This window comes from Actinomadura sp. 21ATH (assembly GCF_041951345.1).
GTDB lineage: Bacteria > Actinomycetota > Actinomycetes > Streptosporangiales > Streptosporangiaceae > Spirillospora.
Window position 1 is genome coordinate 1 of sequence record NZ_JBGNUR010000021.1, and the last position, 57,311, is coordinate 57,311.

The 57,311-nt window shown below is 74.2% G+C and carries 47 protein-coding genes, 1 tRNA gene and 3 pseudogenes (1 of these 51 running past the window's edge); 23 read left to right on the top strand and 28 right to left on the bottom strand.

What is annotated here, in order from left to right; genetic code table 11:
• Positions 1–56: 56 nt before the first annotated feature.
• The 11 genes from ACA361_RS36690 to ACA361_RS36740 all read right to left on the bottom strand — a co-directional run bounded on the left by ACA361_RS36690 (position 57) and on the right by ACA361_RS36740 (position 15,906).
• The gene (locus ACA361_RS36690) at positions 57–1,169 is read right to left on the bottom strand and encodes a hypothetical protein (protein WP_375019712.1); all 1,113 of its coding nucleotides are present in this window, start codon (positions 1,167–1,169) and stop codon (positions 57–59) included.
• Between the two features lie 195 nt (positions 1,170–1,364).
• Positions 1,365–2,285 (bottom strand): hypothetical protein, encoded by a 921-nt coding sequence (locus tag ACA361_RS36695; RefSeq protein ID WP_375019713.1) that lies wholly within the window; start codon positions 2,283–2,285, stop codon positions 1,365–1,367.
• A gap of 155 nt (positions 2,286–2,440) precedes the next feature.
• Complete coding sequence (locus tag ACA361_RS36700) at positions 2,441–3,766, bottom strand: FAD-dependent oxidoreductase (protein ID WP_375019714.1); 1,326 nt, start codon at positions 3,764–3,766, stop codon at positions 2,441–2,443.
• Positions 3,767–3,865: 99 nt separating this feature from the next.
• Complete coding sequence (locus ACA361_RS36705) at positions 3,866–5,125, bottom strand: ATP-grasp domain-containing protein (protein ID WP_375019715.1); 1,260 nt, start codon at positions 5,123–5,125, stop codon at positions 3,866–3,868.
• A 1,156-nt stretch (positions 5,126–6,281) separates the two neighbouring features.
• Positions 6,282–7,679 (bottom strand): glycosyltransferase, encoded by a 1,398-nt coding sequence (locus ACA361_RS36710; protein ID WP_375019716.1) that lies wholly within the window; start codon positions 7,677–7,679, stop codon positions 6,282–6,284.
• Positions 7,672–8,877, bottom strand: coding sequence for a GNAT family N-acetyltransferase (locus ACA361_RS36715; RefSeq protein ID WP_375019717.1), 1,206 nt, complete (start codon positions 8,875–8,877; stop codon positions 7,672–7,674). Before ACA361_RS36715 ends, ACA361_RS36710 begins: the two co-directional genes overlap by 8 nt.
• Complete coding sequence (locus ACA361_RS36720; RefSeq protein WP_375019718.1) at positions 8,874–10,754, bottom strand: glycosyltransferase; 1,881 nt, start codon at positions 10,752–10,754, stop codon at positions 8,874–8,876. Before ACA361_RS36720 ends, ACA361_RS36715 begins: the two co-directional genes overlap by 4 nt.
• The gene (locus tag ACA361_RS36725; protein ID WP_375019719.1) at positions 10,751–11,479 is read right to left on the bottom strand and encodes a polysaccharide deacetylase family protein; all 729 of its coding nucleotides are present in this window, start codon (positions 11,477–11,479) and stop codon (positions 10,751–10,753) included. The genes ACA361_RS36720 and ACA361_RS36725 overlap by 4 nt, the downstream gene beginning before the upstream one ends.
• A complete protein-coding gene (locus ACA361_RS36730) occupies positions 11,476–13,110 on the bottom strand; it encodes a lipid II flippase MurJ (protein ID WP_375019720.1) in 1,635 nt (544 codons plus the stop codon). Before ACA361_RS36730 ends, ACA361_RS36725 begins: the two co-directional genes overlap by 4 nt.
• Positions 13,107–14,372: an O-antigen ligase family protein gene (locus tag ACA361_RS36735; protein ID WP_375019721.1), complete on the bottom strand. Its 1,266-nt coding sequence runs from the start codon at positions 14,370–14,372 to the stop codon at positions 13,107–13,109. Before ACA361_RS36735 ends, ACA361_RS36730 begins: the two co-directional genes overlap by 4 nt.
• A 13-nt stretch (positions 14,373–14,385) precedes the next feature.
• A complete protein-coding gene (locus ACA361_RS36740; protein WP_375019722.1) occupies positions 14,386–15,906 on the bottom strand; it encodes a sugar transferase in 1,521 nt (506 codons plus the stop codon).
• A gap of 479 nt (positions 15,907–16,385) precedes the next feature.
• Between ACA361_RS36740 and ACA361_RS36745 the strand changes: the two genes are divergently transcribed.
• The gene (locus ACA361_RS36745; RefSeq protein ID WP_375019723.1) at positions 16,386–16,610 is read left to right on the top strand and encodes a hypothetical protein; all 225 of its coding nucleotides are present in this window, start codon (positions 16,386–16,388) and stop codon (positions 16,608–16,610) included.
• 480 nt (positions 16,611–17,090) lie between these two features.
• Entirely contained in the window at positions 17,091–18,092 is a 1,002-nt protein-coding gene (locus ACA361_RS36750) for a hypothetical protein (protein ID WP_375019724.1), read from the top strand.
• Between the two features lie 7 nt (positions 18,093–18,099).
• Here ACA361_RS36750 and ACA361_RS36755 read toward each other — a convergent pair whose 3' ends face one another.
• The 3 genes from ACA361_RS36755 to ACA361_RS36765 all read right to left on the bottom strand — a co-directional run bounded on the left by ACA361_RS36755 (position 18,100) and on the right by ACA361_RS36765 (position 24,417).
• Complete coding sequence (locus ACA361_RS36755) at positions 18,100–20,001, bottom strand: hypothetical protein (protein WP_375019725.1); 1,902 nt, start codon at positions 19,999–20,001, stop codon at positions 18,100–18,102.
• Between the two features lie 421 nt (positions 20,002–20,422).
• Positions 20,423–22,618 (bottom strand): hypothetical protein, encoded by a 2,196-nt coding sequence (locus tag ACA361_RS36760; RefSeq protein ID WP_375019726.1) that lies wholly within the window; start codon positions 22,616–22,618, stop codon positions 20,423–20,425.
• Entirely contained in the window at positions 22,615–24,417 is a 1,803-nt protein-coding gene (locus ACA361_RS36765; RefSeq protein WP_375019727.1) for an HSP90 family protein, read from the bottom strand. Before ACA361_RS36765 ends, ACA361_RS36760 begins: the two co-directional genes overlap by 4 nt.
• 231 nt (positions 24,418–24,648) lie before the next feature.
• On the opposite strand from ACA361_RS36765, the gene ACA361_RS36770 reads away from it, so the two are divergent.
• Positions 24,649–25,293 carry a TetR family transcriptional regulator gene (locus ACA361_RS36770; protein WP_375019728.1) on the top strand — a complete coding sequence of 215 codons (645 nt, stop codon included), beginning with the start codon at positions 24,649–24,651 and terminating at the stop codon, positions 25,291–25,293.
• Positions 25,290–26,438, top strand: a complete 1,149-nt coding sequence (locus tag ACA361_RS36775) for an epoxide hydrolase family protein (protein ID WP_375019729.1) — start codon at positions 25,290–25,292, stop codon at positions 26,436–26,438. Before ACA361_RS36770 ends, ACA361_RS36775 begins: the two co-directional genes overlap by 4 nt.
• 4 nt (positions 26,439–26,442) lie before the next feature.
• On the opposite strand, the gene ACA361_RS36780 is transcribed toward ACA361_RS36775, so the two are convergent.
• Entirely contained in the window at positions 26,443–27,402 is a 960-nt protein-coding gene (locus ACA361_RS36780) for a serine hydrolase (RefSeq protein ID WP_375019730.1), read from the bottom strand.
• A gap of 503 nt (positions 27,403–27,905) precedes the next feature.
• Between ACA361_RS36780 and ACA361_RS36785 the strand changes: the two genes are divergently transcribed.
• The 4 genes and pseudogenes from ACA361_RS36785 to ACA361_RS36800 form a co-directional block, all read left to right on the top strand.
• Positions 27,906–28,760, top strand: coding sequence for an STAS domain-containing protein (locus tag ACA361_RS36785; RefSeq protein ID WP_375019731.1), 855 nt, complete (start codon positions 27,906–27,908; stop codon positions 28,758–28,760).
• Positions 28,761–28,845: 85 nt separating this feature from the next.
• On the top strand, positions 28,846–30,093 hold the full coding sequence (locus tag ACA361_RS36790; RefSeq protein ID WP_375019732.1) for a PP2C family protein-serine/threonine phosphatase: 1,248 nt from the start codon (positions 28,846–28,848) through the stop codon (positions 30,091–30,093).
• A gap of 255 nt (positions 30,094–30,348) precedes the next feature.
• Positions 30,349–30,849 (top strand): annotated as a pseudogene (locus ACA361_RS36795) (NB-ARC domain-containing protein); the annotation flags it as partial.
• Between the two features lie 44 nt (positions 30,850–30,893).
• Positions 30,894–31,487: pseudogene (locus ACA361_RS36800) on the top strand (phosphotransferase); the annotation flags it as partial.
• Here the strand turns inward: ACA361_RS36800 and ACA361_RS36805 are convergent.
• Positions 31,472–32,854, bottom strand: a complete 1,383-nt coding sequence (locus ACA361_RS36805) for a cyclic nucleotide-binding domain-containing protein (protein ID WP_375019733.1) — start codon at positions 32,852–32,854, stop codon at positions 31,472–31,474. The pseudogene ACA361_RS36800 and the gene ACA361_RS36805 overlap by 16 nt on opposite strands.
• A gap of 162 nt (positions 32,855–33,016) precedes the next feature.
• Positions 33,017–33,859 (bottom strand): SAM-dependent methyltransferase, encoded by an 843-nt coding sequence (locus ACA361_RS36810; protein WP_375019734.1) that lies wholly within the window; start codon positions 33,857–33,859, stop codon positions 33,017–33,019.
• 517 nt (positions 33,860–34,376) lie between these two features.
• On the opposite strand from ACA361_RS36810, the gene ACA361_RS36815 reads away from it, so the two are divergent.
• Positions 34,377–36,683 carry a LuxR C-terminal-related transcriptional regulator gene (locus ACA361_RS36815; RefSeq protein ID WP_375019735.1) on the top strand — a complete coding sequence of 769 codons (2,307 nt, stop codon included), beginning with the start codon at positions 34,377–34,379 and terminating at the stop codon, positions 36,681–36,683.
• A gap of 57 nt (positions 36,684–36,740) precedes the next feature.
• On the opposite strand, the gene ACA361_RS36820 is transcribed toward ACA361_RS36815, so the two are convergent.
• A tRNA-Arg gene (locus tag ACA361_RS36820) sits at positions 36,741–36,816 on the bottom strand.
• 141 nt (positions 36,817–36,957) lie between these two features.
• On the opposite strand from ACA361_RS36820, the gene ACA361_RS36825 reads away from it, so the two are divergent.
• A complete protein-coding gene (locus tag ACA361_RS36825) occupies positions 36,958–37,317 on the top strand; it encodes a hypothetical protein (protein WP_375019736.1) in 360 nt (119 codons plus the stop codon).
• Between the two features lie 67 nt (positions 37,318–37,384).
• A complete protein-coding gene (locus tag ACA361_RS36830; protein WP_375019737.1) occupies positions 37,385–38,419 on the top strand; it encodes a D-alanyl-D-alanine carboxypeptidase family protein in 1,035 nt (344 codons plus the stop codon).
• Between the two features lie 12 nt (positions 38,420–38,431).
• On the opposite strand, the gene mscL is transcribed toward ACA361_RS36830, so the two are convergent.
• The 3 genes from mscL to ACA361_RS36845 form a co-directional block, all read right to left on the bottom strand.
• Positions 38,432–38,836, bottom strand: a complete 405-nt coding sequence (mscL, locus tag ACA361_RS36835) for a large conductance mechanosensitive channel protein MscL (protein WP_375019738.1) — start codon at positions 38,834–38,836, stop codon at positions 38,432–38,434.
• Between the two features lie 143 nt (positions 38,837–38,979).
• Positions 38,980–39,813: an S-methyl-5'-thioadenosine phosphorylase gene (locus ACA361_RS36840; RefSeq protein WP_375019739.1), complete on the bottom strand. Its 834-nt coding sequence runs from the start codon at positions 39,811–39,813 to the stop codon at positions 38,980–38,982.
• A gap of 129 nt (positions 39,814–39,942) precedes the next feature.
• Entirely contained in the window at positions 39,943–42,105 is a 2,163-nt protein-coding gene (locus ACA361_RS36845; RefSeq protein ID WP_375019740.1) for an MMPL family transporter, read from the bottom strand.
• Positions 42,106–42,400: 295 nt separating this feature from the next.
• Here ACA361_RS36845 and ACA361_RS36850 point away from each other — a divergent pair, with 295 nt between their 5' ends.
• Both ACA361_RS36850 and ACA361_RS36855 read left to right on the top strand, forming a co-directional pair.
• Complete coding sequence (locus ACA361_RS36850; protein WP_375019741.1) at positions 42,401–43,003, top strand: nitrate reductase molybdenum cofactor assembly chaperone; 603 nt, start codon at positions 42,401–42,403, stop codon at positions 43,001–43,003.
• A 51-nt stretch (positions 43,004–43,054) separates the two neighbouring features.
• The gene (locus tag ACA361_RS36855) at positions 43,055–43,246 is read left to right on the top strand and encodes a hypothetical protein (RefSeq protein ID WP_375019851.1); all 192 of its coding nucleotides are present in this window, start codon (positions 43,055–43,057) and stop codon (positions 43,244–43,246) included.
• A gap of 14 nt (positions 43,247–43,260) precedes the next feature.
• On the opposite strand, the pseudogene ACA361_RS36860 reads toward ACA361_RS36855, so the two are convergent.
• The 4 genes and pseudogenes from ACA361_RS36860 to ACA361_RS36875 form a co-directional block, all read right to left on the bottom strand.
• Positions 43,261–43,458, bottom strand: a pseudogene (locus ACA361_RS36860) (FmdB family zinc ribbon protein); the annotation flags it as partial.
• Positions 43,459–43,558: 100 nt separating this feature from the next.
• Positions 43,559–45,043, bottom strand: a complete 1,485-nt coding sequence (locus tag ACA361_RS36865) for a potassium/proton antiporter (RefSeq protein ID WP_375019742.1) — start codon at positions 45,041–45,043, stop codon at positions 43,559–43,561.
• A 106-nt stretch (positions 45,044–45,149) separates the two neighbouring features.
• Positions 45,150–46,139, bottom strand: coding sequence for an NAD(P)-dependent oxidoreductase (locus ACA361_RS36870; RefSeq protein WP_375019743.1), 990 nt, complete (start codon positions 46,137–46,139; stop codon positions 45,150–45,152).
• An 81-nt stretch (positions 46,140–46,220) separates the two neighbouring features.
• Entirely contained in the window at positions 46,221–46,802 is a 582-nt protein-coding gene (locus ACA361_RS36875) for a 5-formyltetrahydrofolate cyclo-ligase (RefSeq protein ID WP_375019744.1), read from the bottom strand.
• A 33-nt stretch (positions 46,803–46,835) separates the two neighbouring features.
• Between ACA361_RS36875 and galU the strand changes: the two genes are divergently transcribed.
• From galU to ACA361_RS36895, 4 genes are read left to right on the top strand one after another with little or no spacing between them, the layout of a single operon-like run.
• Entirely contained in the window at positions 46,836–47,741 is a 906-nt protein-coding gene (gene galU / locus ACA361_RS36880) for a UTP--glucose-1-phosphate uridylyltransferase GalU (RefSeq protein ID WP_375019745.1), read from the top strand.
• Positions 47,742–47,760: 19 nt separating this feature from the next.
• Positions 47,761–48,984: a gephyrin-like molybdotransferase Glp gene (gene glp / locus ACA361_RS36885; protein ID WP_375019746.1), complete on the top strand. Its 1,224-nt coding sequence runs from the start codon at positions 47,761–47,763 to the stop codon at positions 48,982–48,984.
• The gene (gene moaC / locus ACA361_RS36890) at positions 48,981–49,463 is read left to right on the top strand and encodes a cyclic pyranopterin monophosphate synthase MoaC (protein ID WP_375019747.1); all 483 of its coding nucleotides are present in this window, start codon (positions 48,981–48,983) and stop codon (positions 49,461–49,463) included. The genes glp and moaC overlap by 4 nt, the downstream gene beginning before the upstream one ends.
• A 13-nt stretch (positions 49,464–49,476) precedes the next feature.
• Positions 49,477–49,950, top strand: a complete 474-nt coding sequence (locus tag ACA361_RS36895; protein WP_375019848.1) for a molybdenum cofactor biosynthesis protein B — start codon at positions 49,477–49,479, stop codon at positions 49,948–49,950.
• Positions 49,951–49,964: 14 nt separating this feature from the next.
• Here ACA361_RS36895 and ACA361_RS36900 read toward each other — a convergent pair whose 3' ends face one another.
• Genes ACA361_RS36900 through ACA361_RS36910 form a run of 3 tightly spaced genes read right to left on the bottom strand, consistent with a single transcriptional unit; the run spans position 49,965 to position 52,988 of the window.
• A complete protein-coding gene (locus ACA361_RS36900) occupies positions 49,965–51,026 on the bottom strand; it encodes a gluconokinase, GntK/IdnK-type (RefSeq protein WP_375019748.1) in 1,062 nt (353 codons plus the stop codon).
• 1 nt (position 51,027) lies between these two features.
• Positions 51,028–51,606 carry an isochorismatase family protein gene (locus ACA361_RS36905; RefSeq protein ID WP_375019749.1) on the bottom strand — a complete coding sequence of 193 codons (579 nt, stop codon included), beginning with the start codon at positions 51,604–51,606 and terminating at the stop codon, positions 51,028–51,030.
• Between the two features lie 50 nt (positions 51,607–51,656).
• Positions 51,657–52,988: a nicotinate phosphoribosyltransferase gene (locus ACA361_RS36910; protein ID WP_375019750.1), complete on the bottom strand. Its 1,332-nt coding sequence runs from the start codon at positions 52,986–52,988 to the stop codon at positions 51,657–51,659.
• A gap of 133 nt (positions 52,989–53,121) precedes the next feature.
• Here ACA361_RS36910 and clpS point away from each other — a divergent pair, with 133 nt between their 5' ends.
• The 6 genes from clpS to ACA361_RS36940 form a co-directional block, all read left to right on the top strand.
• A complete protein-coding gene (gene clpS, locus ACA361_RS36915) occupies positions 53,122–53,418 on the top strand; it encodes an ATP-dependent Clp protease adapter ClpS (RefSeq protein WP_375019751.1) in 297 nt (98 codons plus the stop codon).
• A gap of 43 nt (positions 53,419–53,461) precedes the next feature.
• On the top strand, positions 53,462–54,013 hold the full coding sequence (locus tag ACA361_RS36920) for a DUF2017 domain-containing protein (RefSeq protein WP_375019752.1): 552 nt from the start codon (positions 53,462–53,464) through the stop codon (positions 54,011–54,013).
• 127 nt (positions 54,014–54,140) lie between these two features.
• The gene (locus ACA361_RS36925; protein ID WP_375019753.1) at positions 54,141–55,043 is read left to right on the top strand and encodes an MEDS domain-containing protein; all 903 of its coding nucleotides are present in this window, start codon (positions 54,141–54,143) and stop codon (positions 55,041–55,043) included.
• A 199-nt stretch (positions 55,044–55,242) separates the two neighbouring features.
• Positions 55,243–56,085, top strand: a complete 843-nt coding sequence (locus ACA361_RS36930) for an MEDS domain-containing protein (protein WP_375019754.1) — start codon at positions 55,243–55,245, stop codon at positions 56,083–56,085.
• A complete protein-coding gene (locus ACA361_RS36935) occupies positions 56,082–57,119 on the top strand; it encodes an anti-sigma factor RsbA family regulatory protein (RefSeq protein ID WP_375019755.1) in 1,038 nt (345 codons plus the stop codon). Before ACA361_RS36930 ends, ACA361_RS36935 begins: the two co-directional genes overlap by 4 nt.
• 10 nt (positions 57,120–57,129) lie before the next feature.
• Positions 57,130–57,311, top strand: partial view of a M67 family metallopeptidase gene (locus ACA361_RS36940; RefSeq protein WP_366619858.1) — the start only. It continues 235 nt past the right edge of the window; the window shows 182 of its 417 coding nt (coding positions 1–182); the start codon lies at positions 57,130–57,132; its stop codon lies off the right edge, out of view.

Consider the following 57,311-nt stretch of genomic DNA (forward strand, 5'->3'; position numbering starts at 1 on the left):
CCCCCCCCCCCCCCCCCCCCCCCGCCGACTTCCGGGAGCCTCCTCGTCGGGGCCGGCTACTTCGGCAGCGAGGAGCTGGTGATGCGGGCCGGCAGGCCCCTGGTCAGCGTGTCGAGGTTGCCCAGGCCCGAGCCGTCCCCGGTCGCGCCCTCACGGTGGATCGGGACGCCCATCGACTGCAGCAGCGTGCGGACGGCCTCGCCCGGCTCGGGGGTCTCGGAGGACTGGGAGGTCTTGGGGGCCTCGGCCCCCGGCTTGGCGCCCGGCTGGGTGCCCGGCTGGGTGGCCGGCCCGGTGTCCGGCTTGGCCTCCGGCTCGGGCCTGTACGCGGACGTCGGCGTGAAGACGGCGTTGGAGCCCGGGATCTTCTCCATGAGCGGCAGGCCGTTGGTGAGCTCCTGGGTCAGGCCCTGGGCGCCGGGCAGGCCGGACGCGTCGGGCAGCCCGGCGCCGCCGAGCACGCCGAACCCGGCCAGCAGGTCGCTCGCGAGCGGTCCGGGCGGCGGCACGGCCTTGCCGACCCGCTTGGTGGACGGGAGCTTCGACGGCGGCCGCTTGACGATGGGCCTGCCGGCGGGCTCGCCGGCCGCGGTCCCGGTGCCGGCCGGCTGCTGCGCGGACCGCGGCGCCGCGCCGCCGGGCGCGAGCGGCGTGCCGATCGACCCGAGCAGGTCGGTGACCACGCCCGCCGGGTCGCCTCCGGGCAGCGGCAGGCCGGTCCCGCCGCCGCCGCCGAGGCCCGGGTTCGTCGTGTCCCCCGGGCCCTTGCCGGGCCGGGTGCCCTCGGCCGCGCGGGCGCCGCCGGTGTTGTCGACGTGCGCGCCGCCCTCGCACCACGTCCGGGTGACGCCGGCGACGGCGCCGCCGTTGCCGCAGGCGTTGGCGGGCAGGCTGACCGGCGAGTTGTACCGGGTGCCGCCGAGGAGGCTCTTGCTCCCGTGGCCGCTGCCCTCGTTGACGACCGTGGCGCCGCCTTCGCACCAGGCCCTGCTGACGCCGGCGACCGCGCCCGCGTTGCCGCAGAGGTTGACGGGCGCCGAGAACGGCGTGTTGATCTCGCTGCCGCCGTAGAGCGGGCGGGGCTCGGCCGCGGCGGTGCCGGCGCCCGCGATGGCGAGGCCGGCGGCGACCAGCACGGCGCGGCCGATGATGTTCGTCCAGTTCCGCATTCTCGTACTCCTTCATCTCGGTACAGCGGAGAAATGGGAAGGGCAACGGGCGGTGCGTCCATTGCCGAGCAGGAAAGGGCGTGGTCTCCGGAGGCTCCGGGCGGATTCCCGCGCGAGCGGAAAGGGGGAATCCGCGGGAAACGGCGGGAGATGGCGGGACGGTCCGTCAGCGCGGAACCGCCGCGCCATGGAGTTCTAGTCGGGGACGGTCGCCGGGTCGGCGGGCGAGGCGTCGTGCCCGGCCACCGCCGCCGGGAGCGCGCGCACGGCCACGGCGGGCGGTGCGGCGAGGGTGGAGGAGGAGAGCAGGCCGGCGGGCGGGGTGTGCCCGCCGCCGTTCTGCGGGAGGCCCGCGCCGCCGTCGTCCTCGCCGGATGCCGGGGCGTGCCCCGGGGAGGCGGGGGCGTCGGCGCCGCCGCAGTCGCGGCAGCCGCCGGTGGCGGCGGTACGGGTGTCCTGGGCCGGCGCGGTCCGGGCGCCGGGCGATGGCGCCTTCCGCACGGAGTCGCGGGCGTCCTGCGGCCGGTCATCGGAACGGTCCGGAGGGTCCTCCGAAACGATCCGATCCGTGAGCGGGGACAGCAGGCCGCGGACCGGATGCCGGTCGCCCAGCCCGGCCCGTTCGACCAGGCCGCCCCGCCCGACCAGGCCGGACGCCGCCGGACGCAGCTCGCGCAGCTCCGGCACGCCGGCCACCAGCCGGTCGACGGCGGCCGACGGCGCGCGCAGCAGGCGGCCGCCGTGCGCGGCAGTCCGGGCGAGCACCGGGCGGGACTCGCCGCTGCCGCCCGGCTCGCGCGCTTCCCGCGTCCCGTGCGCCCGGCGCGGTTCGTGCGTTCCGGCGTCCCGTGCCGGCCGCGCCTCGCGAGGCATCGCCGGTACGGGACGCAGCGCTGAGGAGGCCGGCTCCCCGGCCAGGGTGACGGCCCCGCCGGCCGCCGGCCGCGCGCTGCCGGTGTCGGCGGACGCGGAGCCGGCGAGCGCGGCGAGGACGAACCAGCCCGCGAACGCGAGCCCGGCCACGGCCGCGACTCTGAGGAGCCCCGGAACGCGGGCGGCGCGCGGCGTCCGGCCGAGGGCCGTGCCGGCCCTCCCGCGGATCGCTGCCTGCCGCATTCCGGGAACTCCTCACCATCGGAAAACACCGAAAGTCGATGACGGTCGGCGACGATACCAGCACCATGGGTAATGGACGCTGCCATTGAATTCCCGCTGGCGTGTCTCCGTGCCATTGACATGCTGGGGCGGCGGAGGCCGGCCGGTCCGGCGTTCTACCGAGGGTTTACCGGTGCATGTGGCGACGTTTGACCTGCGTGCCCGACGTTTCCGGCGGTCCCGGCGGTCCCGGCCGTGTCGGACTCGAGGACGGTCACCGTCTCCACGGGCGGAGCGGCGGCCTTGGCGTTGGCGGCGACGTGCGCCGCGATCCGCCGGGCGGCGAAGTCGGCGCCGTGCACGAACCGCATGACCGGCCCGAAGCTCGGGGCCGCGGTCAGCCCGGCGAAGTAGAGGCCGGGCACCGAGCTCTGGAAGTGCGAGCCGAGCACCGGTGCGCGGTGCCTGGCCTTCACCCGCTCGCGCAGCTCCGGGGCCAGGATGTCGATCCGGGCCAGGTCCGGCACGAAGCCGGTGGCCGCGATGACGTGGTCGACCTCGTGCTCCCACGGGCTGCCGACCGCGCCGGCGGTGGTGACGGCGGCGCGGCCGCCGGACTCGCGCGCGGCGGTGACCGTCCGGCCCGTCATCACGTGGACGCGGTGGTCGACCCGGTCGCGCAGCCACCACGCGCCGGCCGGGCCCATCGTCGTCCGCAGCAGGTGCTGCCGCGTCGCGTCCGGGAGGAACCGGGTCGTCCAGGGGTGCTCGGACCACACCCAGGTCCGGTAGCCGCGCCCCAGCCCGGACGCGGGGCCGCGCAGCATCCGGTCGAGCGCCGACGGCGCCGGTACGGGCACGTCGTTCCACGCCAGCCGCTCGGTACGCGCGAGGATCTGCGGGCGCGCTCCGGCCTCGGCGAGGAACACGGCCGTCTCCAGCGCGGACTGGCCCGCGCCGACGACCGCGACCTCCTGCCCCTCGAACCGGCCGAACTCGCGGTGGTCCATGCTGTGCGTGAGCAGCTCGGCGGGCAGCCCGGACAGCTCGTCAGGGACGCGCGCGAACGCCGCGACGCCGATCGCGATCACGACGGCCCGGGCGCGGGCGGTCTCGCCGGTCGACAGCGCGACCTCGTACCGGCCGCCGGCGCCGCCGCCCTCGGCCCGCTCGATCCGCTCGACCCGCGCCTCCTCGGTGTACGGGACGATGTGCCCGGCGAACCAGCGGCCGTACTCGACGAACGTCGAGAGCGGGATGGGCCGTCCGGTCCGCCAGCCGGGATTGCGGTCGGTGAAGGTGGCGCCGCCGTGCGGGGCGCCGAGGCTGGAGGCGAAGGGCTCGGACTTCAGGTGCATGCCGGGCGGCATCCGGTCGGCCCAGAACTCCATCGGCGTGCCGATGATCCGGACGTCCAGTCCGTGGTGCCGCAGGTACGCCGCGGTCGAGAGGCCGTACGGCCCCGCCCCGACGACGAGCACGTCGGCGGTCGAGTCGTGCATGTTCGCGTTCCCCCGTGGTGGTGCGTGTCGTTCTTGCGTGCGATCTCGTCTGGAGGGTCTGTCCGGGGGGAGGCGGGGGGAGAAGGCGGGAAGGGCCGGTCAGGTGGTCCGCCGGACGGCGCGGATCAGGCTGCGCCGCCCCATGACCAGGAACGGGACCGGGTCGTCGGCGGCGAGCCAGGCCCGCTCGCCGGCCTCGCGGAGGCTGCGGTACGCGCCGGCGCGCTCGCCGCGGCCGGGGCGGGACAGGGCGTGCCGCAGGAAGTGGTGCTCGACCAGGAACGTGCGGCCGTACCGGGGGAGCGGCGCGGGGACGGCGCGGCCGGAACGGTCCAGGTGGACGGCGCGGACGAGGTCGATCCCGCGCTCGTCGCAGAACAGCCGGAACTGGGCGCCGAGCCGGGGGTTGAAGTCGAGCAGGTGGTAGGTGCCGGTGCGCGAGTCGAGCCGGAAGTCGAGGTCGACGGTGCCGCGGCAGCCGAGGATGTTGACGATCTTGCAGGCGAGCTGCTCCAGCTCCGGGTTGAGGACCCATTCGCCGCGCACGGTGGGACCGGCGCCGGGCGGATGGGACAGGTGCTTGATCCCGGTGCCGCCGAACAGGCACGCGTAGTCGTCGTCGAAGTGGCCGTGGAAGAACCAGTCGCCGCCGCCGGACGGGACGCGCCGCTGGAGGATCAGCGGGCCGGCCGCGAAGCCGTCGTCCTCGTCGCCGATGGAGCGGGCGAACAGCCGCCGGGCCCGCTCGGCGGTCCGGACGATCTCCGTGCTGCGCAGCCCGTCCGGCAGCAGCCACGGCCGCGACCACTTGGCGACCAGCGGGAGCCCGAGCGCGGCGGCGGCCTCGTCCACCTCGGCGGGGGTCTCGGGGACGAGGCTCTCGGGGCAGGCGATGTCGTAGCGGTCGCACTGCTCCAGCAGCAGCGACTTGTCGGCGACCCGGCGCGGGGCGGCCGGGTCCTGGCGGGGGAGGAGGTAGCACTCCTCCAGCGCCTTCGCGTGCTCGGCCGCGAAGATCGCGCCCGCGTCGTCAAGCGGGATCAGCAGGGCGCGGCGGCCGATGCGCGCGGCGACCATCCGCAGGTGCTCGGCGAGCGCCTCGGGCTCGCGGTACGGTGACGGACCCCACGGGTGGCGGCGGCGCAGCCGCCGGGAGTGCGCGGCCGGGGAGGCGCGGCCCTCCAGGACCGCGTGCACCTCGACGCCGGCGCGGCCGAGCGACCGGATCGCGCCGAGCGTCCCGTGGTGGAGCAGGTTGCGGTCGGTGCGCAGCAGCAGGACGGGCAGGCCGCCGTCGAGCTCCGGTACGGGGATGCTCGGGGAGCCGCTGCTCGCCGTCCATTCCGGTGCGATTCGCATTCTCGACACGCTTCCTATCAAAGAGGTAAATTCTGCCGCCGCCTGGGCGATCTTGTTGTTCGTCCGAGCAGGCCAGGGGGCATACGATACGCATGCGAGCCGACGATAACCATCGTGTTCCTCGGCTGTTCGGCCATGGGCGGGCAAGATCTCCTTTGGGTCTTCTCGTACGGGCGCTGTCTGTTTCGTGCGCGGCCGCCGTACTGGCGGCCGCCGCGATGATCGCGGCGTGGCGGGATTTCCGCCCCGTGGAGCGGATTTCGGGCGTGGACCCGTCGCCCTCCGCGCCCCCGCAGGGCCCGCCGCCCGTGCGCACGCCGCCGCCCGTCCCGCTGGGCGCGTTTCTCGGTTCGGGCGAAGAAGGTGTGCGAAATGTCGGGCCGTTTCAGCAATGGCTGGGTACGGAGGTGACGGTCGGCCACACCTACCTGCCGGGCGAGCGCTGGGAGGACATCGAGGGCCGGCCCGGGATCCTGGAGCCCTGGGCGCGGTGGCGGCGCGCCGACCCGCGGCGGCAGCTGGTCGTCAACGTGCCGATGGTCGCGCCGAACGAGGCGGGCATGCCCGATGAGGCGGTGGCCTGGCACCTGCGCGCCGGCGCGGCCGGCATGTACGACCACCACTTCCACCGGCTGGCGCGGCGCCTGGTCGAGCAGGGGATCGGCGACGCGATCGTGGTGCCCGGCTGGGAGATGAACGGCAGCGTCTACAGCAGCCGGTGCGGCCCCGACCCGGCCGCATGGAAGGCGTACTGGCGGCGGATCGTGCAGGCGATGCGCGCGGTCCCGGGCGCCCGGCCGCGCTTCGACTTCACCGCCACCCGCGGCCGCGACGCGGTGCCGTGGGCGGACTGCTATCCGGGGGACGACGTCGTCGACATCATCGGCTCCGACAGTTATGACCAGCCGGACGGCGCGACGTTCGAGCATCACGTCCGGGAACCGTTCGGGCTGGAGGCGCACGCGCGCTTCGCCGCCCAGCACGGAAAGCCGATGTCGTTTCCGGAATGGGGATTGTTTCGCAACTCCGACAATCCCGAATATATCCGGGGAATGTACAACTGGATCTCCGTGCATAACGTGATATACCAGACCATCACCGATTACTGTCCGCACGGCGTGTGGAGCTGCCGCCAGAATCCCCGCTCATCGGACGTCTACCGCGAGCTGTTCGGCGGAAAAGGCGCGGGAACGCCCGTACCGGCACCGCCCGTCCCGGTTCCGCCGGCGTCCCCGCCGGCCTCCCCGCCCGTTTCCGCGCAAGCGTCCCCGCCGGCTTCGCCGCCCGTTCCGCCGGCGCCCGTTCCGCCGCCCGGCTCCGTAACCGGAACACCCCCCGCGCGGCCTCCGGCGGACGGCTTCTCCGCCGTTCCGGCACCCCCGGCGGACCCGGCACCGCCGGCCGCCGCGCCGCCCGCGCGGCCCGCGCCCGCCAATCCCGAGGTGACGGCCGAGAGCAGCGCCAGCGTCCCCGAGAGGTCGAACTCGCCCGCCGCGCCCGCGCCCGCCCGGCCCTCCGCGTCGGCCTCCCGGGGCCGCTCCAGCCTGTACGCGACCGCCTCGGCCAGCCCGCCGGGATCGTCCGGCGGGACGAGCGCGCCCGACTCGGGCTGAACGACCTCCGCGAGGCCGGGCACGTTGCTGCACACCAGCGAGCGCCCGCGCGCGAGGGCCTCCAGCGCGACCAGCGCGAGCCCCTCCCACCGCGAGGGCAGCACCACCACGTCGGCCGCCGCGAGCCAGCCGCGCGTGTCGGCGACGGGCGGCACGAACCGCACGCCGGGCGGTGCGGCACGGCGCAGCCGGGGCAGCGCGTCGCCGTCCCCGACGACGGCCAGCAGCGCACGGGGGCACCGCCTCCGCACGGCGGGCCAGGCGGCGAGCAGCACGTCCTGCCCCTTCTGCCGCGTCACCCGCCCGATGCACACCGCCAGCGGCGCGTCCGCCGGGAGCCCGAGCGCCGCCCGCGCCGCGCGCCGCTCGGCGGGACCCGCGGGGGTGAAGTGGCCGAGGTCCACGCCGTTGCGGACCAGCCGGTACGGCGCCCGCACCCGGGCCTCCCGCCCTTGCAGCAGCTCGCCCGTGCCGACGCAGACGAGGGCGCCGGTACGGCGCGCCGCGAGCCGTTCCCACAGCAGCCCGGCGGCGGCCTGCGCGCCGGTCGCGGCCAGCCAGGACCAGCCGTGCGGCTGGAAGATCGTCGGCACCGCGGGGCCGCCGAGCGGCCCGAGCGGGAGCCGCCCGGCCAGCCCGGCCTTGGCCGAGTGCAGGTGCAGCACGTCCGGGGCGAACCGGCGGACGATCCGCCGCAGGTCCAGCGCCTCGCGGACCGTGCCGGGACCGGGCGCGCGCCCGGCGTGCCACGGGACGTGCGCGACGCCCGCGGCCAGGAGCCGGGCCGCGAGATCGCCGTCCGGCGGGCAGGCCACCGCGACCTCCCAGCCCCGGCGCACCTGGTCGGCCGCCGCCTGCACGACGTAGACCGCCACGCCGCCGTCCGTGGGCTGGCTGGCGTGGAGCACGCGCACCCGGGCCGGCTCGGCCCGGTCAGCCATGCGCGGTCTCGTCCGGTACGGCCGTCAGTGCGGGGGGCACGCCCTCCTCCTCGTCGTCGGGAGACGTGCGGCCGTTCCTGTAAGCGGCGAGCCCCGCGCGCGCCCGCGCCGCCGTGGCGTACAGCGACGCGAGCGGTGACCGGCCGAGGATCAGCCGCTCGCTGCGCACCGGGACGGGCCGCCACTTCCGCTTGTACGGCTCGTCGCCGCGCAGCAGGCTGAGCACCGGGACGCCGGCCCGCCGGGCCAGCTCGACGTCCTGGCGGAGCAGCATCAGCGTCACCTCGATCCGGTCGCGCAGTCCGGCCTCGGCGCCGTACAGGTACGCGCCCGCGAAGTCGTGCCCGATCAGGACCAGGTCGGCGGCCACCGGGCGGTCGCCGTCGCGGTACTCCAGCAGCGCGGCCTGGCCGTCCCGGATCATCTCGCCCAGCGCGGCGGCCAGGTGCCGGCGGAACCGGGCGCGGGTGTGCTCGGGGTTGATCGGCCGCCCCTCCCACTGCCGGACGTGCAGGTCGAGCAGCCGGTTCACGGCCTCGGCCGCGCGCTCGGCGGGCACCGGCGCGGCCTCGATCCCGGTCGCGTCGATCCGGCGGAGCCGGGCCCGGACCTTGCCGGCCCGGCGGCGGGGGAGCGCGTCCAGCAGCCCGGCCAGATCGCCGGCCGGCAGTTCGAGGCAGAGGGACGCGGGGGTGCGCCAGGACGTGCCGGGCCAGCAGCCGGCCACCGCGTGCGCCGCCGCGCCGGGCCGCACCTCGCGCAGGTCGATCGCGCCCCAGCCGGGCGCGGCCAGCAGCGCGCGCGCCAGGCACCGCGCGGCCCGCCGGGAGTGCTCGCCGTCCAGGAGGACGTCGGTGAAGTCGCTCTGCGGCGCCGCGACCGGCTCCAGGACCGGGAACCCGCAGCGCCGCACGGCCATCAGCGGCGCCGCCGCCACGAGGACGCCGCGCCGCCGGACGAGGAACAGCCGCAGGCCGTCCGCGGTGCCGTAGTTGCGCCACCAGGACGCCAGCCACGCGTGCGACTGGAACGGCGTCGCGGCGGGGCTGCGGTCGTACAGGTCGCGCCATTCCCCGGCCAGCGCGGCCAGCGCGCCGCCGTCGCGGCGCACCTCCACCGTCCAGCCGGGGTCGCCGCGGCCGGTGCGGGCGCCGCCGGGGGCGGCCGCGTGCCGGCCGAGCCTGCCGGAGAGCGTCACCGGGCGGCCTCGGCGGGGACCGACGGCTCCTCGTCCTTCGGCTCCCCGGGCTCCCCCGCGGCAGGACCGGTCGCGGACGCCGCGGCCGGCTCGGGGCGCGGCGCCGCCTTGGCCCTGGCCACCCGCGTCCTGACCGAGGGCCTGGCCGCGGCCTGCCGGAGCCGGCGGGTACGGGCCGTGGCCGCGGCCGCCGCCAGCCCGCCGAGCAGGATCCCGGTCGCGGTCCCCACCGCGACGTTCAGCGGCGGGTTCGGCGAGCTCGGGCTCAGCGGCGCGGCGGCCGTGCTCATCAGCGCGACGCGCACGCCGGTGTCGCGCTGGTGGGCGTTGCCGTACCGGACGAGAGCGTCGGCGGCCGTGTTGGCGAAGCGCGCCGCCTGCCGCGGCGAGCCGGCCGTGGCGGTGAGCCGTACGAGCGGGGTGTCCGGAGACGTGGACGCCTGGATGCGCTCGCCCGCCTGGGCGAGGTCCCGCCGCGGCAGCGGGTCGGCGGCCCAGGCGAGGGTCTCCGGCAGGGCCGCAAGCCGCCCGTACGCCTGCGCGAAGCTGACCGCCACGGGCGGCCCGTCGGTGTGCTGGGACACGATGAGGACGTAGGACGTCGCCGAGTAGGCCGGCGCCTTGTAGAGCCCGTACCCCAGCCCGGCCAGCAGGCCGGTGACGGCCAGGGCCAGCACGATGCCGATCCGGCCGGCCGCCTCCCTGACCGGTGCGAACGCTCTGGTGAGGAGGCTGCGGAGTTCCTGCATGCTGCCCGACTCCTTTCTTGACGGAGGACGTGTCAGGTCTCGGTAGAGGACGGTGAGCCGTTCCGCGTGCGCGCGTACGGCGTAGTGGTCGACCGCAGGGGGGACGGGGAGGCGGTCCGCGGGGCCCGAACGCGCGTGCCGGGCGAGCACCGGTGCCCACGCGGAGACCCAGGTCGGGAGCCGGTGCGCGTGCGACGTCATGAGCGGGGCGGGCAGGTCGTCCAGCGCGGGGCAGGCCGTGTAGAGGACGGGGAGCCCGGCGGCCAGCGCCTCCAGGACGCTCAGCCCGAAGGTCTCCTGCGTCGACGGGGAGGCGTACAGGTCCATCGCCGCGAGCATCCCGGCGACGTCCGCCGTGTCCCGCGCGAACACGACGCGCGCGTCCCCTGACGCGAGCCTCTCCAGCTCGGCGCGGTGCGGTCCGTCCCCGACGATGAGGAGCCGCGCCCGCCGTCCCCGCACGTCCGGCTCGATCTGGGCGAACGCCTCGATGAGCACGTCGAGCCGCTTGGTGGGGACGAGCCGCCCCACCGTGCCGATGACGAACGCGTCCGGTTCGATCCCGAGGCGTTCGCGCACGGCCGTGCGGCGGGCGGCGTCGAACGCGAACGCCGCCGGGTCGATGCCGTTGGGCACGGTCACCAGGCGGCCGGGCCGCACCCCCCACGCGCGGAGGCGCCGGGCGACGGTGGGGGAGACCGCGATCGTGACGCTTCCCAGGAGCTCGGTCGCCCTGTACAGCATGCGGACGCCGAACGTCGCCCGCCGCCCCTCGATATGGCCGTCGCCCAAGGAGTGCTCGGTGGCGATGACGCGGCGGACCCCCGCCAGGCGCGCGGCGACTCGCCCGAAGACGCACGCCCGGTAGAGGTGCGTGTGCACGACGTCGTACCGGCCGCGGCGGATGAGCCGTACGAGGCGCGGCAGCGCGGTGAGGTCGCGGTTGCCGCGCATCCCGATCTCGTGGACCGGTACGCCGCCGGCCGCGATCACCTCCGCGAGCGGCCCCGCGGCCCGGGTGAGCACCGCGACCTCGCACTCCACGGGAAGGTGCCGCAGCAGCAGCGCCAGCTGCCGCTCGGCGCCGCCGTGCGCCAGCCCCGTGATGACGTGGAGCACGCGCGTCATACGCGCACCAGCCATTGCAGCTCGTGCCGGACGACCTTGGCGCGCAGGCGCAGGCTCCGGTCCCGTTCTCCCACGTAGGTGCGCGCCAGCGTGAACCGGGTCGCCTCGGCGGGGCGGATCCCGCACCCGTAGTCGTAACCGGCCGCCCTGACGGCCGCCGCGTCGCGCGGGGTCGCGTGCCCGTACGGGTACGCGAAGCCGCCCACGGGCCGCTGCACGATCTCCTCCAGCGCGGCGCGGCTTCCCGCAAGCTCCTCGCGGACCTCGTCGTCGGACGCCCCCGGCAGGGACACGTGCCGCACGCCGTGCGACGCGACCTCCATGCCGAAGTCCGCGACCGCGCGGATCTGCTCGTCGGTCATCAGCGCCTTGGGCGGGCCGGTGTCCCAGGCGTTGTACGCGCCGATCCGCCCGGTCACGACGAAGACCGTCGCGGTGAACCCGTACCGGACCAGCGCCGGTACGGCCCGCGTGGCGAAGTCGGCGTAGCCGTCGTCGAAGGTCAGCCCGACCAGGCCGCGGGTGCGGCCGCGGGCGTGCGCGCGCAGCAGCTCGTACACGCTGACGCCGCGCAGCCCGCGCGAGTGCAGCCAGCGCAGCTGCCGCTCGAAGCGCTCCGGGGTGACGGTGACCAGGTGCGGGTCCTCGTCGTAGTGGTCGACCGAGTGGTACATCAGCACCATCGGCATCGAGGCGATCGGCTCGTCGCCGTCCGGACGGTTCACGTGCTTGCTTCTTCCTGGTGGCGGAATCGGGTGAGCGGGCCGAGCGGCCCGGTGGCGCGGGTGCGGGCGTGCGCCGCGAGGACGAGCGCCGCGGCGTAGACGGCGGTGACCGCCGCAACGCCCGCGAGCAGGCGGGGGAGCGGAGGAACGCCCGGCCCGAGCAGGCCCGCGGTCAGTGAGCCCGGGACCAGCGGCCCCGGCCCGGTGACGGCCAGGCCCGCGGCGCAGGCGAGGCCCGCGGCGAGCAGCAGGGTGGCGAGGTCGCCGCCGACCGCGCGCGCCGACACCGGCGCGACGTGCCGGCGCATGGCCGCGAGCAGGAGCAGCGCGGCGACGGTGATGCCGGCGGCGTTGGCCGCGGCGAGGGCGGTGGTGCCCGCGGCGGCGACCAGCGTCGAGCCGGCGATGCCGGTGACGGCCAGGCCCGCCGCCATCGCGCGGGCCGGATGCCAGACCGGCCGGCTGCCGGCGAAGAACGCCCGCGCGGCGACGCCCATCATCGCCTGGCCCCACACGCCGAGGACGTACACGCGCAGCACCAGCGCCGTACGGGAGGTGTCGGCGGCGGTGAACCGGCCGTGCTGGAACAGCAGCTCGATCATCAGCGGCGCGAACGCGGCCATGCACGCGACGGCGTACAGCACGATCGCGCTCACCACGACCAGGTCGCTCTCGACGCGGCGGCGGACCCCGTCCACGTCGCCGCCCGCCGACGCCCGCGCCAGCCGCGGGAACGTCACCGTCACCAGCAGCAGCGAGGCGACCATCGGGACCTGGCCGACCTTCTGCGCGTAGTTGAGGTGGGAGATCGAGCCGGCGGCGAGCGCGGAGCCGAGGAAGCGCTCGATGAGGACCTGCGCCTGGCGGGTCACGGTGTACAGCACGACGGGCACGACCGCGGCGAGCGTCAGCGCGGCCGCCCCGGGCCGGTCCGCCTGCCCGGCCGGGGCGGCGGCGGGTGCCGGTGCGGTGCCGCGCAGGCAGCGCACGAACGCGGGCGCCTGCACCGCGACCATGAGCAGCCCGCCGCAGGCCACGCCGAGCGCCGCGCTGGTGATGCCGAGCGGCGCCGCCAGCGCCGCGATCATCACGAGGATGCCGGCGTTGTACGCGGCGTAGATCGCGGCCGGCGGCCCGAACCGGTGGTGCGCCCGCAGCGTCGCGCTCATGAACCCCGCCACGCCGAACGCCAGCACGGTCAGCGCGGTCAGCCGCACGCAGCGCACCGCCGGGCCCGGATCGTCCAGACCCGGTGCCAGCACGTCCACCACCAGCGGCGCGGCGAGCACGATCCCGACCGTCGCCACCGACAGGGCGGTGACCAGGCGCGGCAGCACGCTCGTCACGAGCGGCCGGATCCCGTCCGGCTCCCGCATCGCCCGGATGACCAGCGGCACCATCAGCAGCGCCATGGCGTCCTCGATCAGGATCGGGGAGACCGTCTCGGGGATCGTCCAGGCGACCAGGAACGCGTCGGTGCCGCTGCTCGCGCCGAACCGGTGCGCCATCACCAGGTCGCGCACGAAGCCCAGCGCGGTGCCGCCCGCGGTGAGCAGCGCGGTCAGCAGCGCCGCCCGGCGGATCGCCGAGCCCTCGCCCTGGTGCCGGCGCGCGGCCTCGACGGCCGTCATCGCGCGTCCCCGGGAGCCCGCGGCAGCACCCGCGCGGCGACGAGGCCGAGCAGGATCGCCACCAGGACGCTGCTCGGGCCGCTCATGTCGGCGTACACGAAGTTGATCAGCAGTCCGGCCATGAAGCCGGCCGAGGCCAGCCACAGCGGGTCGCGCGGGTCGCGGCGGACCCACAGCCCGTACAGGAGGGTGCCGAACAGCGCCGCCAGCCCGGCCAGCCCCACCACGCCCTGCTCGGACAGGACCAGCAGGTACTGGCTGTGCGGGGACAGCAGCGGCTGGCGCTTGTAGCCGTGGATCGGGTCCTCGGTCTCGCCCGCCGACGACAGCTCGATCGGCGCGTACGAGTCGCGGTACGCCGGGAAGTTCTTGACGCCCACGCCGGTGATCGGATGGTCGCTCCAGATCCCGGCGGCGGCCGTCCACAGGCTGTACCGGTCGATCACCGACTGGTCGGGCGACTCGGCGATCCGGGTCATCGACTGCGCCCGCGCCGACAGCGCCTCCGACCCGACGCCGAGCCCGCCGACCGCGACGACGGCCAGCGCGGCGCCGGCCACCGCCGTGCGCACCGCGACCCGCCGGTCGTACGCGAGCAGGACCAGGCCCGCGGCGGCGGCGATCGCGATCCAGCTGCCCCGGCTCAGCGCCAGCGCCAGCGCCACGCCGAGCACGGCCATGACCGCCACCGCGGCGGGCCGCCACCGGCGCGGCCCGGCCAGGAGGAACGCCAGCGTGATGACGATGCCGAAGCCGGTGACGACCGACAGCGCCATCACGTCACCGGCGCCGAACGTGCCGACCGCCCGGACGTTCTCGCCGCCGATCGACGCGCCGTTCCCGCTGAGGGACTGCCAGATCCCGTACACGGCCTCCAGCAGCCCGGCCACGACGACCGCGCCCGCCACCAGCAGCGCGTCCGCACGGTCCCGGACGACGGCCGCGACCGCCACCGGGACCAGCACGAAGACCTGCGCGACCCGGACGTAGCCGGCCAGGCTGGTCCCGATGTCCTGCGAGCACAGCGTGGCCAGGCCCAGGGCGGCCAGCACCGGGCCGAACGCGAGCAGCGCCCGCGGCGGCACCTCGGCCCTGCGGGCGACGACCAGGATCGCGGCGGCCGCGACCAGGACGGCGCTGAACACGTCGGCGGGCGTCACCGCCACGCCCGCGTCCTCGGCCCGCGGGCTCGCGGGGAAGCACACGCACAGCGCGGCGGCGCACACCATCCAGCTGGGGCGCCTGATGAACGTCTCGATCACGGGCGGGCCCCTGTCAGCACGGGTTCCTCGTCAGGACGGCCCGCACGGTCATCAGCAGGATCTTCAGGTCGGCGCGGAAGGACCAGGTGTCGATGTAGCGGTTGTCGTAGCGGGCGCGCAGCTCGATCGAGGTGTCCCCGCGCAGGCCGTGCACCTGCGCCAGGCCCGTCAGGCCGGCGGGCACCCGGTGCCGCAGCGCGTACTCGGGGCAGGTCTCGGTGAACAGCCGGACGAAGTGCGGGCGCTCGGGCCGCGGCCCGACCAGGCTCATGTCGCCGCGCACGACGTTCCACAGCTGCGGCAGCTCGTCCAGCGAGGTCTCGCGCAGGAACCGGCCCACCGGCCCCAGCCGGTCGTCGCCCGCCACCGACCAGCGGGTGTCGGCCTCGTGCTCGTCGGCGGGCCGCAGCGAGCGGAACTTCAGCAGCACGAACTGCCGGCCGCCGGCGCCGACCCGGCGCTGCCGGAACAACACGCCCGGGCCGCCCTCCAGCCGTACGGCGAGGGCGCAGGCCAGCATCACGGGCCAGGCCAGCAGGAGCGCGGCGCTCGCGGCGGCCAGGTCGAACGCGCGCTTGGCGGCCCGCGCCAGCCGCTCTCCCGTCCGCGAGCCGAGGCGCAGGCAGGGCAGGCCGGCCAGGTACTCGACGCGCCGGCCCGGCCCGGCACCGGTGATCAGGTCGAGCGTGGACAGGACCAGGAGCGTCTCGCACGGCAGCACCGAGCAGGCGCGGACGAACGCGTCCAGCTGCGGGCGCCGGACGCCGTCCATGACGATCACGACGGTGGCGGCCGGGCGGTCCAGCACGGCCTCCCGCAACGCGGGAGGCGGGCCGAGGACGGGCAGCCCGGGGAGCGGCCCGTCGTCGCCGCCGGGAAGGACCTGGCCGACCGGTACGAGCCCGAACTCGCGCCGCTGCCGCAGCACGCGGATCAGGTGCTCGGCGGTCGGGCCCGTACCGACGATGACGGCGGGACGCGCCGCGCCGGTCCGGCGGGCGGCCCGGCGGCCCGCGGCGGCGACGGTGCGGCCGGTCCCGGCGAGCACGCAGTGCAGCAGCATGATCCAGAACCAGGTGGCGGCGAGGTCGCGCGGAGCGGGCGGCGCGGCGCCGAGGGCCTCCGCGCCCCGGGACGCGGGGAGCAGCGCCGCCGCCAGCGCCGCGACCGCGGCGGCGCGGACGGCCAGCGACGGCGCGTCGTCGAGCAGCGAGGAGCTCAGCCGGCGCCGGTAGAGCCCGCCGACGGCGTTGAGCCCCGTGACGGCCGCGCCCGCCGCGAGGGCCACCGGCGCGCCGGCGCCGCCGGCCGCGGTCGCGAGCGCCACCGCCGACGCCATGGACAGGCCGTCGGCCGCGCCGAGCGCGAGCGGGTAGAGGACGGGCCGGACGAGAGGGCGTGCCGTACGGGTGCCACGCGGGCGGGCACGGGGTTCGGACGGGAGCGGGCCGCCCTCACCGCCGGGCGCCGGGCGCGCGCCGGAAGGTGCGGCGCCGGTGCCGATCGAGGGGACGCTCAGCCCCTGTGAGCCCATCTCGGCCGTCCTTTCAAAGAGGGGCCAGCCGGCTGCCCTGTCATCGGATCGGATTCGAGTCTGCGGGTACTGATCAAGAGAAGGTGCGGGGCGGCGCCGCACGGGTCCCATGCCTTTAACAAAGGTCAACGTGCTCTTGAGAATGACCGTGGTGCCGGAAACGTGGCGGTGCCGGGGCGCGTTCTCTGTGGTGGCGAACACGCAGGTCGGCAACTCGATAAGCGCCGTGAGCGCCGGGTCGCCGGCGCCATTTGCGTCGAAATGAAGTGGCTGAATCTCTGTCCGGCGCAATCGGAATGTAATGATCACTTCAAGTTCCCAGTTTTCGGCCCGATGTACTTCGCGACGGCCGCGGGATCTGTGTTACCACTGTCGAAGCACTGCGGAATCGCGTATCCGTGGAGCTTTCGAAAACTCTGCGCACATGAGCTCAGGAGGGCAACATGATGAAGCGACTCGCCGCGACAGGCGTTCTGGCCATGGCAGTCGGGGGGGCGCTGCTGGGCGCCGGTCCCGCTCTGGCCCACGGCGGAGACGGCGACGAGGTCGAGAGCACGGAGGTCCAGGAGGTCACCAACGAGCAGGGCCTCGGCGTCCAGATCTGCCAGCTCCCGGTCATCCCGATCATCTCGCCGCTCGAGATGGAGGACTGCCTCAACGGCTCGTCCGACGTCGAGAAGAACGAGACTCAGACCGAGGACTGATCTCAGACCAGAAACAGGAAGGGTCCCGCCGTCCGGCGGGGCCCTTCCCCCTTTTCAGGCCGCCCGCGGATGACGCACCCCTCCCCGGCTGCGGTCATTTCGCATTTGGGTGACTTGTATGCCTTGTTGCCGGTTCTGCCTGCTTTGGATGCTGCGGTCAGGCTCAATAAAGCCCTCTGGCCTGGGGTTATGTGGATCGGCGAGCATGCTACTGGTCCCGCTGGCGTCCAGTCCGGTGCCGGGGAGCCCGGGTCGAAGATCGTGCTGAGTGCCGCCGGCATGGCGCCCTGGACGGTGACCGTCCAGCCTGACGGCACGGGTGGAGGACCGCCGAAAGCGGCGGCGTCGGCTCCGCGTGCCGGGAACCGGAGGCAACCGCCTCTTTGATGATCTGTGGTTTTACCGGCCGGGCGGCAGGTTCAGAAATGCCATGTGAAGTCATGGAATTCGAGGGCCCATACATTTAGGGCGATATCGTCGGTGGCCGCGCTCGCGGCCGCGCTACTGGTCCCGGCCGCGGCCGCACCGGCGGCAGGGCCGCCCGGCTGGTGCGCGCCCGGCCCCGGCCTGCGGGCCGGGGCGCTGCCCCGGGTGGTCGACCTGCGGAGCTGCGACCTGCGCGGCAGGCTGGTCAAGGGCGCGAACGGCGCGGCCGTCCGCGTCCCCCGGGACGGCGGCTCGGTGGCCGCCCACCTGCTGCGCCGTGACGGCGCCACGGAGCTGGAGATCCGGGTGGACCCGGCGGCGCGCACGGCCACCATCACCGAGGGCGCCAGCCGGCTGCCGGCGGACCGCCCCCGCCACGTGCGCACCACCGCCGGCGGCTGCACCGACGACGGCCGCAGGCTCGGAACGAGCAGGTGGCGGCGCGGCTCGACGGTCTCCTGGCACTACTACCGCGGCACCGTGCGGGACAGCGGCCTGAGCGCGCGCCGCGCCGCGCGGGCCGTGCGGCGCGGCGTGGCCGGCGCGTTCGGCGTGCGGACCGACTGCGTCAAGGGCGCCCGGAGCTTCCACCCCAAGCCCGACATCCGGCAGCGGTACGCGGGCACCACGGCGAAGCGGCCGAACGTCGACCCCGCCGGCGCCTGCGAGGCCCGCGACGGCGTCAACGCGTTCGGCTGGGACGCCCTCGCCCGGCTGGAGGCCGACGCGCTCGCGGTCACCTGCCTGTGGCACCGGGCGGGCGGCACGCTGGAGAGCGACATGGCGGTCCAGACCCGCGGCAAGCGCTGGTGGACGCCCCGCGTCCCGCGCCGGGGCGGCCCGCAGCCCGTGCCGGGATGCCCGTCCGGACGGTACGAGGCCGTCGCGGTCGTCACCCACGAGACGCTCCACGCGCTCGGCCTCCGGCACATCGAGGGCAAGCGGCACGAGTGGCTGTCGATGAGCCCGTTCGTCCACCTCTGCGACGACCGCGCCGCCACCCTGGGCAAGGGCGACCATCGCGGCCTCATCGAGCTCTACGGCGCCCGCCGCTGACGGCGCGTCAGATGAGCCTCAGCAGCCTCGCCAGCGCGGTGCCCTTGTTGCCGCCGGGCGCCAGGTCCTTGGACGCGTACCCGAACAGGTAGTGCAGCATCCGGTCCCGCGCCTCCTGGTACTGGAGGTAGGAAGGGGTGTCGAACAGCGCGGGGTCGTCGAGGTCCGTCGGCACGTGGTACGGCCGCGTCACCAGGGCCCGCCGGCTCGGCGGTCCGGCCGGCACGGCCGGCACGGCCGGCGTCCCGGTCGCCAGGGCCGGGCCCGCCGCCGCGGGGATCCGGACGTCCCGCCCGGCGCGCGCCGTGGTGCCGGGCGAGGGCGGGAACAGCGGCTCGGGCACCGAGGTGTCGCTGGAGAAGAACCCGGGATGGGCGAGCGTGAACGAGACGGTGTGGATCGTCCGGGACCGCCCGCTCACCGGGTCGGCGCCGGTGGCCGAGTCGGCGCACAGGTCGACCGTCGTCGAGTGCGCCAGCTCGAACGAGTACCGCACCCGCTGCGCGGTGACGACGAGCCGCGGGGCCAGGTCCTTCCAGCCCTTCGGCTCGGCCAGCTCGCCGCGGTGCCGGCCGAGCCCGTCGGCCAGCACCCGGCCGAAGGCGTTGTCGATGCCGTCGTCGGCGAGGAACTCGGCCAGCCGGCGCGGATCGGCGTCCTCGATCGGGTGGATCCGCGACACCAGCCGGATCCGCTCCCCGGACGGGTGCGCCTTGACCACGCTGCGGCCCTTGGCGGTGAGGTGGAAGGTGCCCTTCTCGTCGGTGTTGACCTGCCGGCGGCGGAGGACGACCGCGTACCGCAGCAGGGTCAGCGCGGGGACGTCGTAGTACGTGTCGGTGCAGCGCCGGATGTGCTCGGCCGACATCAGCTCGATGTTCAGCGGCCGCAGGTCGTCCGGCCGGACGAACAGCGCGCGCAGCTGCGCGACGACCGAGACGTGCTGCTCCGCGCTGATCAGGAACTCGGACTGGGCCTCCAGCGAGGTCGTCATCTCCATGCCCGGCTGGAGCACGTCCCGGAACGCCCGGTAGACGGGCCGGTTCTCGCGCAGCGGCTCGCCCGCGTGCCACGCGGGCTTGGCCGCGGTCTCCGACTCCTTCAGGTCCTCGACCGTGATCGGCCGCAGGTCGATGCGGCCGGACCCGTTCTTCTGGTCGAGGCCGCCGCTGTAGTGGGCGGGCTCGTTGCGCCCCGTCTTGTTGTCCCACCATTCGGCGGTGAGCCCGGCCTGCGGCAGGACCTCCAGCACGGCGTCGCGCGCCGACACCTCCGCCGACCGCCGTACGCCGAGCAGCTTGGCGAGCTGGTTCCAGGTGTAGGACGCCGAGAACGTGCAGACGTTCTGGTCGGGGGGCGGGGTGAGGATCGCGACGGTGTCCAGCCGGCGCCCGGCCGGGCCGTCCAGCGTGACCAGGATCAGGTCGTGCGGGCGGGCGACATGGCCGAGGTTGCACAGCACGGTGACCTGGAAGCTCAGCCCGTCCTCGTTGACGCCGTACCCGTTGACGATCAGGCGGGCCAGCTCGGTGAACCGGTGGTCGCGGGAGAACAGCGGAGGCGTGACCATCGGATGGTTGGACATGTCCGCCCCGAAGACCAGCTGCCGGGCCCGCTCACGGCGGCGGCGCAGGAACGCCGGGGTGCGCCGGTCGATGTGCTGCGCCGGCTCGGACGCCGCCTCGTCCGCGTGCACCGCGTACGCGACGTCGCGGCCCGGCGCGACCCGGCCGCCCGTCATCGACGGCGGGACGGGGTCGGCGGGCGGGGCGGGGGTCACCGCCCACCGCCGGTACACGGTCATCCCGCTGACCAGGTCGCGGACTCCCGCGCAGCGGTAGTAGACGTACCCGCCCGGACTGATCTCGGACCCTGCGACGACGGTGTCGCCGACTGCGGGGATCCACACCTCTGTACCGGGGGGCAGCGGGGGGTTGGTCCTGCCCACCTGAGCCGGCGTGGGGGTCGCCATGGCTTGTCTCCCGATTCGTCACCGGCGGGACGCCGGACACGCTGTCGGAACGGTGCCGGCCGTACGGGCCGGGCGGGGGAGCGGAAGGAGGGAAGGATCGGCCGCGAGGATCGGCCCTCCCGCCCCGCCCCGGTACGGGCACGGGCAGGTGAGAGGATGCCTCGCAGGCCCCGCGCCGCCTCGCGGGGATTCGGTTCCGCCCCATGCTCCAGTGTCACCGATGGGTACGGCCCGGGAGTCCCGCGAACCGGGCCGCGGCCGGTTCCGGCCGCGTTTTCGATAACGCGAAATGCCGGCCGATCGAAATGGCGTGCACGTGCATTTCATCGCCGTTGTGTTTCGGCGGTCAGGATCGGCGTCACGCGCTCCGTTCCCCGGCGACCTCCGCCAGCAGCTCCGCCGCCCGCCTCCGCTCGGCGGCGTTCTCCTCGTCGCCGTCCGGGTCGGCGGGCTCGGCGAGGGCGCGCCGCAGCGCCGCCGCCGCGCCGCCGGGGTCCTCCAGCCCGTACCGCAGCCGCCCGGCCAGCAGCTCGCAGCGGGTGACGAACGCCCGGTCGCCGGTGCCCCGGAACGTCTCGGCCGCCCGCGCCGCCTCGTCGGCGGCCTCGTCCAGGCGGTCGTGGGCGGCGAGGATGCGGGCGGTGTCGTACTGCAGGACGGCCGATTCCCACCTGCCGCGCTCGGCCTCCTCGGCGGGGAACCGCTCGGCGACCCGGCCGGCGTGTTCCGCCGTGGCCAGCGCCGTGTCGACGTCCCCCGCCCAGCAGTGCGCGAGCGCGGCCTGCCGCAGGCACACCGCCTCCTCGAACGCGTTGCCGGCCTCGGCGTAGCGGCCGGCGGCGGCCGCGTACCGCTCGGCGGCCTCCGCGTCGCGGTCCTCGGCCGACAGGACGCCGGCCGCCTGCCGGTCCAGCCGGCCGAGGATGGCCGGGTCGGCGGTGCGGTCGGCCATCTCCGCCAGCCGGTCGAGCGCGTCGTCGGGCTGGTCCAGGTCCGGGTACGCGCAGGCCAGCACCCAGCGGGCCTGCATGCCGGTGTACTCGGCGTCGTCCTCGGCGGAGACGTCGGGGAGGGCCTCCTCGGCGCATTCGGCCGCGTCCAGGGCGCGGCCCGCGGTCAGGTACGCCGTCGCCAGATCGACCCGCGCGTGCGTGGCCAGCCGGGTCTGGCCGAGGGCGGTGAACCGCGCGGTGGCCTCGATGAACGCGCCGATCGCGTCGCCGGCGCGGCCGGAGTTCAGCAGCTCGTCGCCGCGCCGGGCGTGGCCGAGGGCCTCGTTCAGCGCGTCCTCCTCTTCCCGCGCCGCCGACTCGGCGTCCGCCTCGGCCTCCGCGTCGGCCTCCGCGCCCGCCCCGGCCGGCGCGGCGTCCGGGGCGGGCCGCGCGGCGGCGGCCTCGGCGAGCTCCTTGCGGCGGGCGGCCAGGGGCGTCAGCGGCAGCTCGGGGACGATCGCGCGGGTCTCCATCGTGGCGCGCATCCGGTCCCCGATGTGGGTGTTGCCGTGGCGGGCGTCGTACCGCGCGGCCAGCTCCGCCGTGTCGCGGGCGAAGTCGTCGCGCAGCTCGGCGAACGTCCACTCCTCGTCCTCGTCCTCCGGGAAGTCGGGGTTGGCCGGCCAGAACAGCACCTCGTCCCCGCGCCCCTCGTCCGCCAGCGCGCCGAACACCATCGCCGCCGCGGCCGACAGCTCCAGCTCGTACATCGTGGTCGGGGTGCCCTCGAACAGCACCAGGTCCCGCTTGACGATCGACAGCGCGCGCTCGGTGTTGCCGGACAGCACGCAGAAGACGAGGTGCTGGGCGACGTCGCTCTCGTTGTCGTGGTCGAGCCCGCGGTAGGCGAGCCGGTGCGCGTCCCGCGCCTCGTCCAGGTTCCCGGTGCGGAGGTGGCACGACTGGAGGACGTGCAGCGTCTCGGCCGGCTGGATGCCGGTGTCGCACGGGATCTCGCCGTTCAGGATCGGCTGCGCCAGCTCGATCGCCTCGGCGTCGCGCCCGGTGGCCGCCAGGAAGCGCACCTGGAACGTGGCCAGGCAGGCCGGGCACGCGTAGTCGGCCGCCTCGCGGTGCCGCAGCTCGGCGAGGGAGCGGTCGCCCGCCGCCCGGTCGCCGGACAGGTCCGCCAGCAGCAGCCGGATCGAGTGGACGGTGTGCAGGTCGTCGCGGTCGGGCCGGCAGCGCCGCTCCATGTCGTCGAACACGCCGTGGACCAGGCGCAGCGGGTACTCCACCATCAGGCTCAGCACGATCCCCTGCGCGGCGAACTGCCGCCACAGCCCGTCCAGCAGGTAGTCGTCGAACAGCTCCGGGTGCTTGCCGTACAGGGCGACGTTGCGGGTGAACGCGGTGATGACGGCGTTGACGTCCTCGGCGTTCTGCGCCAGCACCATCAGCGCGTCCACCAGGACCAGCCGGGCCTCGATCTCGATGTCGAGCAGGGCGGCGGCCTCCGCCCGCCGGAGGACGTCCTGGACGGCGCCCACCTTCGCCTCGCCCTCGGGCATCTCCTCCGCGTCGGCGAGCAGCTCGCGCAGCTCTTCGGGTGAACGGGTCATCGGTCGTCCTCTGCGTCGTTGTCGTGCACGGCCCACTCGACGAGACCCAGGAACGAGCGGTTCAGCGCGGCGGTGTCGGCCGCGCGCATCGGGTGGTGGCCCTGCAGGAGCGCGTGCCCGTACAGCGCCTCGACGACGAGGCGGACGAGCAGCGGGTCGGTCAGCGTGATCACCCGCCGTACCAGCGGGCTGTCGTGGTTGAGGATGAGCTGCGGGCGGGCCGGCTCGGGCGGCGGCCCGCCGGCGATCCCGTCGAGGCCGTCGAGCATGTCGGCCCAGGCGCCGTCGGCGGACTCCGCCGCGGCCCGCCGCTCCGCCTGCCGTACGGCCTCGTTGCCCGCCAGGTAGAGGGCGGGCAGCGCGACGGGCTGGAACGCCCGGACGACCGGCTCGCAGCCGAGCCGGTCCAGCGCGCGCCGGGCGTGCACGAGGAACCGCTGCACGGCGGGTTCGGCGGCGGGGTCGAGCGGGTCCATCCGGGTGGCCAGCTCGGCGGGGTCCAGCCGCCGCACCTCGATCTCGGGGTCGAGCAGCGGCAGCCGGTTGAGGATCTCGGCGAGGTAGGAGTATCCGGCGTTCACCAGGCCGACGCCCTGCGCGGCCGCGACCTGCGCGAACTGGCGGAACTCGTCGACGCTCGGCGCGTACCTGACGGTCCCGTGCCGCCGCCGGAACTCGGCGAGCGTCATGTCGCCGTCGCCGGTCTCGACGGGCATCCAGCGGTCCACCAGCCGCAGCATCTCGACGTCGTGGACGGCCAGCGCCTTCACGCCGAGGTGGTGCACGGACAGGAACCCGTTCAGCCGGGCCGGGCTCGTCGCCGACAGCCCGACCAGCCAGGTCCGCAGCTGCGCGCCGAGCGCCTCGCGGGTCTCCTCCAGCAGGTCGTCGGCGTACAGCTGCTCGCGGTCGGCGGTGGGGCGCAGCTCGCTCGTGTCGACCACGCAGCGGGCGAAGAACGCCCAGTCCGGCAGCAGTCCCTCGACGCGCTCGCCGAGCAGCATCCGCTTGAGGTAGACGCGGTGCGACGCGCGGGCGCTCGCGGGCAGCGGCGTGGGCAGCACGAACGCGACCCCGGTCAGCCCGGCCGCCGGCACGTTCAGGTCGATGACGTCGAACGGCCGGAACTCCAGCGCCTCCTCGGCGTACTTCAGCAGCGCCTCGCGGCGGGCGCGCGGATCGGGGTACTCGTCCTGCCAGGGCGGCGGGCCGGTGGTCACCAGGCGGTCGCCGACCTCGACCGGGTACGGCAGCAGCGAGCCGAAGTCGCCGGCGAGCCGGGTGACGGTGGCGTCGGACAGCCAGTGCTCGGATCCGCGGCGGGGGCGCAGCACGACGGTGGTGCCCGGTTCGGCCCGGGGGCCGGCGGGCTCGACGGTGTAGTGGCCGTCGGCGTGGCCGGTCCAGCGGACGGTGCCGCCGCCGTCCGCGCTGCGGGTCACGACCTCGACCTCGTCGGCGACCAGGAAGCACGACAGCAGGCCGATGCCGAACTGGCCGAGGAACTGCCCGCGCGAGAAGCCCAGCTCGTCCCGCTTGGACGAGCGGCCGATGGTGGCGAGCAGCTCGTGGACCTGCGCCTCGGTGAGGCCGATGCCGTTGTCGAGGACGTGCAGCGAGCCGTCCCCGGTGACCGAGGGCGGCCGGATCAGGATGCGCGGGTCGGCGGGCGGCCGGGCGCTGAGCGCGTCCACCGCGTTCTGCAGCAGCTCCCGCAGGTAGGCGCGCGGGCTCGGGTAGAGATGCCGTCCGAGCAGGTCGATGATCCCCCGCAGATCGACGCTGAAGCCGTGACGCACCGGTTGCCGCCTCCCGCCCGTGGAACCCCGTGGTTACCAATAGGGATAAACCATGCCGTAAGGGACGGTGCCTCGGCAGCCGGATTCGGATGATCTCTGTACGGGGCATCCGGTAAATAAGTGACATTCAGCCCAGGTATGGCGCAGGATAATGACTTCGCGCCCGAATCGCCGTAACCTGGGGTTCGACGGAGAACTCCGCCATGTCGCGCGTGCCCAAGGGAGAAGACGGTGCCAACGCAGGCGGAACGTACGGCGACGACGCACCGGCGGCTGCTGGAGGCCGCCGTCGAGTTGTTCGCCGCGAAGGGATACCAGAGCACGACCGTGGCCGAGATCGGGGCCCGCGTCGGGCAGAGCCGCGGTGCCGTCACGCTGCACTTCGGCTCCAAGGACGGGCTGCTGTCGGCCATCGTCGAGATCCTCACCGACGAGTGGGAGGAGGGCGCGTTCCTGCCCAGCCTCGAAGAGGGCGCCGGCAGCCTGGAGGACGCGATCGACGCGGCGCTCCGGGCGCACCGCACGGCCCTGGAGGAGGACCCGACCTTCTTCGCTCTCTACGACGCGCTGCTGTACGAGGCCATCGGCCCCGCCTCGCCCATCCGCGCCGACTTCGCCGCCCTGCACCGGCGGCTGCGCGAGCGGATCGCCCAGCACATCGAGACGGGCCAGAAGGAGGGCCTCGTCCAGCCGGACGTCGACCCCGAGGGCCTGGCGATCTGGCTGCTCGGCTCGCTGCGCGGCATCGTCCACCAGTACCTGATCGAGTCCAGGGCGCTGGACCTGGACGCCGCGTACGCCGAGCTGCGCCGCGCGATGCTGGCCCGCCTCGTCGTCACCGGCGGCCCCCAGGCCCCGCCGCCGGACGCCGGATGAGGCCGTTCCGCATCGACGTCCCCGAGGACGAGCTGGCGGACCTGCGCGCGCGGCTGGAGCGGACGCGCTGGCCCGAGCGCGAGACGGTGGACGACTGGTCGCAGGGCGTACCGCTCGGCTACCTGCGGGACCTGTGCCGGTACTGGGCGGAGGAGTACGACTGGCGGGCGGCCGAGGCGCGCCTCAACGCGCTGCCGCAGTTCCGCACCGTGATCGGCGGGCTGGACGTCCACCTGGCGCACGTCCGGTCGCCGCATCCCGGCGCGTTCCCGCTGGTCCTCACCAACGGGTGGCCGGGCTCCCTCGCCGAGTACCTGAAGGTCACCGGGCCGCTGACCGACCCGCCCGCGTACGGCGGCGACGCCGCGGACGCCTTCCACCTCGTCCTCCCGACCCTGCCCGGGTACGGCTTCAGCGGCAAGCCGGACCGGGCCGGCTGGGACGTGCACCGCATCGCGGACGCCTGGCTCGAACTGATGGAGCGCCTCGGGTACGAGCGCTTCGGCGCGCACGGCAGCGACTGGGGGACCAGCGTCACGACGAGCATGGCCCAGCGCGCTCCCGCCCGGGTCGCCGGCATCCACCTCAGCCCGCCGATCGCCGCCCCCGACCCGGCGACGTTCGACGATCTCACCGAGGCGGAGCGGGCGGCGCTCGCCGACCTGGAACGCGCCGCCGAATGGGAGGACGGCTACTCGGCGCAGCAGTCGACCCGGCCCCAGACCCTCGGCTACGGGCTGGTCGACTCGCCGGCCGCGCAGTGCGCGTGGATCGTCGAGAAGTACCGGGCCTGGTCGGACTGCGACGGCCATCCCGAGAACGCGTTCACGCGGGACGAGCTGCTCGACGCCGTGATGCTGTACTGGCTCCCCCGTACGGGCGCGTCCTCGGCCCGCCTGTACTGGGAGAGCATCAGGGAAGTCCAGAAGTGGTTCACCGAGTCGGCGCCCGGCACCGTGGACGTGCCGGCCGGATGCTCGATCTACCCCAAGGAGATGCCGCGCCCGTCGCGGCGCTGGGCGGCGCGCCGCTACACCGACATCCGGTACTGGAACGAAGCGAAGAAGGGCGGGCACTTCGCCGCGTCCGAGCAGCCCGAGTCGTTCGTGCACGATCTGCGCGCGTTCTTCCGCCTGATCCGGTAGCGGCTCAGCGGGAGGCGGCGGCGTCGGCGGCGTCCGCGAGCGCGCCGGCGACGGCGGCGGCCGCGTGCTCGACCGCGGCCACGCCCGCGGCCATCGACGGATGCCGGTCGGAGACGACCGCGATCAGGAGGTCGTGGCCGCCGGTACGGACGCGGCCGATGCTGTTGACCGTCCAGGCGCCGCCGTCCACCTCGCGCGGCAGCCAGCCGTTCTTGAGCGCGACCTCCGCGTTCGCCGTGTCCGCCGCGTCCTGCCCGGCCGCGGAGCTGACGCCCCACGCCTGCTCGGGCGCGACCTTCTCCATCAGGTCCAGGACGTACCGGCGGTTCCGCTCGGTCAGCGGGCCGTCCTCGGCCGCGAGCGCGGCCAGCAGCCGCACCTGGTCGGCGGCGCTCGTGGTGGTCGCGCCCCACGCCGTGCCGGGGCCGGGCTCGGTGTCCTCGAACCCGAGCCTCTTCCCGGCCCTCGCCAGGCCGCGCCCGCCGCCGATCGCGTGCCAGAGCGCGGTGGCCGCGTCGTTGTCGCTGACCGTGACCGCCCGTTCGGCCAGGGAACGCTCGGCGGCCGTCGGCGCCCGGTCCTCCCGCTGGGCCTTGAGGAGCAGCGCGACGACGATCTCGACCTTGACGATGCTGGCCGTCGCGGTCCGCAGCCGCGGCTCGTACGAGAACCCGAGGCCCGTCTCCAGGTCGCGCACCGCCACCGACAGCCGGCCCCGCCGCCCCTCCAGGTAGCGGTCGAGGGAACGGGCGAGCCTCTCGCGCCGCTCCGCCGTGAGCGCCGGAGGCGACGGCGACGGATCGGGCGGTACGGGCGTCGGCGTCACGGGGACCTCGGGGCCGGGGACGGGCACCGCCCCATCATGCAGGCTCGGCGGCCCGGCGGACGCGGCGGCCGGCAGGGCGCAGGCCACGGCGGTGGCGGCCGCCGCCACGGCCCGGCGGAACGGTACTCGGCGTCGCATGGCGGCGAGTCTCGCGAGGCGCGCGTTACCTCTGTGTTTGCCTCCGCGCGCCCGCCCGCCCCGCGCAAGTCAATCCGATCGCGCGGGGAATTGCCGACCGGCGACGCAAATATGGTCGTTATTTTCACCGGCACGCTCTTTTCCGTGCCCGGTTCGGGTAGGTCCGTGCAAAGTTCAAGGTTCCTCCGGCGCCTTCGACGCCCCGGAGGACGGGGCCCGACGTGTGATCGGCCCGATGTGATCGGAGGGGGCAGTGGACCATGAGGAAGAGCCGGTGCCGCTCGGACGAACGCGCGAGGGCCTGGTGGCGGGCCTGCACGCCGACTTCGCCGAGGTACCCGTCGAGACCGTGCGACGCTGCATAGACGACCTCTGGAGCTGTTGCGTGCATCTCGGCATCCGGCCCGAGACGGAGACCATCGAGGGTCTCGCCCTGTCCCGGCTCTCCGGGATCGTCAAGGGAACGAAGCGTCCCGTATCCGCGCCGACAAGAGAAATGACCGATGAAAAAGACCACCGTGCAAGGTCTGCGGACCAGGACCGAACGAGGATTCGTCGTTCTCACGCTGCCACCGGCAACGGGCTGGCACAACTATTCGGCGATCCGGGAGGCCCTGTGCGAGGCACTGACCACGGAGCCGGGGCGGAACCCGTCCGGGCTGGTCGTCGATCTCACTGACACCGTCCTGCTGGACGCGGCCGGCCTGGTGCTGCTGGCCCGCACGCAGACCCGGGCGAACCTGCTCGGCCGGACGCTGCGGATCGTCGTCCCGGCGCCCGCCCTGCGGATCCGGCAGGCGCTGCACGTCACCGGGCTGGCGCGGCTGGTGCCGATGTACCCGCACCTGGAGTCGGCGACCGCGCCGCCGCCCGCGCGGCCGCACCGCCGCCGCGCGGCGGCCGACGGCACGCACGTCCTGGACGCGATCCGGGCGCTGTACCCGGAGGACAACCGGCTGTCGACGTACCTGCCGGACACCGAATTAACGATCGAGACGGCGCCCGAGCCCGCCGACGGCCACCTGGTCGTCTCGGTCGGCGGGGTGCTGGACGAGGCCGCCACCAGCCGGCTCGGCGAGGCGCTCACCTCGATGATCGAACGGAACGCGCACCATCTCATGGTGCGGATGCACGACCGGATCCGGGTCCGCTGCGACCCGTTCCCGGTGCTGCTCGGCATCCGCTGGCGGGCCACCGCCGAGGGCGGCTGCCTGTCGCTGGCGGGCGTACCGCCGCGGCTGCGGCAGATCATCGACCGGGAGGGGCTGCGGTCGGCGTTCCAGTCGTGCCGCCGCCTCGCCGTCCCGGCACCGGCACCGGCCGCCGCGCCCGCCGCGGGCACGCTGACCGCGCTGTGACACCGCGCGCCCCCGCCCCCGCCCGCCGCGGGAGCGGGGGCGCGCCCATGATTTCCCGTGATACCGAAGGGGTACCTCGTAGCGCATGAGGCGAGCCTCGGGACGTGAACGGATGCTGGCCGGGCTGCTCGGCGCCAGCCACCGGTACACGTTCGAGAGCCTGCCGCGGATCGCCGCCGAGCACGCCGCCCACGCGGGCCTCGACGGCCTCCTCATCTACCTGGCCGACCTCCAGGAGGAGTCGCTCTTCCTCGTCACCGGCAAGGGCCTGGACGCCAACGCCGACCCCGGCGACGAGCCGGGCGAGATACCGATCTCCGGAACGGTCCCGGGCCGCGCGTTCCAGCACGGCGAGATCGTCCCGGCCGCGCGCGACGGGTCCCCGTCGTCCCGCTGGTGGGTCCCGCTGCTGAACGGCACCGAGCGGCTCGGCGTCCTGCGCGTCGCCACCGCGGAGGCCAAGGGGGACCACGCGGTGAGCCTCATGCGGGAGCTGGCCGGCGCGATCGCCGTCCTGGTCACCGCGAAGCGCGACGTCAGCGACGCGCACGCCCGGCTGATCAGGCGGCGGCGGATGAACGTGGCCGCCGAGATGCAGTGGCGCCTCATCCCGCCGCGGACGTTCGCCACCGACCGGGTCGTGATCAGCGCCGTGCTGGAACCCGCGTACGAGATCAGCGGCGACGCGTTCGACTACGCCGTCAGCGGCGAGAGCGTCCATCTGAGCATCTTCGACGCCATGGGCCACGACGCCGCGTCCGGCCTCACCGCCAACCTCGCCGTCGCCGCCTGCCGCAACCACCGCCGCCAGGCCGACGACCTGGCCGGGACGGCCGAGCACATCGAGGAGGTGCTGTGCGAGCAGTTCGAGAACCGGTTCGCCACCGGCATCCTCAGCGTCCTCGACACCGCTACGGGTCAGCTGAGCTGGCTCACCCGCGGCCACCACCCGCCGGTCATCATCCGCAACGGCCGCACGCTGCGGCTGGAATGCCCCCCGGCGCCGCCGATGGGGCTCGGCCTCGGCCTCCCCGGCACCGTCTGCCACGACCAGCTGGAGCCGGGCGACCGCCTGGTCCTCTACACCGACGGCATCACCGAGGCCCGCAGCCCCGAGGGCCGCGAGTTCGGCCTGGAACGCTTCATCGACTTCCTCGTCCGCCACGAGGCCGACGGCCTGCCCGTACCCGAGACCCTGCGCCGCCTCATCCGCCACCACCTGGACTACCACGAAGGCCGCCTGAACGACGACGCCACCGTCCTGCTCCTCGAATGGCACGGCCCCGCCCCGTTCCACACCGGCGAGGCCGAAGCCCTCGTCGGCCTTCCCTGACTTTCTCGCGAAGGAACGGGCAAGGGGACGGGCAAGGGAGGGGCACTGTGCCAGCGGACACAGCCTGCCGCGGCCCGCCGCTCTAGTCTCCTCGGCGGGGGTACCGCGCAGTGAGGAAGCGACGTGGCCGCCTTTCCCGGCGACACGGGACCGAGATTCGGTGGTGACGCCGTCGCGCGCGACAAGATCGTGCACGTGGGCGGCGCCGGATCCGTGCCCGCCCCGCCGGAACCGCCCAGGCAGCTGCCGCTGGACGTGCACGGTTTCTCGGGCCGGGCGGACCACCTGGCCAGGCTCGACGAGCTGGCGGAGGAGAACCGGCGCTCGCTGTCCCCCCTCATCATCGCCATCACGGGGATGCCCGGCGTCGGCAAGACCGCGCTGGCCGTCCACTGGGCCCACCTGAACGCGGACCGGTTCACCGACGGCCATCTCTTCATCGACCTGCGCGGCCACTCGGACCGCGCCGCGCTCACCCCGCGGGAGGCGCTGGGCCAGGCGCTGCGCGCGCTGAACGTCCCCGCGGGCCGGATCCCGGTGGACGAGGACGAGCTGGCCGCCCTCTACCGCTCCCAGCTCGCCAGGAAGAGGATCCTCATCCTGCTCGACGACGCGGCCGGGTTCGAGCAGGTGCACCCGCTCCTGCCGGGAGGGCCGTCCTGCGTGGTCGTGGTGACCGCGCGCGACGAACCGGTCGGCCTGGTCGCCCGCGACCACGCGCGGACGGTGCCGCTGCGGCCGCTGCCCGCCCGTGAGGCGCTCGAACTGGCGCGCCCCCCGCCTGATCAGGGGAGGCCGCCTACGAGCTGGCGCGCATCCACGACGCGGTCAAGGACCTGCCGCCCCGGCTCGGCGACTTCGCCGGGCTCGCGCCGTACCACTGGCCGGTCGAGAGCGTGCTGCGGGACCGGGACGCGTTCCTCGCCGGAATGCGCGGCCGGCGGCTCCGGCCGGAAGACCCCGAGACGCCCGGTGACCCCGCCGCGGTCCGGCGCGTCCTGGAACGCCTCGGAGCGCAGGCCGGCGGCATCGAACTCGGGCTCACCGGGAGCACGCACCAGGACTACCGGCCCCGCAACATCCTGGTGCGGGACGGCGAGATCGTCGAGGTCATCGACTGGGACCTCGCGCGCCGCGACCACTTCCTGTACGACGCGACGCTCGCGGCCTTCCATCTCAGATGGCTCGATCAGGGTGACGGCTCGCCGGACGCGGTCGAGCAGTTCATCGAGGCGTACCTCAGCGCGATGGACATCAAGGCGGACCGCGCGGCGGTGGCATGGATGCTCCACTACGTCCCGGCGCGCAACCTGGCGCTCAGCCGATCGCCCGGGAAGTGGCGGACCCTGCTGCGCGAGGTCGAGCGGCGCGGGACGGGTCAGTGGTCGTACTGAATCTTGTCGCCGAGGACGAGGTCCCCCGCCACGTCCACGGGGCCCGCGAAGACCGTGCCGGCTCCGGTGCCGGTGGCCTGCGCGTTCCGGGATGAGGAGCGTACGGCCTGCTCGCGCAGGTGCAGGGGGCGGGCGCCGTGGGCGAAGTACATCCAGGCGGTCGTCTCCGTCTCCTTCACCTGGACCTCGACCTCGCGGTACGGCGCCGGATCGGTCGAGTGCCTGACGGCGCTGTCGTACACGAACCGCGAGGCGATGAAGCCGAGGTCCGCGCCCGTGGCCTCCAGCTCCTTCTTGAACGCGGGCGCGTCCAGCAGGCGGGCCGTCCGGATGACCGCCTCGCCGGCGACGCCGTTGCCGTCCGGGACGACCGGGCCGACGTGCAGGGCGACCCTGAGCTGGACGCGCACGGCCTCGGCGGCGTCGCGGTTGTGCCGGTCGACCCCCGCGGCCAGGTGCCGGAGCAGCGGATCGACCAGGGACGCCGTCGGCACGGACGGCGGCACGACCATGAGCGTCCCGTCGCCGCGGTCCTCGCGGTAGACGAGGTCCCAGTCCAGCCCGGCGTCCCCGAACGCCCGCCGCAGCGTCTCGTACAGCACCTGCCGTACGAGCAGGCGGTCCCGGTCGTCGCGGGACGGATCGCTGAACCGGGCGACGTCGGTGAACAGGACCGAGCAGTTCTGCCCGCCCCAGTCGTACCGGGCGGGCGGCGCGGTGCTGCCCTGGAGGGCGTGCGCGTCCAGGACCGTGAGGCTGTGCGGCGTGACGCGGACGAGGCCGCTCCGCTCCCAGACGGCCATGATCTGCTCGACGTCCGCGTCCGGGACGTCCGTGAAGTCGGCGATGTCCTGGCAGGTGACGGGCAGCGTCAGCCGGTGCCCGCGCGGCAGGACGAGACCGGCGAGCCGGCCGGCGATCCGCTCCTCGGGTGCGGTCTCGCCGTACCGCTCCTCGGTGAGCCGCCCGTAGAGCTGCCGTTCCAGGAGTTCGTACACGCGCTCGTGCCCGTCGAGGAACACCGCGAAGTCCACCGCCGGGACGATCAGCGCCTCCACCGTGTCGAGCGCGACGACCGTGGCCGACCGCGACCGCACCCGCAGCGCCGCGCGCTCGCCGACCAGGTCGCCCGGCCCGCGCAGGGCGATGATCCGCTCCCGGCCGCCCCCGCCCCCGCCGCCGCCCGGGGCGAGCGACACCTTCGTCCAACCCGCCAGCACCACGATGACCCGTACCGCCGGGTCGCCCTCGCGGCACAGGACGTCGCCCGCCTCGAACGTGCCGCGCTCGGCCAGGCCGCTCAGCGCGCGCCGTTCCGGTTCACTCAGCGCGGGCCAGAACGGCCGCGCCGCCACCTCGGATCCCATGGCCGCCCTCCCATCCCCTCCGTGCCTATCACCGCGGCGGCCGTCCGTTCTGCGTCACATGACACGCCCGCCGCCCGGCGCGGGACCGGATTCCGGGAACCGCTGGGAACGCGAAAAGCCTCCGGCCGGTGGCGGTACCGGGCGGAGGCTCGATCGCGGCGGTCAGACCTTGCGGAGCAGGCCGCCGTACTCGTAGATCGACGGCTCCAGGGCCGAGCGGCCCACGTACTTCTGCAGCTCGGGGGGCACCGGGTCCAGCGCGGGCTGGCCGGGGTCGGGGCGCCAGTCCTTGACGTTGAGGCAGGCCGGTTCCACCCGCTCCAGAGGGGGCAGGATCGCCTCGACCTCCTCGACGGAACGCAGCCGCATCTGCATCCCGGCGGCGTTGAACTGGGCGTTCATCTCGGCGCGCTGCTCGTCCCGCGTGCACACCATCTGGCTGAACGCGAGGTGGCTGCCCGGCACCGCCCGTCCGATGATCTCGCCGAGCGCCCGGGCCGGGCCGTCCTCGTCCATCAAGTGGTGGCCGACCGACAGGAACAGCATCCCCACCGGCCGCTCGAAGTCGATCAGCCGCCGCAGCTCGGGCTCGGCGAGCAGCGCCTCCTGGTCCCGGAAGTCGGCATGGATCATCGTGGTGCTCTGGTCGGTGGTGAGCAGCGCGCGCCCGTGGGCGAGGACGATCGGGTCGTTGTCGACGTACACGACGTGCGTCTCGGGGGCGAACGCCTGCGCCACCTGGTGCACGTTGTTGTTGGTCGGCAGCCCGCACCCCATGTCGATGAACTGCCGGATGCCCGCTTCCTGCACCATGTACCGGACGGCCCGGTAGAGAAAGCGGCGGTTCTCCCGGGTGATGTCCACACCGGAATGGAACTGCTCCAGCATTCCGATGGTGAACTGCCGGTCCACCTCGAAATTGTCCTTGCCGCCCAGCATCCACCCGTACGTGCGCGCCGAGGTCGGCACGTCCTCGGGGATCTCCACCGGCGTGTAGTCGTCCATCGCTCTGCCCTCCCGCGGAGAGCGTATCGGCTAGAACGATCTTCGGGTGCGATCCCGCGGCTTTCGTCCCCGGCCGTTCACCCCTTCCCTCTAAACGTCGACGGAGCGACAGTGGACCCGCACATCCGGTAATCGGAAATGGTCACGTGAACGGTTCTCCGGCGCCGCGGCGAAATCGCGGAACGCGGCGATTGCCCGGCGGCCGGGACCCCCCCGACCCCGGCCACCGGACCGGCGTACCGCGCGGGAACACCGGTGGACGGCCCAGCGGGACACGCGCCCATGGATCACGCGGACACCCACCGCCCGAGGGCGGACGGCACGTGCCCCGCTCGGCCACCGCCCATGGTCGTCCGGCCGCGCCCGGACCGCATCGGTAGATGTACCGAAGCGCCGTACCGATCCTCGGAAACACCGCGAAACGGACCGATTCCGGCCCGCGCCACTTGGCGATCGCTGTAGCCGTCCGTGGTGCGATGACTACACTTCTGGGTGTCCGGTAGCCGGGGTCCCGGCGGTGGCTGACTCGGAGGCGGCCGTGTCGCGCTTCATGACGCTGGAACGACAGACGGGACGACTGCCCGCGGAGCTGACCAGCTTCGTCGGCAGGGAGACGGAACTGGACCAGATCCGTCTGCTGATCGGGACGCACCGGCTGGTCACGCTGACCGGGCCGGGCGGCGTCGGCAAGACCCGGCTCGCGGTGCGCACCGCGACCCGGGCGCGGGAGACGTTCGACGACGGCGTGGCGTTCGTGTCGCTGTCCGGCCTCACCGAGCCGTCGCTGCTGGCCCAGGCGGTCTGCGAGGCGCTCGGCGTCACCGAGCAGGGCGGCGATCCCGCCGTCCGCCTCGCCGACAACCTCGCCGACCGGCGGCTGCTGCTGGTCCTCGACACCTGCGAGCACGTCGTGGACGCGTGCGCGATGCTCACCGAGGCGCTGCTGGGCACCGCTCCCGGGCTGCGCGTCCTGGCGACGAGCCGCCAGCCGCTCGACGTCATGGGCGAGCACCTCGTCACGATCGCCCCGATGAACCGCTCCGCGGCCGGGTCGGACGGCGCGGAGTGCGAGTCGGTACGGCTGTTCGCCGAGCGCGCGGCCGCCGCCGTCCAGGGCTGGACGCTCACCCGCGGCAACCGCGAGACGGTCGTGCGCCTGTGCGACCGCCTCGACGGCATCCCGCTCGCGATCGAACTCGCCGCCGTGCAGCTGCGGGCGTTCTCCGAGGAGCAGGTGCTGGGCCGCCTCGGCACCCACCTGTTCCAGGTCCGCGGCCGCCGGACGAACCTGCCGCGCCACCAGACGCTGCGCGCGGCGGTCGACTGGAGCCACGAGCTCTGCTCGGCCGGGGAGCGGCTGCTGTGGGCCCGGCTCTCGGTGTTCGCCCACGACTTCGACCTCGACGCGGCCGAGCACGTCTGCTCGGACGGCGACCTGCCGCCCGAGCACGTCGTCGAGGTCGTGACGGGCCTGGTCGAGAAGTCGATCGTGCAGCGCGCCGACCACGGCGGCCGCGTCCGCTACCGGATGCTCGACACCCTGCGGGAGTACGGCGCCGAACGCCTCGCCGCGCGGGACGAGGAGGGCCGGTTCCGCCACCGCTGCTTCGCCTGGTACGCCGAGCGCCTCCGGTCGTGCCGCGCCGAGCTGTACCGCGCGGCCCAGGTGCGGTGGCTCGAATGGTTCGCCCGCGAGCGCGCCAACATCCGCGCCGTCCTCGGCCACGTCCTGGCGACGGCCGAGCCGGACGCGTTCCGGGACGCGATGGGCACCCTCGCCCGCCTCTGGGCCCTGAACGGGACGATGGGCGAGGGCCGCCACTGGATGGACCGGGCGCTGGAAGCCCGCGACACCACCACCGAGGGCTGGTCGGCCCTCATCGCGGTGGCCGCCCTGATGCGCACCCTCCAGAACGACGTCACCGCCGCCACCGAACTCCTCGCCCGCGCCCACGCCCAGGCCCAGGCCGACGGCGACCCGGAGGGCACCGTCCACGCCCTCACCGGCCAGGGCATCGTGGCCCTCTTCGAGGGCGACTTCGACGGTTCCCTCCGGTTCCTCGCCGAAGCCGGCGAACTCCTCCGCGAGACCGGCCGCGAGGACGTCCTCTTCCTCCTCATCGACGTCTTCAGCGCCCTCGCGCACCTCTTCCGGAACGACCACGCCGCCGCCGTCGCCCACGCCGACGAGGCCGTGCGGGCGGGGGAGCGCCGCGGCGAGCTGTGGGTCCGCTCGTACGGCATGCTGGTCGGCGGCCTCGCCCTGTGGCTGGCCGGCGACCTCGACGCGTCGCTGGACCGCCTCACCCGCGCCCTGCGCGTCAAGCGCGACCTCGACGACCGGCTGGGGATCACGCTGGGCCTGGAGTCGATCGCCGCGTGCCTGTCCAGCCGCGGCGAGTACGCCCGCGCCGTCCGGCTCCTCGGCGCCGCCGACCGCATGCGGGAGGCGACCCAGACGTCCTGGTTCGGCCCGTACCACGCCCTGCTCCGCGAGACCCACATCGACAGCGCCAAGCAGGCCATGGGCGAGGACCGCTACCGCGCCGCCTTCAGCGAGGGCGAGCAGCTCCCCCTGCCCCAGGCCATCGAGCTGGCCCTGGACGACCCGTCATCCGCCGCCTCGCGCCCCAACGGGCCCCTGACCGACCGCGAACTCCAGGTCGCCGCCCTGGTCGCCGAGGGCCTCTCCAACCGCGACATCGCCGACCGCCTGTGTATAGCCAAGCGCACCGCCGACTCGCACATCGAGCACATCCTCGCCAAGCTCGGCTTCTCCTCAAGGGCCCAGATAGCCGTCTGGATCACCGAGCGCCAGCCCTGACCCGCGGAACGCGAAAGGCCGGCCGCGCTCCCGCGCACCGGCCCGCCCTGCCGAGAATGGCGCCCCCGGCAGGATTCGAACCTGCGACACCCGCTTTAGGAGAGCGGTGCTCTATCCCCTGAGCTACGGAGGCATGTCGTCGCTCGCCGGAAGAGCGTAGCGGACGGCACCTCACAGGGTAAGGGAAGGCGCGGGTGAACGCTCCCTCTTATGCGAGCGGAGGGGGTCTCCGGGCATTAGGTGCGGGAGGGGGTAGGTCGGTACGCTTCGGTCCGTGCGGTCGAAGTGGGTGTACGTGATCGGCGGGGCGATCGCCGTGCTCGTGATCGGCCTGGTCGTGGTGGGGGTGCGCGGCGGCGGCTCGGAGCCCGTGGCGCGGCCGCAGGGCGTGCAGGCCCGGCCCAGCACGCCGAATCCGCCGGAGACGCATCCCACGCAGGGCGAGTACGTGCCGCCGCGGCCGGTGCCGACGACGGTGCCGCCGGCCACCCGGGCGCCGCAGCGGGTGCGGCCGAGCGAGAGCGGGCCGGAGGGCAGGCCGGAGCGGCGGACGCGGCGCGAGTGCCCCCGGCGGTGGAACGAGGTTCCGTGGCTCAAGCGGTGGTGCGAGCGTAACGGTTACCGGACTCGGTGAAGTCGTTCGGGAACATGTAGTAGCGTTCCTGCCGCTGTCGTGCTTTTGGGCATCAGGAGGAACCACTGTGCCAATCCCTCGGTCGGCGGCGCTGACCGCGGTCTTCCTGGTGATGGCGGTGGTGTTCGCGCTGCCCGGTGGGGCCGCCGCGCGCGAGGATCCGGTCAAGGAGCTGCGTGCCGCCGCCGCCAAGGCGCGGAGTGAGCTGGCGAAGGCCACCGGGAAGATGGAGAAGCGCAAGAAGGATCTTGCGAGCTCCCAGGACAGGCTGCGGGACACGCTCAAGGACCTGGCCAAGGCGGAGGCGGATCTCAACCGGATCCGGGAGCCGCTGGCCCGGCTCGCGAACATGTCGTACCAGCAGCCCGGCGCCGCCGGATCGATGTCGATCTTCGGTGGCGGGGACGCCGGTGAGGCGCTGCGGGCGACGGCGGACGTCACGCACATCGCCAACGGGCAGCAGACACTGGTGAAGCAGGCCGACGAGCTGCAGCGGCGGCGGCAGCAGCTGGCGTCGACGGCGCAGGACCTCCAGTCGCGGAACGCGGTGGAGCAGACGCGGCTGCAGCAGGAGATCGACGCGCTGAAGAAGCGGTCGGCGGAGCTCACCGGGCAGCTGTCGGGCAAGCTGAAGAAGCTGGAGGCCGACCGGGAGCGGCGGCTGCTGGCCAAGTGCGACCGGTCCGGCGCGGCCAACGCCAAGAACTACCCCAACGGCCTGATCCCCGACCGGTACCTGTGCCCGCTGCCGCAGAAGGGCGAGCAACTGCGCGCCGACGCGGCGATGGCCTTCTACAAGCTGAACGCCGCGTACAAGCGCCGGTTCGGCCGCGACATGTGCGTGACGGATTCGTACCGGAGCCTGCCGGACCAGCAGCGGGTGTACGCCCAGCGGCCCGGGTTCGCCGCGGTGCCCGGTACGAGCAACCACGGCAAGGGCCAGGCGCTGGACCTGTGCGGTGGCGTCGAGAACGCCAGCACGGCCCAGTTCAACTGGCTGGAGGCCAACTCGAAGAGGTACGGCTGGTTCCACCCGGCCTGGGCCTACAGCAACCCGTACGAGCCCTGGCACTGGGAGTTCGGCAGCGAGAGCCAGAGCTGAGCCGGCGGCCGTTCAGGACGCGTGGACGCTCAGTTCGGACGTGCAGAACCTGCACCGCGTCGCCTTGACCGGGATGTCGCTCAGGCAGTGCGGGCAGGGCTTCTCGGTGGCCTCCTCGGCCTTGACCAGCCGCTCCAGGAGCTTGCTCATCGGCAGCACGACCAGGAAGTAGACGACGGCCGCGACGATCAGGAACGAGATGAGCGCGGTGAGGAAGAGGCCGTAGGGGAACGTCGTCCCGTTCAGCGTGAACGCCAGGTCGTCGAAGTTGGGCTCGCCGCCGATCAGCGCGATCAGGGGCCCGATGAAGGACTTCACGAACGCGGTGACCAGGCCGCTGAAGGCCGCGCCGACGACGACCGCGACGGCCAGCTCCACCAGGTTGCCGCGGAAAAGGAACTTCTTGAAGCCGCTCATGGATCCTTCTGTGACTCGTGGTGACGGATGTGTCGCGCAAAGACGTTACCAACGTTCCGTCATGGCGAGTGCCAGGTGGGGAGGGGTGACCGGCCGGGCGGGCGCGCGGCGGCGGCCGGGGCCGCGCGCCCGCCGGGGCGCGGTCAGGGGAGGGCGATGGGCGGCGTCATGCCGTCCAGGGAACGGGCGCAGGGGCAGTCACGGTCGGCGGGGAGGGTCTTGACGACGTCGGCGACCAGGGCGCGGAGCCGCTCGATGTTGGCGGCGAAGACGCGGAGGACCTCCTCCATCGTGACGCCCTCGCCCTCCTCGATGCCCGCGTCCAGGTCGGTGACCAGGCAGAGCGGGGTGTAGCAGAGGGCGAGCTCGCGGGCCAGGACGGCCTCGGGGTGGCCGGTCATGCCCACGAGCGTCCAGCCCTGCGCGGCGTACCAGCGGGACTCGGCGCGGGTGGAGAAGCGGGGGCCCTCGATGACGACGAGGGTGCCGCCGTCGACCGGGTTCCAGCCGGCCTCGCGGGCGGTGGCGACGGCGACGCGGCGGCCGGTGGGGCAGTACGGGTCGGCGAACGACAGGTGGACCGCCGCGCCCTCGTCGTAGTAGGTCTGGGCCCGGCCGGAGGTGCGGTCGACGAGCTGGTCGGGGACGGCGAGCGTGCCGGGCCCGTGGCTCGGGGTGAGGGAGCCGACGGCGCTGGGGGCGAGGACCTGGCGGACGCCGAGGGAGCGCAGCGCCCACAGGTTGGCGCGGTACGGGATCCGGTGCGGCGGGTACCGGTGGTCGCGGCCGTGCCGGGGGACGAACGCGACGCGCCGCCCGTGCAGCTCGCCGATCGCGATCCGGTCGCTGGGCGGCCCGAACGGGGTGTCGATCTCGACCTCCTCGACCCGGTCGAGGAACGAGTAGAAGCCCGAGCCGCCGATCACTGCGAGATCGGCGGCGGGGGCGGCGGGGACGGACGCGGAAGGCTGGGACATGCGCCGACCCTAACGACGCCCCGGAACCCGCCGGGACCCCCCTCGCCGATCGTGGATGGCCGGGAGACGGGCGCGGGGCCCGGGCGCCGTTCCCCGGCCCGGGCCCCGCGTTCCGTCGTCGGCCGATCGTCAGCCGATCAGGACCTTCGGCGGTACGGCCTCCACCGGCGGTTCCTCCTTGGCGAGCCGGCTCGGCGTCCAGATGCGCCGGCCGATGTCGAACGACAGGGCCGGGAGCAGCAGCGACCGGACGATGATGGTGTCGAGCAGGACGCCGAAGGCGACCACGAACCCCATCTCGGCCAGGCTCACCAGCGGCAGCGTGGCCAGGGCGGCGAAGGTGGCCGCCAGCACCACCCCGGCCGAGGTGATCACGCCGCCGGTGACGGTGAGGCCGCGGATGACGCCGCGCCGGGTGCCGAGGGACTGGGACTCCTCGCGGACGCGGTGCATCAGGAAGATGTTGTAGTCCACGCCGAGCGCCACCAGGAAGATGAACGCCAGCAGCGGGAACCCCGCGTCGGTGCCCTCGAAGCCGAACACGTGCTGGAAGATCAGCGCGCAGGCGCCCAGCGAGGCCAGGAACGACAGCACGACCGAGCCCATCATCAGCAGCGGTGCCACGAGCGCGCGGAGCAGGGCGACCAGGATGAGGAAGACGACCGCCAGCACGATCGGGATGATCACCTTGTTGTCGCGGTCGGAGGCCCGCATGATGTCGAGCGTGGTGGCGGTGGTGCCGCCGACCTTGGCCTCGGCGTCCGGTACGGCGTGGACGGCGGTACGGAGCCGGTCGATGGTGTCCTGCGCGGCCTTGCCGTCGGCCGGGTCGCGCAGGGTGGCCTCGTACTGGACGTATCCGGCGGCCGTGGCGGGCTGGCCGACCTCGGCGACGCCGTCGGTGCCGCGGATCGCGGCGGCGACCGGCCCGGCGGCGGGCGCCTTGGCGATGACGACGGCGGGCGAGCCGGAGCCGGCGGGGAAGTGCCGGCCGACGGCCTCGGCGCCGGCGATCGAGTCGGGCTTGTCGACGAACTGGCCGGCGTCCGAGAGGCCGTCGGCCCTCAGCGAGCCGAGCCCGAGCGTCATCGCGACCAGGCCGACCGAGGTGAGGGCCCAGATGGCGCGGGGGTGGGCGCTGACGAGCCGGGCGATGCGGCTCCAGATGCCGTGCTCGGCCTCGTACGCCTCGGGGGCCAGGTACTTCTCGTCGTAGCGGGGGACCAGCGGCCAGAACAGCCAGCGGCCGAAGATGACCAGGAGCGCGGGGAGCAGGGTGGTCATCGAGGCCAGCGCGGTGAGGACGCCGGCGGCGGCCACGGGGCCCATGCCGGCGGTGGAGTTCATGTCGGCGAACAGCAGGCACAGCAGGCCGACGGCGACGGTGGCGGCGGAGGCGATGATGGCGGGCCCGGCGCGGTGCAGGGCGTACGCCATGGCCTCGTGCCGGTCGCGGTGGCGGTGCAGTTCCTCGCGGTAGCGTGCCACCAGGAGGAGTGCGTAGTCGGTGGCCACGCCGAAGACGAGGACGGTGAGGATGCCGGCGCTCTGCCCGTTCACGGTCAGCCCGGCGTACTTCGCCAGCAGGTAGACCATGGACTGGGCGAGGCCGAGGGCGACCAGGGCGCTCAGCACCGGGACGAACCACAGCAGCGGGCTGCGGTAGATGATCAGCAGCAGCACGATCACGACGCTGCCGGCGGCGAGCAGCAGGAAGCCGTCGATGGTCTCGAAGACCTTGATCATGTCGGCGCCGCCGCCGGCGGGCCCGGTGACGTGGGCGTCCAGCCCGGGCGGGCCGCGCTTGGCGAGGTCGCGGGCGTCGTCGACGGCCTTGATCACGTCGACGTCGGTCATCGGTACGAGCGTCTGGAGCGCCTTGCCGTCCTTGGACGGGAACGGGCCCTGCGGCTGCTGCGCGCCGGGCAGCTGCGCCAGCTGCGCGAGGTCGGCCTTGGCCTTGGCCTGGTCGGCCGCGGTGATCCCGCCGGAGCGCTCGTAGACGACGACCGCGAGCATCGTCTCGTCCTTGCGGAACCGCTCCTGCAACTCGACGACCTGCGTGGACTCGGCTCCGCTGGGGAGCCAGGAGGCGGCGTCGTTCTCCTCGACGTCGCCGAGCCGGCCGGCGAGCGGGCCGAGAGCGGCCAGGAGCACCACCCAGAAGGCGAGGACGGCCCACTTGGTGCGGCGGCCGGCGATCAGTGCCGCGAGCCGGTGGGCCCAGGTGCGGTCCGGCGGTGCCGGGCTGGGCGGTGTCGGTCTCGGTGGTGCCGGGCTGGATGCGCTCATGAATCCGCTCCCCAGGGATCATTCGAGATATATCGTGTCGAGAGGCACGGTCTCTCGATAGTCGAGACTTGTCAAGTACTATCTCGACTTGTCCGCCGTGCCGTCGTCGCCGTGCGGTCTCATCGTCACCGCGGGGCACCGCCCCGCGCGTCCAGCGGAGGATGTGAGCGGCTCTACGCCCGTGGGGTCATGCCGGGGGACGCGCCTAGTGCCTGAGAAGTAGGGAACGGACGCAGCCGCGCTCCCGTCCAACCCTGCGATCACTGACCGACCGCTCGGGGGTTACGGGGGACCGGTGGACTTCGTGGTGTGGCGAGCGGCCTCGCTGCTGCTCATGTACCCCGACCAGCGCTTCTACGACCGGCGCCCGATGCTGCGCGCGGCGGTCGCCGACCTGCCCGACGGGGTGGCGCGGCGGTGCCTGGACGCTTTTCTGGACCATGTGGACGGGACGCCGCCGATCCGGATGGTGGTGCACTACCTGGAGATATGCCGCGAGGGCCGCCTCCTCCTCACGAAGTACGACGACGAGGCGCGGCGGCGGTCGGTCCGGGAGCGCCTGGCGGGCCTCTACGAGGCGGCGGGATGCGATTTCGAGGACGAGGCGGAGGATTCGCTGCCGAGCCTGCTGGAGTACGCGGCGCTCTGCGCGGACGACTGGCCGCTGCGGGAGCACCGGGCCGCGCTGGAACTGCTCCACGACACGCTGGAGTCCGCCGGTACGCCCTATGCCGTCCCCGTGGCGGCCGTGCGGGCGACCCTGGCGCCGCCCGTACCTCCTCAGGCACCGCCCCAGGCGCCGCCCCTGGCCGCGGCCCCGGCCCGGAACGCCGTGAGCCTGCGCCGGCCCGCGCGGGTGTACGGGCATGACGAAGGCCGGAGGATCATCAACGTGTGATCCTCCGGCCTCGCCGGGGTTTCAGATGGTCAGGCGACCTTCTCGGAGGACTTGCTCGACGAGGAGGAGCCGGACGAGGTCGAGGAGCCCGCCGACGAGGACGACGAGTCCGACGAGGACGACCCGGAGCCCGAGTCCGACGAACCGGACTTGCCGGAGTCCCCGGACGACGCGGACGCGCCCGACGAGGAGCCCGCCGAGGTCGAGGACGACGAGCCGGAGCCGCGGCTGTCGGTGCGGTAGAAGCCCGAGCCCTTGAAGATGATGCCGGCCGCCGAGAAGACCTTGCGGAGGCGCCCGCTGCACGCCGGGCACTCGGTCAGCGCGTCATCGCTGAACTTCTGCACGACCTCCAGGGGTTCGCCGCACTCGGTGCAAACGTACTGATACGTCGGCACGGTTCCTCCTCGCCTGACTTGGCCCTGCCGTTCCCGATGGTCGCGGCTGGCACTCATAACGAACGACTGCTAAATGGTACCCGGGTCTAGGAACATGTTTCGTCGGGGGGATGTTCCCGGGCCCGCTCCCGGCCCCTCCCGCGGCCCCGCCGGACGATCACGCGCCGGTCTCGCCGAACCAGCCGGCCAGCTTGCCGCGCCGGCTGACCGCCCGCAGCCGCCGCTCCGCCGCGGTCCGCGCCTGGTCGGTGGTGACGACCAGCAGCGTGTCCCCGCCGCGCAGCGAGGTGGTGTTCTCCGGGACGAAGCTGGCGCCGTCCCGGACGACCAGGGTGATCGAGGCGCCCTGCGGCAGCCGCAGCTCGAAGATCTCCACGCCGTTCAGCCGGGAGTCGGGCGGGACCCGGACCTCCAGCAGGTCGGCGTGCAGTTCCTCCAGCGGCGCGGCCTCCACGTTCAGCTCGCGGGCCCCGTTGTCGGACTCCAGCCGGCACAGCCGGGCGGCCAGTGGCAGCGTGGGGCCCTGGAGCGCGGTGAACAGCACGACGATGTTGAAGACGATCGCGAACAGCTCGTCCGAGCCGGGCACCTCCGCCACCATCGGGATGGTGGCCAGCACGATCGGCACGGCGCCGCGCAGCCCGGCCCAGGAGGCGAACATCTTCTCGCCGAGCGACAGCCCGAAGCCGACGGTCGACAGCAGCACCGACAGCGGCCGCGCGACCAGCAGCAGGATGGACCCGATGATCAGTGCGGGCAGCAGGTGGTCGGGCAGCTCGCTGGGGGAGGCCAGCAGCCCGAGCAGGACGAACACGCCGATCTGGGCGAGCCAGCCGATGCCTTCGGCGAAGCCGCGGGTCGCGGGCCGGTGCGGCAGCTTGGAGTTGCCGAGGACGAGGGCGCTCACGTACACCGCGAGGAAGCCGCTGGCGTGCAGCAGCGCCGCCGCGCCGTACGAGCCGACGGCCAGCGACAGCACGGCGATCGGGTAGAGGCCGGAGGCGGGCAGCGCCATCCGGCGCAGCGCCGCGGCGCCCAGCCAGCCGATCGCGATGCCGACCAGCGCGCCGGCGACCAGCTCGTACACCATGAGCGCGACCAGCTCGACGAGGTTGGGCATGCCCGCGTGCATGCTGAGCGTGATCACGACGATCACGACGGGGGCGTCGTTGAAGCCCGACTCGGCCTCCAGCAGGCCGGTCAGCCGGGACGGCAGGGGGAGCCGGCGCAGGACGGAGAACACCGCGGCGGCGTCGGTGGGGGCCAGCACGGCGGCGAGCAGGAACGACAGCCGCCAGTCCATGCCGAGCAGCACGGTGGCGGCGGCCGCGACGACCACGATGCTGATCAGGGTGCCGATCGTGGACACCGCGATCGCGGCGGGGACCGCCGGGCGCACGTGCCGCCAGTTGGTGGTGACGCCGCCCTCGGCCAGGATCAGGACGAGGGCCGCCAGCCCCAGCGTCTCGGCGAGTTCGGCGTTGTCGAAGTTGATGTGGAACGGGCCGCCCTCGCCGATGAAGAGGCCGATGCCCATGTAGGCGAGCAGGGTCGGCAGGCCGGCCCGGTGCGAGAGCCGCACGGCGACGATCGCGCAGAGTACGAGGCTGGCGCCGAGGAGTAGCCAGATGTCGAGATGCACATCCCACCCTTCGCGGGGCCGCGGAAGCTGATCGTTTAGGGATCCTACAGATACATGTGTAGTTCACATAACTTGAGCTGCTTGTCGGAAGCCTGTCAGAGGGCTGTCAACGGCGCCTGACCTGCGGGCTCAAGCCGTTCACCACGTTTGTCACATCGCGTCCCTCAACGGCCGCGATGACGTTGTCCCGCACCGCCGAGACGATGTTGAGCTGTGACTGCCCCGTGGCACCCGCCGCATGCGGCGACAGCAGCACGTCTTCCCGCGACCGCAGCGGATGGTCCGCCGCCGGCGGCTCCTCCTCGAACACGTCCAGCGCGGCCCCGGCCAGCCGCCCCGACTCCAGCGCCGCCAGCACCGCGGCGTCCGAGACCACGCCGCCGCGCGCCACGTTCACCAGCAGCGCCCTGTCCGGCAGCAGGGCGAGCCGCCGGTCGTCCAGCAGCCCGGTGGTCTCGGCGGTCAGCGGCACGGCGAGCACGAGGATGTCGGAGACGGCGAGCAGGTCGTCCAGCTCCCGGTACGTCGCGGCCGCTTCGGGCCGGCGCCGCCGCGACCAGTACGACACCGCGCAGCCGAGGGCCCCGAACAGCCGCGCCGCCTCGGCGCCGATCGCGCCGTACCCGACGATCCCGACGCGCTGCGCGTGGATCTCCCGGGTGCCGCGCGCGATCAGCGCCCGCTGCGGCCAGCCGCCCGCGCGCACCCCGCGGTCGCCCCAGGCCAGCTGGCGGCACAGCGCGAACGCCGCGCCCACCGCCCACTCCGCGACCGCGCGGGCGTTCGCGCCCGCGGTGTTGGCCACCGGCACGCCCGCGGCGGTCAGCGCGGCCACGTCCAGGCTGTCGGTCCCCACGCTCGGCATCTGCACGAACGCCAGCCGCCGCGCCGCCGCGACCGCCTCCGCGTCCACGGCGAGCAGCCCGGTGTAGTCACCGACCACGATCTCCGCCTCGGGCAGCGCGGCCAGCATCCCGGCCCGGTCGCGGGTCTCCGGAACGTCCACGTCGACCGCGTCGCCGAGCGGGGCCAGCAGCCCGCGCGCCACCTCCCGGCCGAAGGGGGAGAGCATCAGGACCCGCCACGGTGCCGCCATCGAAACCTCCTGGATCAGACCGGTGTGGGGCGAAGCCTACGGGTGCCGATCCGGGAGATCCCGTGCCGCGGCCGGCGGGCGTCAGGCCAGCCGCACGAAGCCGCCCGACGGGGTCACGGCGGCCCGCACGCGCCGGTCGTGCGGCTCGGCGGGCAGCTCGTCGACCAGTTCGTCGTCATAAATCAGGCCGACGGTCAGAATCGCCGGACCGACCCTGGCCAGCGCCCGGTCGTACGACCCGCCGCCGCGCCCGAGCCGTACCCCCTCGCGGTCGACCGCCAGCGCCGGCGCCAGCACCGCGTCCGCGCTCGCCACCGCCGCCGGGCCCCGCGGCGGCTCGGTCGGCTCCAGCAGCCCGTGCGGGCCCGGGACCAGCGAGTCGGGCCCCTCGTACGACGCCCAGTCCAGGTCGCCGTCCGGCAGCAGCCGGGGGAGCAGCACGTACGTGCCGCGCTTCCACAGCGCGAACAGCAGGCCGCGGGTGTCGGGCTCGGTGCCGATCGACACGTACGCCGCGACCGTCCCGGCCATCTCCAGCTCGGGCACGCCGAGCAGCGCGTCGCGGATCGCGCGGCCCGCCGCCGAGCGGTCGCGCGGCGCCATCGCCGACCGCCCGGCCAGCAGTTCCGTCCGGAGCCCGCGCTTCGAGCCGATGTCCTGCACGCTGTGCTCCTCCGAGATGGCTAGGGTCTCTACATGACCGACTTTGAACCCGTCCTCAAGGCGGTCGTCCCGGCGGCCGGCCTCGGTACCCGATTCTTGCCCGCCACCAAGGCGACTCCCAAGGAAATGCTCCCGATCGTCGACAAGCCGGCGATCCAGTACGTCGTGGAGGAGGCCGTCGCGGCCGGCCTCAACGACGTGCTCATGATCACCGGGCGGAGCAAGCGTTCCATCGAGGACCACTTCGACCGGGCCTACGAGCTCGAAGAGGCGCTGCAGGCCAAGGGCGACGACGCGCGGCTGGACGCCGTCCGCGAGTCCGCGGACCTGGCCATCATGCACTACGTCCGGCAGGGCGAGCCGCGCGGTCTGGGCCACGCGGTGCACTGCGCCCGCCAGCACGTGGGGAACGAGCCGTTCGCCGTGCTGCTCGGCGACGACATGATCGACGCCCGGGACGCGCTGCTCACCCGCATGATCGACGTGCGGCGGCGGCACGGCGGCAGCGTCGTGGCGCTGATGGAGGTCCCCGAGGACCAGGTGTCGGCGTACGGCTGCGCCGCCATCGAGGACACCGGCGAGGACGACGTCGTCCGGATCACCGACCTGGTGGAGAAGCCGCCGGCCGGCGAGGCGCCCAGCAACTGGATCATCATCGGCCGGTACGTGTGCGACCCCGCGGTGTTCGACGTGCTGGAGAAGACCCCGCCCGGCCGCGGCGGCGAGATCCAGCTGACCGACGCGCTGCGCACCCTGGCCGACATGCCGGTCGAGGACGGCGGGACCGTCTACGGCGTGAAGTTCCGCGGCCGCCGCTACGACACCGGCAACAAGCTGGAGTACCTGCGCACGGTCGTGCAGTTCGCGTCCGAGCGTCCCGACCTGGCCGGCGATTTCATGCCCTGGCTCCGGGAGTTCGTAGCCAAGCACGACCAGTGAGGCGAACGGGGAGCACAGCATGATCTCGGTTGACGAGCATCTCGCGGGGATCCTCGGTGCCGTCCGGGCGCTGCCGCCGCTGGAGCTGGCGCTGCTGGAGGCCGCGGGCGGGGTGCTGGCCGAGCCGGTCGAGGCGCCGGTGGCGCTGCCGCCGTTCGACAACTCCGCCATGGACGGGTACGCGGTCGTCGCGGCGGACGTGGCGGGGGCGTCCGCGGACGCCCCGGTCACGCTGCCGGTGATCGGCGACATCGCGGCCGGCGACGCGGGCGTGACCGCGCTGCGGCCCGGGCTGACCGCCCGCATCATGACGGGCGCGGCGATGCCGGCCGGGGCCGACGCGGTCATCCCGGTGGAGTGGACCGACGGCGGCACCGCCACCGTGCGGATCACCCGCCCGTGCCCGCCCGGCCACTACATTCGGCGGTCCGGGGAGGACGTGGTCGCCGGCCAGGTCGTGGTCGCGGAGGGCGCCCGGCTCGGCGCGGCGCAGCTCGGCATGCTCGCCGCCGTCGGCCGCTCGCACGTGCGGGTCCGGCCGCGCCCGCGCGTGGTCGTGCTGTCCACCGGCGCCGAGCTGCGCGAGCCGGGGGCGAAGCTGGCGCCCGGCCAGATCTGGGACTCCAACAGCTTCATGCTGACCGCGGCCGTCGAGGAGGCGGGCGCCAAGGGCTACCGGCAGGCGACCGTCGGGGACGAGCCCGAGGAGGTCCGCGCGACGCTGCTGGACCAGCTCGGCCGCGCCGACGCGATCGTCACCACGGGCGGCGTCTCGATGGGCGCCCGCGACGTGGTCAAGGAGGTCTTCGCCGAGGCGCGTCCAGGCGAAGCCTCGACGGTGGCGTTCGGGAAGGTCGCGATGCGGCCCGGCAAGCCGCAGGGGTTCGGGCTGCTGGAGGGCGTCCCGATCTTCACGCTGCCGGGCAACCCGGTCAGCGCGTACGTCTCGTTCCAGGTGTTCGTGCGGCCCGCGCTGCGCGCCATGCAGGGGCTCCCGCCGGAGCCGCTGCCGACGGTGACCGCCGTGCTGGCCGAGGACGTCAGGTCCCCGGCCGGGCTGCGGCACTTCCTGCGCGCGCGCCTGTCGTACGAGCGCGGCCACTACGGCGTGGCCCCGGCCGAGAGCCAGGGGTCACACCAGCTCCAGTCGCTGTCATCGGCCGACTCCCTGATCGTCCTCCCGGAGGACGCCGAGGACGTCCCGGCCGGCTCGCAGGTCGAGGTGATGAGGTTGCCGTCATGAGCATGGGGTCGGAGTTCACCCATCTGGACTCCTCGGGCGCCGCGCGGATGGTGGACGTGTCCGCCAAGAACGTGTCCGCGCGCACGGCCACGGCCGCCGGGTTCGTCCGGCTGTCGGCCCGTACGGTGGAGCTGCTGCGGGCCGGGGACGTGCCCAAGGGCGACGCGATCGCGGTGGCCCGGATCGCCGGGATCATGGCCGCCAAGCGCACTCCGGACCTGGTGCCGCTGTGCCATCCGATCGCGCTGCACGGCGTCGAGGTCGCCCTGGAGATCGAGGACGGCGGAGTGGCGATCACCGCGCAGACCCGGACCGCCGACCGCACGGGCGTGGAGATGGAGGCGCTCACCTCGGTGACGGCGGCCGCGCTCGCGCTGGTCGACATGGTGAAGGCGGTCGACCCGGCCGCCGTGATCACCGATGTGCGGGTGCTGGAGAAGACCGGCGGGAAGACGGGGACCTGGCACCGTGACGCGTGAGCCGATCCGCGCGATGGCCGTCACGGTGTCCAACCGCGCCGCCGCCGGGGTGTACGCGGACACCTCCGGCCCGGTGCTGGTGGAGCTGCTGGAGGACCTCGGCTGCCAGGTGGACGGGCCGGTGGTCGTCCCGGACGGCGAGCCGGTCGAGGGCGTGCTGCGGGACGCCGTGGCGCAGGGGTACGACGCCGTCGTCACCTCCGGCGGCACCGGCCTCACCCCGACCGACCGGACGCCGGAGATGACCCGCCGGGTGATCGAGCGGGAGGTGCCGGGCATCGCGGAGGCGATCCGGCTGGAGGGCCGCGACAAGGTGCCGGCGGCGATCCTGTCGCGCGGGCTGGCCGGGGTCGCGGGCCGCACGCTGATCGTCAACCTGCCCGGCTCGAAGGGCGGCGTGCGGGACGGCATGGCCGTGCTGGGCCGCGTCCTGGCGCACGCGGTCGATCAGATCGGCGGCGGCGACCACCCGCGCTCCGACGGCTGAGCGGGCGGGCCCGGTCAGGCGCCGGTGGCGCCGTCGATCCGCTCGCGCAGCAGGTCGGCGTGGCCGTTGTGCCGCGCGTACTCCTCGATCATGTGCAGGTACAGCCAGCGCAGCGTGCGCCGGGTGCCGTTGAACGTGAACGCGTCGTCCAGGGACGCGGCGCGCACGGCGTTGTCGGCGCGCCGGCACTCCTCGACCAGCCGGGCCAGCTCGGCGGGCGCGCGGCCCGGCGAGAGGTCGTCGAAGTCGGCGTCCCAGTGGTCGGGCGTGACGTAGATGTTCTTCACCGGCTGACCCGCGAACCGGATGCGGAACCAGATCCGCTCGACGAACGTGAGGTGCCGGATCAGCCCCAGAAGCGTCATCGTGGACGGTGGCACCGACGCCTCGGCCAGCTGCTCCGCCGACAGCCCGGCGCACTTGAGCCGCAGCGTCGCCCGGTGGTGGTCCAGCATGCCCTGCAGCATGGGCCGCTCGTCGCCGTCCATCGGCTCGGCGGTCCGCTCGGCGTCCGGCGCCCGCCAGGCGGCGAGGTCGAACGCGGCGGCCGCGGGGTCGACGCCCAGGCCGTCCAGGATCAGCGTCACGGTCTCGGCCGGCGGCCTGGTGATCGGGACGACCAGCGCCCGCTCGGCCGGATGCGCCGGCTCGAACTCGCGGAGCTGGCCGTCGAGCATCTCGGGCTTGAAGAAGTGGCCGGTGCGGGCCGCCATCCGCTCGGCGATCACGTCCCGCTCGCCGTCCAGGAAGACGAGCCGGACCCGCGGGTCCCCGGCCGTCAGCAGCTCGCGGTACGTGCGCTTGAGCGCCGAGCAGGACGCCACGCCCGGGACGCCGGCCTTGACCCGGCCCTCGATCCACGCGGCGATGGCGCGCAGCCAGGGCAGCCGATCCTCGTCGGTCAGCGGGATCCCGGCGCTCATCTTCTCGACGTTGGCGGCCGGGTGGAAGTCGTCGGCCTCGGCGTAGTCCCAGCCCAGCCGCGCGGCCAGCCCCTCGCCGATGGTGGTCTTGCCGCTGCCGGACACGCCGACCACGACGATCACGGCCGGGACGTCCACGGGCGCGCCGTCCACGTCAGCCGTTCACCACGGGCGCGCCTTCGAGGACGACGCCCTCGGCCTTGAGCGTGTCGAGGGCCCGGTCGACGGTCTCGCGGGCGACCCCGGCGGTGAGGCCGAGCAGGACGGTGGCCGACAGGCCCTCCCGGACGGCGTCCACGGCCGTGGCGCGCACGCAGTGGTCGGTGGCGATGCCGACGATGTCGACGGTGTCCACCCCGCGCTCGCGCAGCCACTCGCCCAGCGGCACGTCCTGGTCGGACACGCCCTCGAACCCGCTGTACGCGGCGGTGTTCCGCCCCTTGCTGAAGACCGCCTCGATCGGCGCGAGGGCCAGATCGGGGTGGAAGTCGGCGCCCTCGGTGCCGATCAGGCAGTGCGGCGGCCAGCTGTCGACGAAGTCCGGGGACTCGGAGAAGTGCGCGCCCGGGTCCAGGTGGAAGTCGCGGGTCGCCACGATGTGCTGGTACTCGTCCCGCTTCGCCGTGACATGGGCGGAGATGGCCGCCGCCACGCCCGCGCCGCCGGCGACGCCCAGCGAGCCGCCCTCGCAGAAGTCGTTCTGCACGTCCACGATGATCAGAGCCTTGCCCATGACCGCTCCTTGATCCGGTTCCGCACTTGGGACGGTACCCCAGTCACCCCTCAGGGGCGCGGTCCGCCGTCCACGAACTCGGTGGGGATCGCCGCGGCGCCCTTGGACAGCTGGAGCGCGGTCGCCGGCAGCTCCGCGACCGAGCGCTCGTGCCGTTCCCTGGCCGCGTCCAGGGGCTCGCGGCCGACCACCGCGCCGTTCCGGACCAGCGGTACGTGCAGGAGGCGGTCGCGGGGCCCCGGCGTGGGCTCTCCGGTGGTGACGACCTCGGCGTACGCGGTGCCGTGCCCGTCGACCCGCCGGACGGCCGACTTGCGGCCGCCGCGGGTGGGCTTGCCGGTGGAGCGCTTGGCGACCGGGCGAATCGGCGCGCCGTCGTCCGGCCCGTCGGCGCGCGCCACCAGCTTGTAGACCAGCGAGGCCGTGGGCGCGCCGGACCCGGTGACCAGGGACGTGCCGACGCCGTAGCCGTCCACGGGCGCGGCGGCCAGGGCCGCGATGCCGTACTCGTCCAGGTCGCCGGTCACCACGATGCGGGTGTCGTGCGCGCCGAGCGCGTCCAGCTGGGCGCGCACCTCCCGCGCCACCACGCCGAGGTCGCCGCTGTCGATCCGCACCGCGCCCAGTTCGGGCCCGGCCAGCTCCACCGCCGTGTGCACGGCCCGCTCGACGTCGTAGGTGTCCACCAGCAGCGTCGTGCCCGCGCCGAGCGAGTCGAGCTGCGCGCGGAACGCGTTGCGCTCGCCGTCGTGCAGGAGCGTGAACGAGTGCGCGCTCGTCCCCGCCGTCGGCACCCCGTACCGGCGGCCCGCCTCCAGGTTGGACGTGGTGGCGAAGCCCGTGATGTGCGCGGCCCGCGCGGCGGCGACGGCCGCCATCTCGTGGGTGCGGCGCGAGCCCATCTCGATCAGCGGCCGGCCCTGCGCGGCCTGCACCATCCGGGACGCGGCGGACGCGATCGCGCAGTCGTGGTTGAGGATCGACAGGACCAGCGTCTCCAGCAGGACGGCCTCGGCGAACGTGCCTTCCACCACCAGAAGCGGCGAGTCCGGGAAGTAGCACTCGCCCTCGGGGTATCCCCAGATGTCCCCGGAGAAGCGGTACTTCTCCAGCCATTGCGCCGTGGGCTCGTCCACGATGCCGCGCGAGGTCAGGAACTCCAGCTCGGCGCCGTCGAACCGGAACGCCTCGATCGCGTCCAGGAGCCGTCCCGTACCGGCCACCACGCCGTACCGCCGCCCGGCCGGGAGCTGCCGCGCGAACACCTCGAACACCGACCGCCGGCCCGCGGTGCCGCTGTTCAGCGCGGCGCGGAGCATGGTCAGCTCGTACTGGTCGGTGAGCAGTGCGGTAGTGACTTCGGTGCCGTCCACAGGGTCCACAAGTGGAACCCTACGGCCCGACCTGTGCAGGATGTACATGCGGGACCGGGGGACACAGGGGGGCGAATAGCATCGGTCCGGTGGGCGGACGGACTCTGCGGGGAAAGGGACGGTCGCGGGAGATGAGCGGGAGATGAGCAGCGCACCCGCGCCGGTCGAGCTGGACCGGCCGGAGATCGAGGAGCACCGGAGCGCCGATCGGCCGTGGCTGGCGATCGTGTGGAACGACCCGATCAACCTCATGTCGTACGTCACGTACGTGTTCCAGACCGTGTTCGGCTACCCCAAGACCAAGGCCGAGAAGCTGATGCTGGACGTGCACCACAAGGGCCGCGCCGTCGTGGCCAGCGGGAGCCGCGAGGAGATGGAGCGGGACGTGGAGATCCTGCACTCGTACGGCCTCTGGGCGACGGTGAAACGGGACGACTGAGGGCTACAGAGGGCTACAGAGGGCTACTGAGGGCGACTGAGCCATGAGCACCGTCGAGAAGGTGGAGAGGGGCGTCCGCGTCGAGCTGGAGGCCGAGGAGGCCGCGCTGATGCGCGCCCTGATGGAGCAGCTGCTGGAGCTCCTGGGCGAGGGCCCGGCCAAGGACGACGACGACCTGCTCGCCTCGGTCGGCATCGCCGAGGAGGCGAGCACGCCGGAGGACCCGGTGCTGGCGCGGCTGTTCCCCGACGCGTACGGCGACGAGGAGGGCGAGGCGGCCGGCGAGTTCCGCCGCTACACCGAGATGGGGCTGCGCGACGGCAAGCGCGCGGCGGCCGGCACGGTGCTGGCCGGGCTGGCCGGGCCGCCGACCGCGGCGGGCGGCGTCGACACGGTCATCTCGGACGCCGACGCGCAGGCATGGCTGCGGGCGCTGAACGACGTCCGGCTGGCGCTCGGGACCCGGCTGGACATCTCCGAGGAGTGGTACGAGGAGGCCGAGCGGCTGGATCCGCGCGACCCCCGGACGGCCATGTTCGCGGCGTACGACTGGCTGACCATGCTGCAGGAGAGCCTCGTCCGCACCATCTGGTGACGTTCCGCCGGCCCGTGGCCGCGTCCGGCCACGGGCCGTCCAGATCATTACGCAAAGTTCCGTGATGATCGCGTTCCGTGTTGCTATCTTGGCGGCTCCCCCGTCTCCCACCCCCCTGGAGACCAGCATGACGACGCCCGTGCAGGGCAAGGCGGTCGGCCGGATGGAGTTCGGCGACCATCTCTGCCTCTCCTACGACAACGCCGACGAGCGGCACGCGATCCTGCTCGCCTACATCCGGGACGGCCTGGCCGCCGACCACAAGATCATCTATCTGTCGGACGAGGACTCGCCGGAGGCCGTGGTCGGCTGGCTGGAGGCCGTCCCGGAGGCGGCCGGGCTTGACCTGGCCGGCGCGCTGGACGAGGGCGCGCTGGTGGTGCGGACGGCCGAGGAGGCGTACATGGCCACCGGCCGGTTCGACCCCGACGAGATCATCGCGCTGTTCGGCACCGAGATCGAGCTGGCCCTGACGCAGGGCTTCAAGGGCGTCCGGGTGACGGGCGAGGAGACGTTCTCGCTGCGCGGCTGGCCCGGCACCGAGCGGTTCGCCGAGTTCGAGCGCAAGATCGACGAGGTGTTCCGCACCTCCCGGGTGAACGCGATGGCGATCTGCCAGTACGACCGCCGCTGGTTCGACCCCGACCGGCTGGAGGAGCTGGAGTCCCACCATGTCGACCGGGTCCGCGCCGACGACCTGCACGACGACGGGTCGCTGCGGATCGCGCCGGCCTTCGGCCCGCCCGGGCTGGTGCTGACCGGCGCCGTCGACGCGGCGGCGCGGCCGGCCGTGGCCGCCGCGCTGGCCGCGCTGCCCGCCCGCGCCGGGCTGGTCTGCCTCGACCTGTCCGGCGTCGGCGGCTGCGACGAGGACGGCCTGCGCGCCATGCTCGACGCCGCCCGCGACGGGGGCGGCGGCCGGGAGCGGCACGTGCTGCTGCGCGGGGTGCCGGAGAAGGCGGCCGTGCTGCTCCGCGACACCGGCCTGCTCGCGATGCCCGGGATCTCGGTGGAGGGCGGCACCGGCTGAGCCCGCCCGAGCCCGCCTGAGTCCGGCTGAGTCCGCCTGAGGCCGGCCGAGCCGCTCGCGACTCCCGAGGATCCCGCCGATTGAAACGATTCGGAGGATCGGGCGACGGGCGGGCGGCCGGTTGGGTACCGTGACAGCACGCTGACAGCGGAAGGGCGTGCTCCGTCAGGGAACCCTGGATTCTGTTGGGAGGCGCGCGATGTCCTCCGGGTCCTCCGGCCCGGTCGCCGTCGGTTCGATGACGTTCGGCGATCACCTGTGCCTGGCCTACGGCGGCGACGAGGAACGCGACGCCGTGCTGGCCGCGTACGTGCGCGGCGGCATGCTGGCGGGCCACCGGTTCGTCCACGTGGCCCGCCCCGCCGCCGGGGAGCCCGTCCGGGTCCCGGCCGCGATGGAGGCGGCCGCGTCCCTCGGGCACGTGGTGACCGCCCCGATCGACGGGTTCCTCGACGCGGCGGCCGCGGAGATCGAGCGGGCGCTCGAACTCGGCTACGAGGGCGTCCGCTACACCTGCGAGACCTCCTACTCGCGCGGCGGCTGGCCCGGCACGGCGCCGTTCGCGGCGTACGAGGAGGGCTGCCGGCGGGTGTTCGGGCGGCCGGGCGTGCGGGCGATGCTGCTCTGCCAGTACGACGCCCGCTGGTTCGGCCCCGAGCAGCTGCGCCACCTGGACGCCCGGCACGCCGCCCGGGTCCGCGTCGACGACGTCTACGACGACGGCGTCCTGCGGATCACGCCCATCCACTCCCCGCCGGGGCTGAGGCTGACCGGCGCGATCGACGAGTCGACGCTGCCCGCCGTGGAGCTGGCGCTGGCGGAGATCGCCGGCCGCGGCGGCCACTTCTGCCTCGACCTGGGCGGCCTGGAGTTCTGCGACGTGGCCGGCCTGCGCGCCCTGGTCGGCGCGGGCACCGCCCGCAACGGCCTGGAACGCCAGGTCATCCTGCGCGACGCTCCCGCCTGCCTCCACCTGATCATGCAACTCGCGGGCTGGGACTCCCCGCCGCCCGGCGTGTACCTGGAAGGCGCCACGGCATGAGCGACGGGCCGGGATCGCACGAGACCGCCGTGAGCGGCACGGCCGGCGCCGCCGGGACGCTCAGCGGCCGCGGCGAGGCGGCCCACCAGGCCCTGGTCTACTCGACGCGGCGGGAGTTCGCGGCGGCGGCGGTGCCGCACCTGCGGGAGGGCCTGGCGGACGGGGACGCCGTGGTGGCCGTCGTCGCGCCGCCCGCCGAGCGGCTGCTGCGCCGCCAGCTCGGCGCCGCCGCGTCCCGGTCGATCGAGTTCATCGAGGCGGCGTCCTGGTTCACCGGCCCGATGAGCACGCTCGCGGCCTACCACGACCGGTGCCGGCGCGACTGGTGGCCGCGGGGACGGCTGCGGCTGCTGGCCGAGCCGGTGTGGACGGGCCGCACCGAGCTGGAGGTCCGCGAGTGGAAGCGCCACGAGGCGCTGCTCAACGTCGCGTTCGCCGGCACGCCCACGCTGATGGTGTGCGCGTACGACGCGGCCGCCCTGCCGGCGCACGTGATCACCGACGCGGTCCGCACGCATCCCGAGGTGGTGAACGACCGGGGGCCGCGGCCGAGCGACCAGTACGTCGATCCCGCCCTGTTCTACGCCGAGTGCAACGCGCGCCCGCTGAGCGCGCCGCCGCGGCACGCGGCGTGGAAGCGGTTCGCGGCGGGCGAGCTGCCCGGCCTGCGGGCCTTCCTGGCCGCCGAGGCCGCGCGGCTGGGCCTGCCCGCCGACCGGTCGCTGCCGTTCGTGCTGGCGGTGAACGAGGTCGCGACCACGGTCATCCGGCAGGGGAGCGGCCGCGGCCTGCTGTGGGTGTGGGCCGAGGGCGGCGAGCTGCTGTGCGACGTCGGCGACCCGGAGGGCCGGCTGGAGGACCGCTTCCTCGGCTGCTTCCCGCCGCGCCACTACAAGCCGGGCGAGACCGCGATGTGGGCGGTGCGGCGGCTGTGCCACATCGTGGAGATCCGGTCCGGCGCGGGCGGCACCCGGGTCCGGATGCACCTCGAACTGGGGGAGACCCCGGCGGGGCCGGACGATCGCGCCGGGTAGCCTTCGCAGCATGCTGACGATCGAGCGTGCCCTGGTTGACCAGATCGTCGCGCATGCGCGCGCCGACCACCCCGACGAGGCCTGCGGCGTGATCGCCGGCCCGCTCGGGTCGGACCGGCCGGTCCGGTTCATCCCGATGGTCAACGCCGAGCGCTCCCCGACCTTCTACCGCTTCGACTCCCAGGAGCAGCT

Excerpts from the sequence above, each read along its gene's own strand:
- ACA361_RS36690 (WP_375019712.1), bottom strand. The coding sequence starts at position 1,169 with ATGCGGAACTGGACGAACATCATCGGCCGCGCCGTGCTGGTCGCCGCC.
- ACA361_RS36695 (WP_375019713.1), bottom strand. The coding sequence starts at position 2,285 with ATGCGGCAGGCAGCGATCCGCGGGAGGGCCGGCACGGCCCTCGGCCGG.
- ACA361_RS36700 (WP_375019714.1), bottom strand. The coding sequence starts at position 3,766 with ATGCACGACTCGACCGCCGACGTGCTCGTCGTCGGGGCGGGGCCGTAC.
- ACA361_RS36705 (WP_375019715.1), bottom strand. The coding sequence starts at position 5,125 with ATGCGAATCGCACCGGAATGGACGGCGAGCAGCGGCTCCCCGAGCATC.
- ACA361_RS36710 (WP_375019716.1), bottom strand. The coding sequence starts at position 7,679 with ATGGCTGACCGGGCCGAGCCGGCCCGGGTGCGCGTGCTCCACGCCAGC.
- ACA361_RS36720 (WP_375019718.1), bottom strand. The coding sequence starts at position 10,754 with ATGACGCGCGTGCTCCACGTCATCACGGGGCTGGCGCACGGCGGCGCC.
- ACA361_RS36730 (WP_375019720.1), bottom strand. The coding sequence starts at position 13,110 with ATGACGGCCGTCGAGGCCGCGCGCCGGCACCAGGGCGAGGGCTCGGCG.
- ACA361_RS36740 (WP_375019722.1), bottom strand. The coding sequence starts at position 15,906 with ATGGGCTCACAGGGGCTGAGCGTCCCCTCGATCGGCACCGGCGCCGCA.
- ACA361_RS36745 (WP_375019723.1), top strand. The coding sequence starts at position 16,386 with ATGGCAGTCGGGGGGGCGCTGCTGGGCGCCGGTCCCGCTCTGGCCCAC.
- ACA361_RS36760 (WP_375019726.1), bottom strand. The coding sequence starts at position 22,618 with ATGACCCGTTCACCCGAAGAGCTGCGCGAGCTGCTCGCCGACGCGGAG.
- ACA361_RS36775 (WP_375019729.1), top strand. The coding sequence starts at position 25,290 with ATGAGGCCGTTCCGCATCGACGTCCCCGAGGACGAGCTGGCGGACCTG.
- ACA361_RS36780 (WP_375019730.1), bottom strand. The coding sequence starts at position 27,402 with ATGCGACGCCGAGTACCGTTCCGCCGGGCCGTGGCGGCGGCCGCCACC.
- ACA361_RS36785 (WP_375019731.1), top strand. The coding sequence starts at position 27,906 with ATGAAAAAGACCACCGTGCAAGGTCTGCGGACCAGGACCGAACGAGGA.
- ACA361_RS36790 (WP_375019732.1), top strand. The coding sequence starts at position 28,846 with ATGAGGCGAGCCTCGGGACGTGAACGGATGCTGGCCGGGCTGCTCGGC.
- ACA361_RS36805 (WP_375019733.1), bottom strand. The coding sequence starts at position 32,854 with ATGGGATCCGAGGTGGCGGCGCGGCCGTTCTGGCCCGCGCTGAGTGAA.
- ACA361_RS36810 (WP_375019734.1), bottom strand. The coding sequence starts at position 33,859 with ATGGACGACTACACGCCGGTGGAGATCCCCGAGGACGTGCCGACCTCG.
- mscL (WP_375019738.1), bottom strand. The coding sequence starts at position 38,836 with ATGAGCGGCTTCAAGAAGTTCCTTTTCCGCGGCAACCTGGTGGAGCTG.
- ACA361_RS36840 (WP_375019739.1), bottom strand. The coding sequence starts at position 39,813 with ATGTCCCAGCCTTCCGCGTCCGTCCCCGCCGCCCCCGCCGCCGATCTC.
- ACA361_RS36845 (WP_375019740.1), bottom strand. The coding sequence starts at position 42,105 with ATGAGCGCATCCAGCCCGGCACCACCGAGACCGACACCGCCCAGCCCG.
- ACA361_RS36870 (WP_375019743.1), bottom strand. The coding sequence starts at position 46,139 with ATGGCGGCACCGTGGCGGGTCCTGATGCTCTCCCCCTTCGGCCGGGAG.
- galU (WP_375019745.1), top strand. The coding sequence starts at position 46,836 with ATGACCGACTTTGAACCCGTCCTCAAGGCGGTCGTCCCGGCGGCCGGC.
- glp (WP_375019746.1), top strand. The coding sequence starts at position 47,761 with ATGATCTCGGTTGACGAGCATCTCGCGGGGATCCTCGGTGCCGTCCGG.
- moaC (WP_375019747.1), top strand. The coding sequence starts at position 48,981 with ATGAGCATGGGGTCGGAGTTCACCCATCTGGACTCCTCGGGCGCCGCG.
- ACA361_RS36895 (WP_375019848.1), top strand. The coding sequence starts at position 49,477 with ATGGCCGTCACGGTGTCCAACCGCGCCGCCGCCGGGGTGTACGCGGAC.
- ACA361_RS36905 (WP_375019749.1), bottom strand. The coding sequence starts at position 51,606 with ATGGGCAAGGCTCTGATCATCGTGGACGTGCAGAACGACTTCTGCGAG.
- clpS (WP_375019751.1), top strand. The coding sequence starts at position 53,122 with ATGAGCAGCGCACCCGCGCCGGTCGAGCTGGACCGGCCGGAGATCGAG.
- ACA361_RS36920 (WP_375019752.1), top strand. The coding sequence starts at position 53,462 with ATGAGCACCGTCGAGAAGGTGGAGAGGGGCGTCCGCGTCGAGCTGGAG.
- ACA361_RS36925 (WP_375019753.1), top strand. The coding sequence starts at position 54,141 with ATGACGACGCCCGTGCAGGGCAAGGCGGTCGGCCGGATGGAGTTCGGC.
- ACA361_RS36930 (WP_375019754.1), top strand. The coding sequence starts at position 55,243 with ATGTCCTCCGGGTCCTCCGGCCCGGTCGCCGTCGGTTCGATGACGTTC.
- ACA361_RS36935 (WP_375019755.1), top strand. The coding sequence starts at position 56,082 with ATGAGCGACGGGCCGGGATCGCACGAGACCGCCGTGAGCGGCACGGCC.